General features: G+C 48.9%; 47 protein-coding genes (1 of these 47 running past the window's edge). 27 read left to right on the top strand and 20 right to left on the bottom strand.

Features of this window, described 5'->3' with window-relative positions; all coding sequences use genetic code 11:
- A protein-coding gene (locus SD10_RS19415) for a DUF4136 domain-containing protein (protein ID WP_046576021.1) crosses the window boundary here: on the top strand, positions 1-380 show its 3' portion. Its footprint begins 154 nt before the window's first position; the window shows 380 of its 534 coding nt (coding positions 155-534); its start codon lies off the left edge, out of view; its stop codon occupies positions 378-380.
- Between the two features lie 34 nt (positions 381-414).
- On the opposite strand, the gene gldA is transcribed toward SD10_RS19415, so the two are convergent.
- Positions 415-1,332 (bottom strand): gliding motility-associated ABC transporter ATP-binding subunit GldA, encoded by a 918-nt coding sequence (gene gldA, locus SD10_RS19410; RefSeq protein WP_046576019.1) that lies wholly within the window; start codon positions 1,330-1,332, stop codon positions 415-417.
- A gap of 143 nt (positions 1,333-1,475) precedes the next feature.
- On the opposite strand from gldA, the gene SD10_RS19405 reads away from it, so the two are divergent.
- A complete protein-coding gene (locus tag SD10_RS19405) occupies positions 1,476-3,158 on the top strand; it encodes an amino acid permease (RefSeq protein WP_046576017.1) in 1,683 nt (560 codons plus the stop codon).
- 11 nt (positions 3,159-3,169) lie between these two features.
- Here SD10_RS19405 and SD10_RS19400 read toward each other — a convergent pair whose 3' ends face one another.
- On the bottom strand, positions 3,170-3,901 hold the full coding sequence (locus tag SD10_RS19400; RefSeq protein ID WP_052731352.1) for a class I SAM-dependent methyltransferase: 732 nt from the start codon (positions 3,899-3,901) through the stop codon (positions 3,170-3,172).
- Between the two features lie 78 nt (positions 3,902-3,979).
- Between SD10_RS19400 and SD10_RS19395 the strand changes: the two genes are divergently transcribed.
- Entirely contained in the window at positions 3,980-4,378 is a 399-nt protein-coding gene (locus SD10_RS19395; RefSeq protein ID WP_046579818.1) for a phage holin family protein, read from the top strand.
- Between the two features lie 89 nt (positions 4,379-4,467).
- Here the strand turns inward: SD10_RS19395 and SD10_RS19390 are convergent, their stop codons facing one another.
- The 5 genes from SD10_RS19390 to moeB form a co-directional block, all read right to left on the bottom strand.
- Positions 4,468-5,133 (bottom strand): zinc metallopeptidase, encoded by a 666-nt coding sequence (locus SD10_RS19390; RefSeq protein ID WP_046579817.1) that lies wholly within the window; start codon positions 5,131-5,133, stop codon positions 4,468-4,470.
- A gap of 214 nt (positions 5,134-5,347) precedes the next feature.
- Positions 5,348-5,827, bottom strand: coding sequence for a D-glycero-beta-D-manno-heptose 1-phosphate adenylyltransferase (gene rfaE2, locus SD10_RS19385; protein WP_046576014.1), 480 nt, complete (start codon positions 5,825-5,827; stop codon positions 5,348-5,350).
- 15 nt (positions 5,828-5,842) lie between these two features.
- The gene (locus SD10_RS19380) at positions 5,843-6,895 is read right to left on the bottom strand and encodes a lysylphosphatidylglycerol synthase transmembrane domain-containing protein (RefSeq protein WP_046576012.1); all 1,053 of its coding nucleotides are present in this window, start codon (positions 6,893-6,895) and stop codon (positions 5,843-5,845) included.
- A gap of 121 nt (positions 6,896-7,016) precedes the next feature.
- On the bottom strand, positions 7,017-7,370 hold the full coding sequence (gene panD, locus SD10_RS19375; RefSeq protein WP_046579815.1) for an aspartate 1-decarboxylase: 354 nt from the start codon (positions 7,368-7,370) through the stop codon (positions 7,017-7,019).
- Between the two features lie 174 nt (positions 7,371-7,544).
- Complete coding sequence (moeB, locus tag SD10_RS19370; protein ID WP_046576011.1) at positions 7,545-8,684, bottom strand: molybdopterin-synthase adenylyltransferase MoeB; 1,140 nt, start codon at positions 8,682-8,684, stop codon at positions 7,545-7,547.
- Positions 8,685-8,849: 165 nt separating this feature from the next.
- Between moeB and SD10_RS19365 the strand changes: the two genes are divergently transcribed.
- Both SD10_RS19365 and SD10_RS19360 read left to right on the top strand, forming a co-directional pair.
- On the top strand, positions 8,850-9,635 hold the full coding sequence (locus SD10_RS19365) for a 3-keto-disaccharide hydrolase (RefSeq protein WP_046576009.1): 786 nt from the start codon (positions 8,850-8,852) through the stop codon (positions 9,633-9,635).
- Between the two features lie 85 nt (positions 9,636-9,720).
- Positions 9,721-10,599 carry a hydroxypyruvate isomerase family protein gene (locus SD10_RS19360; protein ID WP_046576007.1) on the top strand — a complete coding sequence of 293 codons (879 nt, stop codon included), beginning with the start codon at positions 9,721-9,723 and terminating at the stop codon, positions 10,597-10,599.
- A gap of 27 nt (positions 10,600-10,626) precedes the next feature.
- Here SD10_RS19360 and SD10_RS19355 read toward each other — a convergent pair whose 3' ends face one another.
- Positions 10,627-11,496, bottom strand: coding sequence for a glycosyltransferase family protein (locus tag SD10_RS19355; RefSeq protein WP_046576005.1), 870 nt, complete (start codon positions 11,494-11,496; stop codon positions 10,627-10,629).
- Between the two features lie 779 nt (positions 11,497-12,275).
- On the opposite strand from SD10_RS19355, the gene SD10_RS19345 reads away from it, so the two are divergent.
- Positions 12,276-12,887: a TetR/AcrR family transcriptional regulator gene (locus SD10_RS19345; RefSeq protein WP_046579813.1), complete on the top strand. Its 612-nt coding sequence runs from the start codon at positions 12,276-12,278 to the stop codon at positions 12,885-12,887.
- 60 nt (positions 12,888-12,947) lie between these two features.
- On the opposite strand, the gene SD10_RS19340 is transcribed toward SD10_RS19345, so the two are convergent.
- Positions 12,948-14,240, bottom strand: coding sequence for an aminopeptidase P family protein (locus SD10_RS19340; protein ID WP_046576002.1), 1,293 nt, complete (start codon positions 14,238-14,240; stop codon positions 12,948-12,950).
- A 144-nt stretch (positions 14,241-14,384) separates the two neighbouring features.
- On the opposite strand from SD10_RS19340, the gene SD10_RS19335 reads away from it, so the two are divergent.
- From SD10_RS19335 to SD10_RS19320, 4 genes are all read left to right on the top strand, one after another.
- Positions 14,385-15,983: a S8 family serine peptidase gene (locus SD10_RS19335; protein ID WP_082111638.1), complete on the top strand. Its 1,599-nt coding sequence runs from the start codon at positions 14,385-14,387 to the stop codon at positions 15,981-15,983.
- A gap of 98 nt (positions 15,984-16,081) precedes the next feature.
- Positions 16,082-16,888 (top strand): hypothetical protein, encoded by an 807-nt coding sequence (locus SD10_RS19330; protein WP_046576000.1) that lies wholly within the window; start codon positions 16,082-16,084, stop codon positions 16,886-16,888.
- A gap of 7 nt (positions 16,889-16,895) precedes the next feature.
- Positions 16,896-17,678, top strand: coding sequence for a response regulator transcription factor (locus SD10_RS19325; RefSeq protein ID WP_227699023.1), 783 nt, complete (start codon positions 16,896-16,898; stop codon positions 17,676-17,678).
- On the top strand, positions 17,675-18,988 hold the full coding sequence (locus SD10_RS19320; protein WP_046575998.1) for a sensor histidine kinase: 1,314 nt from the start codon (positions 17,675-17,677) through the stop codon (positions 18,986-18,988). Before SD10_RS19325 ends, SD10_RS19320 begins: the two co-directional genes overlap by 4 nt.
- A 169-nt stretch (positions 18,989-19,157) precedes the next feature.
- Here SD10_RS19320 and rfaD read toward each other — a convergent pair whose 3' ends face one another.
- Entirely contained in the window at positions 19,158-20,123 is a 966-nt protein-coding gene (gene rfaD, locus SD10_RS19315) for an ADP-glyceromanno-heptose 6-epimerase (protein ID WP_046575996.1), read from the bottom strand.
- A gap of 278 nt (positions 20,124-20,401) precedes the next feature.
- Here rfaD and SD10_RS19310 point away from each other — a divergent pair, with 278 nt between their 5' ends.
- Both SD10_RS19310 and lpxB read left to right on the top strand, forming a co-directional pair.
- Entirely contained in the window at positions 20,402-20,818 is a 417-nt protein-coding gene (locus SD10_RS19310) for a 6-pyruvoyl trahydropterin synthase family protein (RefSeq protein WP_046575995.1), read from the top strand.
- A 77-nt stretch (positions 20,819-20,895) separates the two neighbouring features.
- Positions 20,896-22,008 carry a lipid-A-disaccharide synthase gene (gene lpxB / locus SD10_RS19305; RefSeq protein WP_046575994.1) on the top strand — a complete coding sequence of 371 codons (1,113 nt, stop codon included), beginning with the start codon at positions 20,896-20,898 and terminating at the stop codon, positions 22,006-22,008.
- Between the two features lie 23 nt (positions 22,009-22,031).
- Here lpxB and SD10_RS19300 read toward each other — a convergent pair whose 3' ends face one another.
- The 3 genes from SD10_RS19300 to hisB all read right to left on the bottom strand — a co-directional run bounded on the left by SD10_RS19300 (position 22,032) and on the right by hisB (position 25,122).
- Positions 22,032-23,000, bottom strand: a complete 969-nt coding sequence (locus tag SD10_RS19300; protein ID WP_046575992.1) for a nitrilase family protein — start codon at positions 22,998-23,000, stop codon at positions 22,032-22,034.
- 103 nt (positions 23,001-23,103) lie between these two features.
- Positions 23,104-23,670: a 1-acyl-sn-glycerol-3-phosphate acyltransferase gene (locus SD10_RS19295; RefSeq protein WP_046575990.1), complete on the bottom strand. Its 567-nt coding sequence runs from the start codon at positions 23,668-23,670 to the stop codon at positions 23,104-23,106.
- A gap of 303 nt (positions 23,671-23,973) precedes the next feature.
- Entirely contained in the window at positions 23,974-25,122 is a 1,149-nt protein-coding gene (hisB, locus tag SD10_RS19290; RefSeq protein WP_046575988.1) for a bifunctional histidinol-phosphatase/imidazoleglycerol-phosphate dehydratase HisB, read from the bottom strand.
- Positions 25,123-25,429: 307 nt separating this feature from the next.
- Between hisB and SD10_RS19285 the strand changes: the two genes are divergently transcribed.
- The 4 genes from SD10_RS19285 (at position 25,430) to SD10_RS19270 (ending at position 31,653) form a co-directional block, all read left to right on the top strand.
- Positions 25,430-26,458 carry an NYN domain-containing protein gene (locus SD10_RS19285; protein ID WP_046575986.1) on the top strand — a complete coding sequence of 343 codons (1,029 nt, stop codon included), beginning with the start codon at positions 25,430-25,432 and terminating at the stop codon, positions 26,456-26,458.
- Positions 26,459-26,460: 2 nt separating this feature from the next.
- Positions 26,461-27,807 carry an anthranilate synthase component I family protein gene (locus SD10_RS19280; protein WP_046575985.1) on the top strand — a complete coding sequence of 449 codons (1,347 nt, stop codon included), beginning with the start codon at positions 26,461-26,463 and terminating at the stop codon, positions 27,805-27,807.
- 230 nt (positions 27,808-28,037) lie between these two features.
- Positions 28,038-30,881 (top strand): outer membrane beta-barrel protein, encoded by a 2,844-nt coding sequence (locus SD10_RS19275; RefSeq protein ID WP_046575983.1) that lies wholly within the window; start codon positions 28,038-28,040, stop codon positions 30,879-30,881.
- A gap of 19 nt (positions 30,882-30,900) precedes the next feature.
- Positions 30,901-31,653, top strand: a complete 753-nt coding sequence (locus SD10_RS19270; RefSeq protein ID WP_046575980.1) for a GLPGLI family protein — start codon at positions 30,901-30,903, stop codon at positions 31,651-31,653.
- A gap of 75 nt (positions 31,654-31,728) precedes the next feature.
- Here SD10_RS19270 and SD10_RS19265 read toward each other — a convergent pair whose 3' ends face one another.
- A complete protein-coding gene (locus tag SD10_RS19265; RefSeq protein WP_046575978.1) occupies positions 31,729-35,163 on the bottom strand; it encodes a ThuA domain-containing protein in 3,435 nt (1,144 codons plus the stop codon).
- A gap of 160 nt (positions 35,164-35,323) precedes the next feature.
- A complete protein-coding gene (locus SD10_RS19260; protein WP_046575977.1) occupies positions 35,324-36,100 on the bottom strand; it encodes an META domain-containing protein in 777 nt (258 codons plus the stop codon).
- A 153-nt stretch (positions 36,101-36,253) separates the two neighbouring features.
- On the opposite strand from SD10_RS19260, the gene SD10_RS19255 reads away from it, so the two are divergent.
- Together SD10_RS19255 and SD10_RS19250 are read left to right on the top strand one after the other, a co-directional pair.
- Positions 36,254-37,168 (top strand): LEA type 2 family protein, encoded by a 915-nt coding sequence (locus SD10_RS19255; RefSeq protein WP_046575975.1) that lies wholly within the window; start codon positions 36,254-36,256, stop codon positions 37,166-37,168.
- A gap of 316 nt (positions 37,169-37,484) precedes the next feature.
- Positions 37,485-38,783 carry an Hsp70 family protein gene (locus tag SD10_RS19250; protein WP_046575973.1) on the top strand — a complete coding sequence of 433 codons (1,299 nt, stop codon included), beginning with the start codon at positions 37,485-37,487 and terminating at the stop codon, positions 38,781-38,783.
- Positions 38,784-38,816: 33 nt separating this feature from the next.
- Here SD10_RS19250 and SD10_RS19245 read toward each other — a convergent pair whose 3' ends face one another.
- The 5 genes from SD10_RS19245 to SD10_RS19225 all read right to left on the bottom strand — a co-directional run bounded on the left by SD10_RS19245 (position 38,817) and on the right by SD10_RS19225 (position 45,240).
- Positions 38,817-39,533: a hypothetical protein gene (locus tag SD10_RS19245; RefSeq protein ID WP_046575971.1), complete on the bottom strand. Its 717-nt coding sequence runs from the start codon at positions 39,531-39,533 to the stop codon at positions 38,817-38,819.
- Between the two features lie 122 nt (positions 39,534-39,655).
- Positions 39,656-40,522: a LytR/AlgR family response regulator transcription factor gene (locus SD10_RS19240; RefSeq protein ID WP_046575969.1), complete on the bottom strand. Its 867-nt coding sequence runs from the start codon at positions 40,520-40,522 to the stop codon at positions 39,656-39,658.
- 38 nt (positions 40,523-40,560) lie between these two features.
- On the bottom strand, positions 40,561-42,135 hold the full coding sequence (locus SD10_RS19235) for a DUF1501 domain-containing protein (RefSeq protein ID WP_046575967.1): 1,575 nt from the start codon (positions 42,133-42,135) through the stop codon (positions 40,561-40,563).
- Between the two features lie 132 nt (positions 42,136-42,267).
- Complete coding sequence (locus tag SD10_RS19230) at positions 42,268-43,818, bottom strand: DUF1800 domain-containing protein (RefSeq protein WP_046575964.1); 1,551 nt, start codon at positions 43,816-43,818, stop codon at positions 42,268-42,270.
- A 171-nt stretch (positions 43,819-43,989) separates the two neighbouring features.
- The gene (locus SD10_RS19225) at positions 43,990-45,240 is read right to left on the bottom strand and encodes an MFS transporter (protein ID WP_046575962.1); all 1,251 of its coding nucleotides are present in this window, start codon (positions 45,238-45,240) and stop codon (positions 43,990-43,992) included.
- Between the two features lie 355 nt (positions 45,241-45,595).
- Between SD10_RS19225 and SD10_RS19220 the strand changes: the two genes are divergently transcribed.
- The 9 genes from SD10_RS19220 (at position 45,596) to SD10_RS19180 (ending at position 57,398) form a co-directional block, all read left to right on the top strand.
- Complete coding sequence (locus tag SD10_RS19220; protein WP_046575960.1) at positions 45,596-46,732, top strand: Gfo/Idh/MocA family protein; 1,137 nt, start codon at positions 45,596-45,598, stop codon at positions 46,730-46,732.
- A gap of 220 nt (positions 46,733-46,952) precedes the next feature.
- Positions 46,953-48,098 carry a Gfo/Idh/MocA family protein gene (locus SD10_RS19215; RefSeq protein ID WP_046575958.1) on the top strand — a complete coding sequence of 382 codons (1,146 nt, stop codon included), beginning with the start codon at positions 46,953-46,955 and terminating at the stop codon, positions 48,096-48,098.
- 64 nt (positions 48,099-48,162) lie between these two features.
- Positions 48,163-48,573 carry a four helix bundle protein gene (locus tag SD10_RS19210; RefSeq protein ID WP_052731228.1) on the top strand — a complete coding sequence of 137 codons (411 nt, stop codon included), beginning with the start codon at positions 48,163-48,165 and terminating at the stop codon, positions 48,571-48,573.
- 104 nt (positions 48,574-48,677) lie between these two features.
- On the top strand, positions 48,678-49,730 hold the full coding sequence (locus tag SD10_RS19205; protein ID WP_046575956.1) for a sugar phosphate isomerase/epimerase family protein: 1,053 nt from the start codon (positions 48,678-48,680) through the stop codon (positions 49,728-49,730).
- A 93-nt stretch (positions 49,731-49,823) separates the two neighbouring features.
- A complete protein-coding gene (locus tag SD10_RS19200; protein ID WP_046579805.1) occupies positions 49,824-50,816 on the top strand; it encodes a phosphotransferase in 993 nt (330 codons plus the stop codon).
- A gap of 143 nt (positions 50,817-50,959) precedes the next feature.
- The gene (locus SD10_RS19195) at positions 50,960-51,295 is read left to right on the top strand and encodes a PadR family transcriptional regulator (RefSeq protein WP_046575955.1); all 336 of its coding nucleotides are present in this window, start codon (positions 50,960-50,962) and stop codon (positions 51,293-51,295) included.
- Positions 51,292-53,958 carry an ABC transporter permease gene (locus tag SD10_RS19190; protein WP_082111637.1) on the top strand — a complete coding sequence of 889 codons (2,667 nt, stop codon included), beginning with the start codon at positions 51,292-51,294 and terminating at the stop codon, positions 53,956-53,958. Before SD10_RS19195 ends, SD10_RS19190 begins: the two co-directional genes overlap by 4 nt.
- A gap of 261 nt (positions 53,959-54,219) precedes the next feature.
- Positions 54,220-56,301 (top strand): tetratricopeptide repeat protein, encoded by a 2,082-nt coding sequence (locus SD10_RS19185; protein WP_046575953.1) that lies wholly within the window; start codon positions 54,220-54,222, stop codon positions 56,299-56,301.
- A 323-nt stretch (positions 56,302-56,624) separates the two neighbouring features.
- The gene (locus SD10_RS19180; RefSeq protein ID WP_046575951.1) at positions 56,625-57,398 is read left to right on the top strand and encodes a response regulator; all 774 of its coding nucleotides are present in this window, start codon (positions 56,625-56,627) and stop codon (positions 57,396-57,398) included.
- Positions 57,399-57,671 lie beyond the last annotated feature (273 nt).

Genomic DNA, 57,671 nt, shown 5'->3' with positions numbered 1-57,671 from the left:
CCACCCTTCTCTGTTCCGATATTCAGGATGCAATTCGGCATCAAATGGAGGCTCGCGGGTATCGGGTGAGTAATCGCAATCCAAACCTATTGATCTCCTATAATATTTTTCGGTCTGATCTGCGCTTCCGGGGCTACCAACAGCCTGTCATTAAAGACTGGGTTGTCCGCGAAGACGACGATGCTACCTATAAACGCATTGATTATAACCTGGATGAAGGCACATTAATGATTTCGCTCATCGACGCGGAATCTTATCAAGTCATCTGGAAAGGCTATGCATCCAAAATGATGCGAAATCAGAACTTCAAGAATAACTACTTCAAAGGCATCGTTCGATCTATATTCGACCAATATCCGCTGATGGCTACAGTTAAATAGGTAACGCGCAAGTAACGTGGACATTCTGTTCGCGTTACTTTGTTAATTCTTTGAAAATCCCTTCCAGTGAGTTTTCCTGCTGACGAAGCCCAACCAATGTCAGGTTCTGATCGGCAGCAAGCCGAAATATAGCACCCCGCAGGTCAGTTTTTGATGAGGCCGTAATTCGATATTGGCCTTGTTCCATGGGCTCGACCCGCTCAACGCCCGGCAACGAGTCCAGTAGGGCTGGGTTGACCAGATCACTCTCAAACTCGGCGACAACGACAAGGCTTTCCCCCGCCGACGCGCTCCGGAGTTGGTTCAACGGCTGATCGACTACAATTTTCCCCCGATTGATGATAATGACCCGATCGCAAATGGCTTCGACTTCCTGCATGATGTGGGTCGAAAACAGGACGGTTTTGTCGCGACCCGCGTTGCGGATGACTTGCCGGATTTCAGCTAACTGATTCGGGTCGAGCCCCGTTGTTGGCTCATCCAGGATCAGCACAGGTGGATTATGCAGCAGTGCCTGCGCCAGGCCAACCCGTTGCCGATACCCTTTTGACAGTTGCCCAATGCGCTTGTGTTGCTCTCTTTCCAGGCCCACCCGTTCGATTATTTCAACAATACGTCGGCTTAGGTCGGAGCCACGCATACCATGCAGTGATCCGGCAAACTGAAGGTACTCCCTTACGTACAGATCCAGATAAAGCGGATTATGCTCGGGCAAGTAGCCAACGCTCCGGCGTACATCCATAGGGTGTGTCCGAACGTCGAACCCATTTACTTCCACTGTTCCGTCGGTAGGGGAGAGGTAGCCCGTTGCTATCTTCATCGTTGTGGACTTCCCCGCTCCGTTAGGTCCCAGAAACCCGACGATTTCGCCCGGCTGTACGGTTAGTGAAATTTGATCGACAGCTCGCTGACGGTTGTACTCTTTCGTGAGATTCTGGACTCGGATAGACATGTTGACGTTGACTGGTAGATGATAAACGACGAATAATGCTGTATTGGCATGTGCGCTATCTGACTCTAACCTACAAAAAACCGGAAAGAATTTCTATTTTTATCGGTTTAACATCAATAGACATCGTTTTCTTTCACTAGCCTATGTCCCTTTTACGCAAAAAGACCGTAACCCAAATCCTGAGTGATGCCGCCGAAGGTGAGTCAAGTAAACTGGTAAAGACGTTGGGTGTCCGCGATTTAACGTCATTTGGCATTGCAGCTATCATAGGGGCCGGTATTTTCAGCACCATTGGGCTGGCCAGTTATAATGGGGGGCCTGCCGTATCGCTCCTGTTTGTTTTCACGGCTATTGCCTGTGTGTTTACAGCATTGAGTTACGCACAGTTTGCCAGCACGGTTCCCGTTAGTGGTAGTGCCTATACGTATGCTTATGTGGCCTTTGGGGAAATTTTTGCGTGGATCATTGGCTGGGCACTCATCCTCGAATATGCCGTCAGCAACATGGTCGTTGCTATTTCATGGTCAGAATATTTCACATCCATGCTGAGTGGATTTGGCATTACCTTCCCAAAATATTTTGCGACCGACTACGGTTCGGCATCGCGTGCGTTCGAGTTGGTGCAACAGGCGAAACAGGCCGGTACGGCGCTAACTACCATCCCGGAAAATACGCGGGTACTGGCCGATGCCTATGCGAATGCACCCGTTGTGGGCAACATGCACCTGATTGCCAACCTGCCCGCTGGTGCGATCACCGTTTTGATTACGGCCCTTGTGTATATCGGCATTAAGGAGTCGCGCACGGCAAGTAATATACTGGTAGTGCTCAAACTGGCGGTTATTGGTCTGGTCATTGGCGTAGGCGCGTTTTATGTAAAACCGGCGAACTGGTCGCCGTTTGCCCCCAACGGTGTATCAGGTGTACTGAGCGGGGTGGCGTCTGTGTTTTTTGCCTTTATTGGCTTCGACTCCATTTCGACCACGGCCGAAGAGTGTAAAAACCCCCAACGCGATCTGCCGCGTGCTATGCTCTATTGTCTAGGCATCTGCACGGTTCTTTACGTACTGATTACGCTGGTCTTGACGGGTATGGTTAACTATAAAGAGCTGGGCGTGAGTGATCCGCTGGCGTATGTGTTCCAGAAAGTGAACCTTGATTTTGTCGCAGGTGTGATATCGGTAAGCGCGGTTGTCGCCATCACGAGTGCATTACTGGTGTATCAGCTCGGGCAGCCCCGTATCTGGATGACCATGAGCCGCGATGGCTTGCTCTGGAAACGTTTTTCCCGGATTCACCCTAAATACAAAACGCCGTCCTTTGCGACCATTGTTACGGGTTTTCTGGTTGCCGTTCCTTCGTTATTTATGGACCTCAAGTTTTTCGTCGATCTCACCAGTGTCGGAACGTTCTTCGCCTTTATTCTTGTCTGCGCCGGTATTCTATTTCTGGATGCCAAAGGACTTACGGCCCAATCGAAATTTAAGGTTCCATATATTAATGGCAAGTACATCATTGGTGCTGTCTTACTGGCCGTTCTGGCTTATGCCCTAACAAAAGATGCGCCCCTGCAAACGCTGGAAAGTAAGCCCTTATTGGTCGTTTTCTGGGGTGTATGGGCGGTGTTGGCCATACAAGGCTTCCGCTACAATTTCTCACTGCTACCAGTCATTGGCGTGCTGACTAATTTATATTTAATGACGGAGCTGGGAGCAAGCAACTGGCAGATTTTTGGTATCTGGCTGGTTATTGGCCTGGCTATTTATTTTTCGTACGGGTTCAGAGAGAGTAAATTGGCGAAGCAGGAGAATTCATTGAGAGGATAGATTTGGCCGTGTTACTTTCCAAAAAACATAATGTGCTGTTGCGGTAATCGGTCATCGTTTTTCAAGAGTTTCAATCCGATAGCTTTCATCTCTGTACTTGCCTGCTTGACGCTCAGTTTGTGAAGTTCTTTGATGGGGACGTTTGGGTCCTCGGCCCGGTATTCGACCAGAACAATGCGCCCGCCCGGTTTTAAGGCTGATGCAATATGGGCCATCATTTCGCGCGGGTACGAAAATTCATGGTAGGCGTCAATCAGAATCGCCATGTCAATGCTGCTGGCCGACAGTTTAGGGTCCGACTCTGTACCCAGTACCGGTTGCACATTGGTAACCTTGCGTTTGGCTTTTCCCGCATTCAGGTACTCGATCATTTCGGGTTGAATATCAACGGCCAATACCTTGCCCTGGGTTAGTTTAGGGGCCATTAGAAAGGTAAAAAAACCGGTTCCTGCCCCAATGTCGGCAACAACATCGGTTGGCTTTAAGGATAAGGCTTTTAATAACAAGTCCGTGCGCTCTTCCTGTTCCCGTTCCGGACGTTCGAGCCAGGATGCGCCCAGGTGACCCATGACCTGAGCAATTTCGCGGCCCTGATAAAATTTGCCGATTCCGTCGCGGCTGGCACTTCCCATGCGATAGACGGTTGTTGAATCGGTGGGTAACGAGGTGGTAGGCTGTTGTTGAGAAGCCCCTCGACAACAGACGAAAAGCAGCGCGAAAAATAAAACCGGAATACGGTGCATGGCGAATGGACTTAAGTATAGGTAGTAAACCATCGTGACGCAAAACAGTTGTTCAAAGGAACCAATTACATCCTGAGTATGAATCTCATCCTACATTTACTGCTCGATGCCGCCGTTATTTTCGGACTGGCTTACCTGATGCCCCAGATTGACGTAAAGAACTTCGGAACAGCCGTGCTGATTGCTCTTCTGCTTGGACTCCTCAACTTCTTTGTCGGTTGGGTTATTCGATTTCCGCTTAATTTAGTCACCTTCTTTCTGTTGACGGGTATTGTCCGGATTCTCGTGACGGCGTTGCTGCTTAAAGTAATCGACAAGTTCATGGATAGCTTTACCATTGTGGGCTTCTGGCCTGCGGTGCTCATTGCCTTTGCCGTAGCCGTGGCCGGGATGCTCATTGATCGCTCGTCTCCAACGCCCGAGATGGTCGAATCCGGTTATGTTGTATCGCTGCTTTCCAGCTTACGGCTGGCCTGATAAACGTTGATTGCCACTTACGCAAAAAGCCGTGTCATTGCTGACACGGCTTTTTGTTATCATGCAGGCCGATTTCTGCCTGACACGTATTAGTTGCTCCGACGACCGCCCATCAGGATGCTGGCATAATACAAGAGTGTGGCCAGCGACCCCAATGCTGCGGCAACATACGTCATTGCTGCCCACCAGAGGGCGTCTTTCGCAAAGCCATATTCACGTTGATTAACGACTCCGCGCTCCTGAATCCAGGCGAGTGCTCGGCGACTGGCGTCAAACTCAACGGGTAGCGTTACAAAGCTAAAGAGGGTAGTTAATGCAAACAGACCAACACCAACCGCGAGTGGCAGCGGAGTGGTTTGCAGCAATAAGATACCCGCCAGCAATACCCACTGTAAATAACGTGAGGAGACCGACAAAACGGGCACCATGGCCGAACGAAGCTTCAGTGGGGCATAGGCTACTTTGTGCTGCACGGCGTGACCACATTCGTGGGCGGCAATGGCGGCAGAAGCTACGCTACGTCCGTAATAAACGTCGGCGCTGAGGTTAACGGTTTTATCTTCCGGATTGTAGTGGTCGGTGAGCATACCCTCAACCGATACGACGCGCACATCATAAATGCCATTTTCGTTCAGCATCTTTTGCGCCACTTCGGCACCGCTCAGGCCGTTACTCAGGCCAATTTGAGCGTATTCGTTAAATTTACTTCGTAACCGCCAGCTCACGAATGCGCTGAGGCCGAAGATAAGAATCATAATTAACCAGGGTGAAATCATCGTCAATTAGTCAGGTTTGTGGTTCAATACAACAGCCGGATTGTTGGCTTGTTTGTAATAAAACAATAGTTAGCCCTAAAAAGTATCCCGCTGGTCTAACCATTTATCCGGCCAGGCTGCCATTTAACAGGGCAATAGATCCAGGTCTGGGGGTAGAACTGTGGCACGGGGCTATGATTCAAATATCTGCTAATCAATAACTGGCTTTGATTCGCTCAATGAGTTTGGTAGTCGAGTAGCCGGGTACAAGTGCAACCGTTTCAACGCGGCCTCCGCGTGCCAGGACAAAATCAGCCCCAACGATAGTTGCCACCGTATAGTCATCTCCTTTCACCAGTACATCGGGTTGCACGGCCTCAATGAGTTCGAGCGGAGTGGGTTCGCCAAAGAGGGTAACCGCGTCGACAAAAGCCAGTGCAGCCATGAGCCGGGCACGGGCATACTCATTTACGACGGGGCGCAGCGGTCCTTTTATGCAACTGACGGATGCATCGGTGTTGAGGCCTAAAATTAGCTTGTTACCCAGGCTACGGGCTTTTTCGAGGTAGTCGATATGCCCTAAATGAACGATGTCGAAACAGCCATTAGTGAAAACGATTTGCTGGCCTTCGGATCGCCATATTTTGGCTTGTTCAATAGCCTGCTCGCGGGTAAGTATCTTTGATTCGGTCATAAGGAGATGATTGCGTTAAGGCTCCAGTTTTAAAGCTTTAGGGTCGTCCAGCACATCGACGGCATCGGTTGTTTTGTTCCCCCGGAACAGGACGACCAATAGCGCAATAATGCCCAAAATGATAATCATGATTGTTGAGACGCCGTGAATGAAGGTAGCTAGCACCTGTCCGTCCTGACTGGTCAGGCCATAAAGCAGCGCGACCTGGCCAACCAGTAGGTGAAATGAGCCAATGCCGCCCGGCGTTGGAGCAGCCATGCCCAGCGAGCCAACTACCAGAATGGTCAGACCTGCCAGCGGACCAAGCTTGGCCGTAGCGGGCATGGCGAAGAACAGGCAAAAAGACATCAGGTAATACATGGTCCAGATGAGCAGCGTATGGAACACAAATGCCCCCGGCCGCCGTAGCTTCCGAACGCTCAGTAAACCTTCGAGAAGCCCCTTGGCAAAGGCACTCACTTTCTGGTACAAAGGATGGCGACCCAGCGCGTCGCGGTAACGGTTAAACAAGAACCAGCTCAACAGCGCCAGCCCAATCAGGACGGCTCCGGCCAGTAAAAGTATACCCGAACCACTGGAACCTTTGGGCAGTTTGCCGCCCAGAAACTCCATGAAAAACTGGCTCAGTCGATCAAACTCAAGTATAAACGTAGCGCCCAACAACAGAATAAGCATGAGCAGATCGAATAAACGTTCGGCCACGACCGTCCCAAAACTAACGTTTACCGGCACGCCCGACAGGCGATATAAGGTTCCGCAGCGGGCGACTTCACCCGCGCGGGGGAGGGCCAGATTAGCCAGATAGCCCGTCAGGACGCTGGCTGTTGTATCAAGCGAGTTGGTACGTTGCGCGACCACTGGCTCCAGCAAAATTCGCCAGCGTTCGGCCCGGCTCCAGTGCGCAACAATGGTCATCAACGCCGATACCAGAACCCATCTATAATCGGCTCCGCTTATTTTTTGCCACAAGTCGGCTGCGTCGAGGTGACTTTGCTTGAATGTAAACCAGAGCAACCCTCCGGCAAAAGCCAGCGAAATAAGGTACTTAAGTATGTTTTTGATGTTCATATAGCCGTAGTATGCGTCGTAAGCCGTGATAAGATCTTTTCTGCCACTAACACGTAATAGAAAACTCCGCCACAAAGTAACGGAGTTTCATGGAAACCAATAGGAATGCTTAGCAAAAGGATTAGCCGTTCACCAGTCGGTTGTTTTCATCCGGGAAAACGACGGTTGGCTTGTATGTCCTGGCTTCCTCATCAGTCATCATAGTATAGGCAATGATAATGACAATATCTCCTACCTGTGCTTTGCGGGCAGCCGCCCCATTGAGGCAAATGATACCGGAGCCCCGCTCGCCTTTTATAACGTAGGTGATCAGCCGTTCGCCGTTATTGTTATTGACAATGTGTACTTGCTCATTTTCGCGTAAGTTGGCGGCATCCATCAGGTCTTCGTCGATAGTGATGCTACCCACATAATTCAGTTCGGCCTGGGTGACTTTAACGCGATGCAGTTTCGATTTTAATAGGGTAATAAACATGGGAATGGGATAATGCCATACGGGAGTGGCCTGATAGCCTCCTCGCCAATTGCTCCCAAAACAGCCACTGGAAGGGGTTGGTTCCGGCTTGAGGAAGTGCCAGACAGCAAGCGAGCCAATGCCTTGACCATCAGGATCTGGCATTGGCCCGCGTAGTAAAAGAGATTGGACCGCTTAATAGACGGCCATTTCTGGCTCGATGTCCCTGGCCCAGGCGTTGATGCCACCATCCAGATTATACAGGTTCGTCAGGCCATCCTGGGCATACAGGTATTGGGCAACGTTGGCTGAACGAATGCCGTGATGACAATACACAATAACGGGTCGGTCGGTGGGAATTCGCTTTCGGTTATTGGGAATCATACCCACCGGAATCAGAACTGCTCCCTCCAGGTGACAAAGCTCATACTCGGGCCGTTCACGGACATCCAGCAGGAACAGCTCCTCACCCGTGGCAATTCGGTTGGCTAGTTCCTGAACAGATAGTTTCTGAGGTCCCGATGCGCCGGGATTTGTGCGGGTTCCCGCCGAAGCGAGTCCTTCACGCGCTAGTTTTTCCGCATCGGCCCGGCGTTTGATTTTTATTTTTTGCTGGCTCATCGTCAGCAAATCAACCATTAATAGCTGTTCGCTTAATGACTGGCCAATCCCGGTAATAAGTTTAATGACCTCGTTGGCCTGGAACGTGCCAATAACGCCGGGCAATACGCCCAGTACGCCCGTGTCATTACAATTCGGAATCTCAATTTCGTTTGGATATTCAGGGAACAGGCATCGGTAAGTTGGTCCCCGTTTGCCATCACCCAGGTCAGCATTCAGCACCGCTACCTGGCCTTCAAAGCGATGAATGGCTCCGTACACAAAGGGTTTGCCTAACGTGACGCAGATGTCATTGACCAGATAGCGTACTTTAAAATTATCGGTGCAATCTACCACGATGTCATAGCCGTCAATGATGGCACGGGCGTTACTGATGTCCAGCGCCATTGTGTAGGTATCGAACGTCAGGTCGGGGTTTAACCGGTTGAGGTGATTGATCGCAGCCTTGGCTTTGGGTTTGCCCACTTCGTCTGTTGTATAAAGCACTTGGCGTTGCAAATTGCTTAGGTCAACGACGTCGGGGTCAATAACGCCAATTTTGCCTACGCCAGCCGCTGTCAGGTACAGCAGTACCGGGCAACCGAGGCCGCCCGCGCCGACCACCAGCACACGGGCATTTTTGAGCCGAAGCTGGCCTTTCGTACCAATTTCGGGTAAGTTCAAGTGTTTCTGATAGCGTTGCTTTTCGGCAGGAATTAGGGTTGTCGCTTCCATAATGACACAATAATAGGCAACGCTGAGCAGTGTTGCATTAATCCAACAGATTTAGGGGGGCTAAAATTGCACCGAATGAAGTCAGGGCAGAAATATTTACCAAACGTTATGAATGTGTTTTTTTTTAGTACTATTGCCCCGACAAAATCCTAACGATTCTCAACTATGAACAATCTGCGTTTTCCGGCAATTACTTCTTCGTTCCGCTCGTCGGCAACTGTTAGTTTGCTGGCGCTTACCATCACACTCAACACAGGTACTGCCATTGCCTCTACTAATTCGCACGATCCTAAGCCAGCCAACCACCGCACTGATTATCTGTTAAAGAAAGGTAAATGGGAATCTCTTTTTGATGGAAAAACCTTGACAGGTTGGCATACTTATCTTAAGGAAGGGCAACCTGTATCTGATAAATGGACGGTTGATGACGGCGCTATTCACCTTACTGCTGGTGGGGCTGGCGACCTGGTGACGGACAAAGAATATGGTAATTTCGAATTGGAGATCGAATGGAAAATTGCGGAAGGTGGAAATAGCGGGATCATTTTCCACGTTCATGAAGATCCAAAATACAAAGCTACGTATCAGACGGGCCCCGAAATGCAGGTTCTTGATAATGAACGCCATCCAGATGCTAAACAGGGACGCGATGGCAACCGTACGGCGGGTTCGCTTTATGATTTACAAAAACCTGTTACGCCCGGTGCCGCCAAACCCGCCGGTGAATGGAATAAAGCCCGGCTGGTTATTAATAACGGAAAAGCGGAACAGTATCTGAACGGTAAAAAAACGGCAGAATACCCAACCAGCGGCCCTGAGTGGGATAAAATGGTAGCAGAGAGTAAATTCAAGGGGTGGGAAGGCTTTGGTAAATATGCCACCGGCCATATTGCCCTGCAGGATCATGGGAATAAGGTTTGGTATCGCAACATTCGGATACGCGAATTGTAATTTTGAAGGATGGAATGACTGACTGATCGAACGGCTTTGCCTGTTCACTAGTCAATCGTTCTATCATTCAGTCATTCCAAATTATATGAAACCTTATTCCCGCCGAACGGCTCTGAAAACTCTGACCGGTACTGCACTGACGCTACCGTTGCTGTCTGACTCTTTTGCCAGTTCTATGAATCAATCTGAAAAATCGGCTCCGCTAAAGGGCCGTATCAATCACTCCGTTTGCCGGTGGTGTTATAGCAAGATACCACTTGATGATCTGTGCAAAGCCGCTAAAGAGATGGGTATCAAGTCAATTGATTTGACAGGTCCCGACGAGTGGCCTACCCTGAAAAAATATGGCCTGACCTCGGCGCTCCCCCAAGGCGCAGGCAAAGGCATTGGCGATGGATTTAATAATCCAAAATTCCATGACGAACTGGTTGCTAGTTATGAAGCTATTTTCCCAAAGTTGAAAGAGGCTGGTTTAACGACGGTTATCTGCTTCTCAGGAAATCGGCGGGGGATGAGCAATGAAGAAGGCCTGGAAAACTGCGCTGTTGGCCTGAAGCGGCTCATGCCAAGTGCCGAAAAACATGGCATTACGATGATCATGGAACTGCTCAACAGCAAAGTGGATCACAAAGATTATATGTGTGACCACACCGCCTGGGGAGCCGAGCTTTGCAAGCGTGTTGGTTCCGAGAATTTTAAGCTGTTGTATGATATCTACCACATGCAGATCATGGAGGGCGACATCATCCGTACAATTCGGGAATACAACAAGTACATTGGGCACTATCACACGGGTGGTAATCCCGGCCGGAATGAGATTGACGAAGCGCAGGAGCTTTATTATCCGGCTATTATGAAGGCCATAGTCGACACTGGGTTTAAAGGCTATGTAGCACAGGAGTTTATTCCTAAACGCGACCCGCTCACCAGTCTGAAAGAAGCCGTATTGATTTGTGATGTATAAATTGTAGAGCCGCAAGAAATTGCGGCTCTACAATTTATAATTCTTGTATTCCCCAATCCGCCAGCCGGTTAGCTTCTCGATAAATGTCAGAAAACGTACTCTTGGCGTGTAGCGCTTTTGGCTGGTATCGAACGTGAATGGCCAGTTCAGCCGGTCGACACGGGGCTGCATTACTGCCGGGTGGGTGTCTGTAAAATGGGCTAGTGAGTCAATCTGGCCATAGTCGAACACATCGACACGGGCATCTGCTCTGGCAATATTTTCGCCTATGTTCCAGAAGTGATTCGCATAGCGAAGGCGTTTCTTTTGCATTTCGGGAGGCTTTACCCAACCGTAATGGTAGATGTAAGCGTCAATCAATTTAACCTTTAATTTCTGGTTGTCGCGGGTTCGAAAGCCCTGAGCATCTCTGTAGGCCACTACATTGCCTGTATTCCGGATCACACGTATTTCCCGACGATACCACTGTCGGGAGTCGCCCACATAACTGTACGACCCATAGAAGTGCAGGTAGTTAAATAGCAAACCCTCTACATGCTGGTCGGACAGGTATTTCTGCATGGCTTCGCGAACGACAGGAATATATTGTTCATGCAGTACTTCATCACCCTGTATATAAAAAGCCCAGTCAACATCCGGCGAGATAGCCGCCAGCGCTTTATCCGTTTCCTGCGCTAAAACCCGCCCTCCAGTGCGTGCACCTTCATCCCAGGTAGTCCGAATAATTCGAATTTTATCCGACGAAATGGCTTCAATCAAGCCCAGCGTATCATCGTCTGAGTCGCCAACGGCAACAACAAATTCATCGCATAGCGGCAGGACCGACGTAATAGCCTCAATTATTGGATAGTCGAACAAAATGGCATTTCGGATGAAACTGAATCCGGCTACTTTCATGAGAAACGGTACGGTTGGCAATAGACAGACCAAAGATAAGGCCGTTTTAGAATTCACACGGCTTAATTCAATACCGAAACATTTTTTGGCCGACGCTATGCATAGCCAGTCGTGTGAACAGATGCCTACTCTTACGTTTACCAACACCGTTATTCCAAAGTTGACCTTTAGCAACAATTTTCGGCTCATTTGGGAGGCAAAAACCAGTTAGGATTAGGCTGGTAATTGGTATCATTGCGGAAACAAACGTCTCAACAAGTAGATTATATTGCAATAGATTGATACTGAGGAGAAGAATAATTATTAATCGGTTAACTGCTTAAATTATAAATTTAATACTATTTGTTTGTAATAAAGCATTAATTGACAGCTTCTGATAAGTTTTACTAATTATTCGTCACTTTTGTTCGATTGTTTACAAAAAGTTAGCTGGTGTGTTGATTTCATAATAATGCTTAAAAGTGAATAAGTAAAATCTACTAATTTTATATCCGTTTAATATAAATAGTATATCTATATTGCATTTGTGTTTAAGAATATGTAATTTAGTTAACAAATTAGGATGTCACTCAGTAAGCAAACCGAAGTATCAGTTTTTTTGGTTTTCTTATTCTGTAGTTTGAAAACGTCGGTGCTAATACTCATATTTGTGTCAAGAGTAAATTAGTGGCCCTGATTATATGGTTTTCTTTTCTCTTTGAGAAAGCAATAATTGATTCTTCCTCTTAACAAAAACAACGACCAATAGTATGAAAGTCGTCAAGCGTAGAAACCGCCAGATGACCATGGAACGAATTTTGCGTGCCATGGGTGAAGTAATGGCCGAACGAGGCACTGAAAAAGCAGGCATCAATGCCGTTGCAGACCGAGCTGGAGTTAACAAAGTTCTGATCTATAGGTACTTCGGTGGCTGGAACGGTTTATTAGAAGCCTACGTGCACCGTGGTTTCTTCCTTTCCATGTTCAATGAAAAGTTTATGGACTCGGTGCCGGATAATTTAGCACCAGACGCCCGAAGCAAAGCCTGGTCGGAGTATACAATTCAGTTCATGCGGGAGTTTCGGACACGTAAGTCGTCGCAGGAGCTTATTCGTTGGGAAATGTCAAATGGCGAAACAGAACTGGCTCGTCGACTCGCCGATTTCCGGGATCAGTCTTATAAAAGTATGGTCGCCAAATTAGCGCCTTATTCAGACTTTGATCCACTGGCAATTACCAGTCTGATGGTCGCTGCGGTAACCAATATTGTACTTACCAGCACCCAGCGGGACCATATAGGTGACATTGATCTCCGTTCCGATTCGGGTTGGGAACGCCTGGAAACGGCCATACGCCGGATTTATTCCAGTCTTAATATCGCCCTCGAACGTGAGCAGTCGAAAGCAAAGTAATGTATAGTAGACGATTGACAACGTACACTCGATCATGCGTTGTCAATCGTCTACTATACATTATTGCATCATTTCCTCTATCTCCTCGACTTCGAGTGGGATATTCTTCATGAGGTCAATGTTGCCTGATTCAGTTATAAGAACGTTGTTTTCAAGGCGTATGCCCAGCTTTTCCTCCCGAATGTAAATGCCCGGTTCTACGGTAAAAACCATTCCTGGTTCCATTTTTCGGTATTTGTTACCTACATCGTGCACATCGAGGCCCAGGAAGTGAGACGTGCCGTGCATGAAGTATTTCTTATATAAAGGGGCATCGGGGTCCTGATTCTGTACGTCAGTTCGGTCCAGCAAGCCTAACCCGATCAATTCGGATTCCATTACCTTGCCTACTTCGCGATGGTATTCGTCCCACAAATTACCAGGTCTGAGCATTTGCGTTGCCTCTTTCATCACGCGCAGTACGGCCTCATACACCGCCCGTTGACGAGCCGTAAACCGGCCATTTACCGGTATTGAGCGGGTCATGTCGGCGTTGTAGTTAGCATACTCCGCACCAATATCGAGCAGAATAACATCGCCATCCTGACACTGCTGGCTGTTGTCAATATAATGTAACACACAGGCATTGGCACCTGATGCAATAATGGGCGAATAAGCGGCTCCCCGCGACCGATTACGCAAAAATTCGTGCATCATTTCGGCTTCGATTTCATATTCCCAAACACCAGGTTTGATGAAACCCAGAAGCCGCCGAAACATCTTGTCCGTAATATCAATGGCTGTCTGGATGAGGGGAATTTCCTGCGGTTGTTTAATGGCCCGAAGATAATGCATCAAGGGGGCCAACCGTTCCAACTGATGCAGTGGGTATCGTTCCCGAAATTCGGCGATATACCGGGCATCCCGACTTTGAACGTCCACCGTTGCGCGGGTGTGCTCATTGGTATTCAGGTAGATATGATCGGCTTCGAAGACCATTTGCCCGAAAATTTGCTCGAACTGATGCATCCAGTAAACCTGCTTTTGCGGTAAGCCCGTTACCTGTTCCGCTTCGGCTTTGGTTAGTTTGTGGCCTTCCCATATTTCGATCAGTTCGCTTGTTTCACGCAGGAAAAGAACTTCCCGAAATTTGGGATCCGGATGTTCGGGGAACAGAACCAGACGGGTTTCCTCCTGATCGACTCCTGTCAGATAGAAAAGGTCGTTGTTTTGGCGAAAAACCATCGTACCATCTGCATTGGTCGGCATAATGTCATTCGCATTGACCACCACCAAAGACTTGGGTTTCAGTAGGGCCGTAAGCCGCTGGCGGTTTTGAACAAAAAGTTGGCTATCAATTGGTAGATAACGCATATCGTGACTGTTGAGGGCGCGTTTGTGATTAAGTTTGCAAAGAAACTCAAAAACCGGTAACAGTTTCTGTGCGTTTTCGTGTTTAGACTCTATTCGGTATATTGTTAAAGCAAACGACAGGCTTATTCTCTTCCTAAACTAACCATGACGATTCGACTATCCGGGATATTTTGCCTATTGGTATTCTTTGCGCAGGCCGAGCCACGAATGGCCGGGCCACGTCTGGCCGGGCCACGTCTGGCTGCCCCCCAACACGCCGGGCCTGGTATACACCAGCCTAAATATTGGGTTTTATTGCAGGATAAAGACCGGGCATCGGCGGTAGCCTTGTCGCCAGCGGCTATTGCTCAGCGGAAACTGCAGAATTTACCCCTGGATGATACCGATCAGCCTGTTTCGGCGGTCTACCTGAATGAGCTTAAGCAGGCAGGGGTTCAGCCCATTTGCCAGTCGCGGTGGCTTAATGCTGTATCAGCCCAATTAACGGCTGAACAATATGCAAAGGTTGTAAAAATGCCCTTCGTTAAAGCCATTCAAGCCATTGATCCGGCTATTGTGATCACCTCTACTGGCTTACCGTCAAATCCCCAAATGGCTCCGGTGATGTCGCAGATTCAGGCTCCCGATTTTATGCGGGCGGGTTTAACCGGCCGGTTTGTAAACGTTGGGGTTATTGATGCCGGTTTTTTTGGCGCTGATTCGGCTCATGCGCTTAAGCACGTCTTTGCCCGCGATGGCGTAAAGCGTGTGCGCGATTATGTAAACGAGAAAAAAACGCATAACGATTTATTCCGTACGCTCGAATCCAATGCCGACTTTCACGGAACTGAGGTACTGGCAGCGATAGCTGGAAGCGACCCAACCGAAAATATTCAGTTTGGCTTGGCTACGGATGCCACATTTTACCTCGCCCGAACTGATCAGGGCAACCGGGAGTACCGGGGTGAAGAGGACAATTGGGTAGCGGCTATGGAATGGATGGATAGCCTGGGGGTTCGGCTCATCAACACATCGCTGGGGTATGCCAAGGGAATGAGTAATCCTAAAGACAACTACGAGCCTGGCCAGATGGACGGTCATACGAGCCTTATCAGTCAGGCTGCTCAAATAGCCGCCGATAAAAAGGGAATTTTAATTATTGTGTCGGCTGGAAACGAAGGAGAAGATCGTTCCTGGCGGATTATCAGTACGCCCGCCGATGCACAGGGTGTGCTGGCTATTGGAGCCACCAATGCCCGCCTTTGGAATCGCATTGGGTACAGTAGCATTGGACCCGAAAGTTTACCCTATTTAAAGCCAAATGTAGCTTGCTTTTCGCTCTATGGCACCTCGTTATCGGCGCCCGTCATCACCGGATTTGCGGCTTGTATCATGCAGGCAAACCCCAGGCTGACTAACAAAGAGGTAATGGAAATTATCGAAAAATCGGCACACCTCTATCCGTATGGTAATAACTACGTCGGGTATGGTGTACCGCAGGCATCGCGGGCGTTGGCTTTGCTCCGTAATCAGCAACTACCGGCTGCACCGCGGGTCGTTCAAGCCACCGGTAAAACAGTAACGCTGCCTGTCGATACAAACGAGTTGGCTGTATCGGTCTTTCATAAAAAAGACGCTATTCACGTATTGCAACAGGAAGCGGCTAAGGTGAACAACGGTAAATTAATCCTGCGCCGGGCAACGGATGAAAAACAGACGACAGTCGATTTGAAAAAAGAAGTTATCGAAATCATCTGGGAATAAAACCCACTATGAAGAAAATTTAATTTCGAGTTCAGATGGTCCTTAGATGGCGATTCTAGCTTTGCTTCCGTAATCAACCAGTAAACAACAATTGACTTATGGAAACCAACACCAGATTAATCGCTACCGTTGCCCTCGCTCTTGCTTTAGCTTCTCCTTTTGCACATGCGCAAGGGCCGGATGGGCCGCCTGTAGCCCAAAATCAACCCGGTGTAGATGGTCCGTCTGGACCTCTTCCGGGTGGACCCGGTCGCCGGCATGGCCGGCCCGGTCCTGGCTTAGATCGCAATGATCACGGTAAGGGACAAGGCCCCGGCCGAAATCATCAGATGAGCGGACTTACGTCATTAACGACTGTTTCGGGTACGGTTGGACAGCTTGTTGGCAATGATGATTTTATTCTGGATGGCTTTACGCTTAATGCTGGCTCCGGATCGCCTGTGACCGTAAAATTTCCGCCCCATTTGGGTACGCAGGTCCAGAAAGCCATTAAGGCGGGTAGTAGTGTTAGTGTGACAGGCTATTCTGAAACGCCACCTGGCGGTGAAACGCGCTTCCGGATGAATAGCCTGACAGTGGGGAAGACAACCGTACTCGATTCGCCCCCGGTTCGTCCGACCACACCGCCAGATGCCCCTGCTCTGGCAACTGCTACGGGGAAAATTGCCGATTACCGACTCGATAGGGAGGGACGCGTTAACGGATTGGTACTGGACGATAAAACCGTGATCAGTATTCCATCGCACGTGGCTTACCAGCTAACGGATCTGGCTAAAAAAGGAAGTACCATCACCGTGCAGGGTTACCCTAAAACGCTTCGGGACGGCCAGGTTCAACTGGAAAAAGTAAATGTCCTGCGGGCGTCGGTACTAACCATCAATGGGCAGCAGTATTTAGTACGTTAATCAGCGAGTGAAGGAGCGAATGAGCGGTCACTGGAAATCGCTTGATAATCGGGCTATTGCCGAAACAACATTCGCTCATTCGCTCCGCTTCGGCGGCCCGATTTTACTTTTTATTGACGTGAAAATTTTAGTCATTGAAGATGAACGGAAACTGGCCCGGTTTATTAAACAGGGGCTGGAACAGCATGGTCACGTAGCCGACTTGACGCACTCAGGCTCTGAAGGTCTCGACCAGATTGCGGGTGGCCTATATGATTTAGTCTTGCTCGACTTAATGTTGCCGGGACAAACGGGCTTCGAAGTATTGCAAAACCTGCGGGCGTTTGGCTTAACGGTTCCCGTAATGATTCTATCGGCGTTGAGCGATCCGGATAAAGTTGTGCAGGGCCTGGATTTAGGCGCCGTTGATTACCTGCGTAAACCGTTTGATTTCAATGAGTTATTGGCCAGAATCCGGGTGCTGCAACGTAAAGGCACCATGAGCAATGATGTCGTTATGCGGGTATCTGATCTGGAAATGCACCTCGTTGCACACCAAGTTGTAAAAAACAAAACGCCCCTCGATCTCACTAACCGGGAGTTTGCATTGCTTGAGCTGCTGATGCGCAAGGCCGGTCAACTGGTCACTAAAAACGAAATTGCCGAAAAAGTTTGGGCTGTCGATTTCGACATGGGTAGCAATGTCATCGAAGTGCACATCTACCAGTTGCGGAAAAAGCTTGATGCCGTCGGTACGACTGGCCTGATCGAGACGATAATTGGCCGGGGTTATCGGCTGAAAACGGCATGAGCCTCCGTAGTCGGATCGTTCTGGCGGTTACGGCTGTATTTGCCGGAATCAGTCTGCTCGCTGGTTGGTTGATGCTCAACCGGGCCGAAACGAGTTTACGAACGGCGTTTGACCGGGCAACGCAAACACGGGCCGAATGGCTGCTGTCGATGGTCAGCGTTGATCCGGTTATTTTGCCCTTACCCACCGACCAGGAACGCATGCAGGTCATGTATCATGCCTACGGGCGTACCCGTGAACTGTTCCGAAGTCCGGGCTTCCCGGATAACCCCAGTCCTCACCGGCATCAGGACTCATACCGCTTTTCTCACCGTATTATAACCACGCAGACGACTACCGAGCAGGCTCCCGATGGTCAGATTCGATTAACTTTATCGGTACCCGACATGACCTTGCGGCAGGATATAAACCAGCTGCGCTGGGTCTTTGGCTTGGGCTGGCTACTGAGTCTGGTACTCGCTTTTGGGGCTGGTTATATTGTTGCGGGTTGGTTGTTACGGCCTATTCAGTCCATTGTTGATCAGGCGAATACGATCAGTAAGGCTACCGACAATAGCCGGATAACGTTGCCAAAATCGCGCGATGAGTTATATCAATTAACCGATACGCTGAATCGAATGCTGGGCCGGATTCGGGAAAACGTTGATCTGCAACAAAACTTCTTTGGAGCAGCTGCTCACGAACTGCGAACCCCATTGACAATCATGAAAACAGGCCTTGAGGTAACCCTTGGCAATGACCAGGTCTTGGGCGGAGTAAAGCCGTTTTTGGTTAGTCAGTTGGATGAAGTTAGCCGGTTGGCGCGCTTACTCGATGAATTTCTAACCCTTAGCCGCCCTGAAGAGTCGGCACAGCCACTCCGGTTGAGTGAAGTCGACGGGCCCGAGCTGATCAATCATTGCTTAACCCAACTGGCGAGCCTGGCGGTTGAGTATGAGGTTACAACGTGTCTGGAAACCGATGAGTTGATCCATGAGCCGATAGTGACGGATGCCGTCAAACTGGAACATATTCTGCTGAATCTGATCGAAAATGCCATCAAGTATGCCGTAACGGGGAGCTCGGTGGTAGTTCAGCTGACGTATTCGACGGGTTGGGTCGTTTGTGTGCAAAACCAGACGGTTCGCGCCAGTGGGCCTACGCTCGACTTAATGCAACCGTATTTTAGAGCGGATCCACTCAAGGAAGGGCACGGATTAGGCCTTTGGATTAGCCACCGGCTAACAGTATTGCTTGGGGGCAAGTTACGTCTCAACTGGCAGGCATCTACATTCACCAGCGAGCTGACGCTACCAGCAACAATCAATTGACTTATCATAAGTAGCTAATTGAACGTGCGTTAGAGTTTTATCATGCTGACGCAAATGGTGGATTAGAGCTGACGCATCCTAAAGCTGAATTTGTGAAATTCCTTACTACAAGACAAAGCCGGTTCATCGCTCTCAACGATGAACCGGCTTTGTCTTGTAGTAGAAAAAGTTATAGATACTCGCCTTTACTCAGGTAGTTTTTTACATAATCGGAAATTCCATCCTCCAGCGACGAAAAGGGCCGGTCGTAGCCAATTGAGCGAAGTTTGGCCATGTTGGCCTGCGTAAAGTACTGGTATTTGTCGCGAATGTCGACCGGAGTGTCCACAAAACTAATATCGGGTTCGAGGTCAAGCGCTTTGAACGTATTGCGGGCCAGGTCGAGGAACGTACGGGCTTTCCCGCTACCCAGGTTATAAATGCCCGAGTTGCGCCGGTGATGCATGAGAAACGAACATACTTCAACCACATCCTTCACATAAACGAAATCGCGCATCTGTTCGCCATCGGCATAGTCAGGATTGTGCGACCGAAACAATTTCATTTTTCCGGATTCCTTGATTTGCCGGAAGGTGTGGAAAATGACCGAAGCCATTCGGCCTTTATGGTATTCATTGGGTCCGTAGACATTGAAAAATTTCAACCCGGCCCAAAAGAACGGTTTACGCTCCTGTTCCAGTGCCCAGATGTCGAACTCGTTTTTGGAATCGCCATAGGGGTTGAGCGGTTTCAGCTGTGGAATCAGCGACTCGTTATCGTCGTATCCTAGCTCGCCAAGGCCGTAGGTGGCTGCCGATGAAGCATATACGAGTGGAATCTGGTATTGAATGCAGCGGTTCCAGATCTGCTTGGAATACTCAACATTCAGGTGTTCAAAAATCTGCCGGTCAAACTCGGTTGTATCCGTGCGAGCACCAATGTGGAAAATGAATTCGACTTCGTGGTAATTTTGGTCAAGCCAGTCAAAAAATACTTCACGATCCACACGCTCCTGAATGCGTTTTCCGGCTAAGTTGGCCTCTTTTTCAGGATTTGAAAAATCATCAACAGCGATGATGAAATTGAAATTTTCCTGATTCAGCTTGCTGATTAAACAGCTCCCAATAAAACCGGCGGCTCCAGTAACGATGATCATAAATTGGTAGTCGTAAAGGTATTCGTGGTGATAATTAGATAAGTAGTTGAGGAGGTTATGCCAAAGCGGCTGTAAAGATACGGGTTTTTAGATGGACAAAGGAATAGCGTATTTCCTGATTAAATTGGATTTATTTTATATGAATGTGCGTACCTATACCCGGTGTAAGGGCTACACTTAGATGTCGGCTTCATCTGAACTGTTTGCACCTTTTTCGTACCTTTGCGGTTTATTTGTCAATCGGCGTTTCTGGCAACCGCCCCATCTAAACCAGAAAAATGGTCTATATTAACAGAATTGAACATTTCAACGCGGCTCACCGGCTATACAATCCAGCCTGGTCAGAAGAGCGGAATAAAGAAGTATTTGGCCCCTGTGCGAACCTAAACTGGCATGGCCATAACTTCGAATTGATCGTGACGGTGAAGGGCGAACCGGACCCCGGTACGGGATTTGTGATCGACCTGAAATTGCTGGGCGATATTGTTAAACGGGAGGTAATCGAGAAGGTGGATCATAAAAACCTGAACCTCGATGTGGATTTCATGCAGGGCAAAATGGCCAGTTGCGAAATCTTCATTATGGAAATCTGGAAGATCCTCGAACGGGCTCTCGAACCCGTTACGGAAGCACATCTGCACCAACTCCGGCTCTACGAAACCCCCAAAAACTTTGTGGATTATTTTGGCGAATAAGTCAACGATGTATGATATAGGATGTATGCGGTAAGTAGTCAGAGCATATATCATATATCCTATATCATACACTACATATGAACTATTACCTCATTGCTGGGGAGCGCTCGGGCGATTTGCACGGTGCTAATCTTATTCGAGCCATTCGCTCATACGACAGCCAGGCTGCATTTCGGGCGTATGGTGGCGAGCAAATGGAAGCCGCTGGCGCTGTTCTGGTACGTCATTACCGCGAAATGGCTTTTATGGGATTTCTGGAAGTTGTCAAAAACCTGGGAACCATTCGCCGGATTATGCGCGAGTGCCAGACCGATTTGTTGGCGAATAGGCCTGACGTACTTATTCTGATTGATTATGCCGGGTTCAATCTGCGCATGGCTCGTTTTGCCAAAAAGCACGGAATTCGCGTGTTTTATTATATTTCGCCGAAGGTATGGGCCTGGAATCAACGGCGGGCGCTCAAAATAAAAGCAACGGTCGATAAACTGTTTACCATACTGCCCTTCGAAACGGAGTTTTTTGCCAGATACAACTATAAAGTCGAGTATGTAGGCAACCCGTTGCTCGATGCTCTCGCTGACTTTCAGCCCGATCCGTCCTTTCGCCAGAAAATAGGCGTCGATGCGCGTCCTGTTGTTGCGCTTTTGCCCGGTAGCCGCCATCAGGAAATTACCTCCATTCTGCCGCTGATGCTGCGGGTTGTTGTTCGCTTTCCAGCTTATCAGTTTGTCGTTGGTACCGTGAGCAATCTACCTGCTTCCTTATACGAAGCCCTCTTGGCCAACTACCCTGATGTTCTGCGCGTGGATGATGCCGCCTATGATCTGCTGCACATATCGACGGCTGCCCTCGTTACCTCCGGCACGGCCACGCTGGAAACGGCTCTACTGAACATTCCGCAGGTCGTATGCTATAAAACAACGGGTATCAGCTATGCCATTGCCAAAAACCTGATTGCGGTGCCCTTTATTTCGCTCGTCAATCTGATTGCGGACCGCGAAGTGGTGAAGGAACTGATTCAGAATGACCTCACGCCCGATCTAATCAGTGCCGAACTCCAACGTATTTTACCGGGGCAGGAAAGCCGTTCTATCCTGTTGAGTGGTTATGCCGACGTGCAGAAAAAAATGGGTGCTCCCGGCGCTTCGGAACGGGCTGGCCGATTGATGGTTGAGGAACTGAAGAAATAAAATCAGTGTCTGTTGACGATTTATCAGGATTGAGTAGGTGTTTCATCCGTATTAAGCCACACGACTTTTTGCTCGGACGTATGCTCCTGACTGATAATGTCCCTGTATAAGTCAGGCCGTCTCGCTTTCCGGTACCGATAGCCACCTGCTTTCTGTAATTTATCCGGTGTACAGGTCGCGATGGCGATATCATTGTCCAGTTCGCGGCATTCAGCGATTACGTCTCCAAACGGATCAATGATCATCGAGCAACCGTTTTTTAGCTGGTCGTCGTCCATGCCAATGGGGTTGGCGAACACAGCATAAATGCCGTTATCGTAGGCGCGGGCGGGGAGCCATTTCATGAGCCAGGCGCGTCCTTTCATACCGTCGAATTCCAGTCGTAATGAGGTCGGATCGTTGTGTCGGTTGTACCAGAGTGCCGGGTCGGCAAAACCGGCTCCGGGGCGTGTCGAAGGTGTCAGCATCGTTACGTGGGGCATGAATATAATATCGGCACCCAACAGCGCGGTGGCCCGCACATTCTCGACAACATTGTTGTCGTAACAGATGAGAATGCCGCATTTCCAGCCTAACAAATCAAAGACAACGTACTCGTTGCCTGGTAGCAAGTGCGGGTTAATGAACGGATGCAGTTTGCGGTACTTGGCCACTAATCCGTTCTTATCGACACACACATAGGCTTTGAAAAGCTGCTCCTGCTGATCTTTTTCGAATAGTCCAGCCAATATAACGATGTCGTTGGCGCGGGCAATCTGCGTAAGGGCCTGAATACTATCTCCTTCCGGAATATATTCGGCTATGTTCAGTAACTGCTCCCTGGACAGATGCCGGGCAAATGTATACCCCGTAATGGAGCACTCATGAAAGGCAATAACCTGAGCGCCCTGCTGAGCGGCTCTGGCCGAAAGGGTTTCTATAACGCGGAGATTGTAGGCTTTATCGCCACTCGCATTTTCAAATTGTGCGGTCGCAATCTTAAGATTTTCCATGACAAGGTCAATGTATGAAAGATACTCCGAAAGGTATTTGTACGAATGTCTCGGGAAAAGGAGATACTTGCCAACAGGGGCATGAATGGCTAAAAGGTAGCCTTTAGGCAATCATACCCGTTTCTTCCCACTGTTTCAGCCAGTCTTTTTTGATGCCGTGTACCTGAGAAAAAAACTGGTAAAAAGGAAGCATGTCTTTTTCGTAATCGCCGGTTACGTAGAGAGGCTCACTCAGAAGAATGAGTTTTCGGGGCCAGTCGAAACCAACCAGAATAAGGGGAACGTTGGCTTTTAGGGCAATGTAATAAAAGCCCGTTTTGAGTTTGTCGACATTGCTGCGTGTTCCTTCGGGAGCAATGCAAATATGCAGGCGCTCGTTCTGGTTGAAGACCTCCGCCGTTGCTTCGACCAGGTTGTGGGACTTGTCCCGGTAAACAGGCTTTCCACCCAGCGCCCGGAATAACCATCCTGAATACCAGGTAAATAGCGAACTCTTGGCCAGATACTGGATCCAGATATGAATGGTGGGCCGGATGCCCAGTCCGAGCAGAAAATCCCAGTTGGTTGTGTGCGGAGCAACTACCCAAATTGCTTTAGGAACGGTTGGGATAGGGCCGACAACCCGCCATCCCCATAGTTTAAATAACCAACGCGTAAGGGTACTGAGCATGTACTTGGGGAGTGGTATATCGTTTAGGGTTTACGGGCTGGCCTTTCCGGTGGTTGAGCCATTGCCAGAAAGCCGTGAAGGCCAACCCGTACTCCATAAACTGTAAACCAGCTTAGTACTTCCGGTCTTTGCGCTCTAACCAGCGGCCCGTTACAAACGCCGACGCCAGCAGTACCGCGTAAAACAGAAGTGTCAAAGGTGTTGATAAATCCATGTCAGTTTTCAGTTGAATGCTGGTGCAAAAATACGATAGCCTTTTGATTTTAAACCTATCAGATCGCTAAGACCTGGTCGATTTTTTGATTATAAAACACCTTTCGTGCTGGGCAGGTTATCCAATTCATTGATATCTCGCCGAACGGCCATCTTGATTGCTTTGGCAAATGCCTTGAAAATGGCTTCGATTTTATGGTGTTCATTGTCGCCTTCAACCTTGATGTTCAGGTTGCAAAGGGCTGTGTCTGAGAAGGATTTGAAGAAATGGTAGAACATTTCAGTTGGCATGTCGCCAATTTTTTCCCGCTTAAATTCCGCGTTCCAGACCAGCCACGGACGACCCGAAAAATCAATGCCTACCTGGGCCAGCGCTTCATCCATAGGCAACAAAAAACCGTAGCGGCTAATGCCCCGTTTATCGCCGAGGGCACGACGGTAGGCTTCGCCGAGCGCTAGTGCCGTATCTTCAATGGTGTGGTGTTCATCGATATGCAGATCGCCATTAACATGAATAGTGAGATCGGCACCCGAGTGCTTCGCCACCTGATCGAGCATGTGGTCGAAAAAGCCAAGTCCCGTGTGAATGTCGGCACGACCGCGTCCGTCCAGATTTAAGTCAACCCGAATCTGGGTTTCCTTCGTGTTACGTTCAACGGTAGCTGTGCGGATGGGCAAACGCAGAAACTCATAAATTTCGTCCCAGTCGCCTGTTTTAAGGGCAATGGCGGCCTGCATTGCATCGGTCAGGCCGTCTACGTCGGCAGCCTGTACAGTCGATAAGCCGTTGGGTGGCAGGAATAAAATGGCTTTGGCGCCCAGGTTTACGGCTAGTTGAACATCCGTTAGCCGGTCGCCAATCACGTAGCTATTGGCCAGGTCATAGGCTGCCTCAAAGTACTGCGTCAGCATGCCGATGCCCGGCTTCCGGGTCGTTGAGTTATCGCGCGGGAAATGGCGGTCGATGTGAACGGCTGCGAAATGGACATTTTCGCCGGCGAAGGTGTCCATCATCTTGTTGTGGGCGGGCCAGAAGGTGTCTTCGGGGAACGAATCGGTACCGAGTCCATCCTGATTGGTAACCATGACTAATTCGTAATTCGTTTCTTCGGCGATTTTCCGCATGGCCGAAATCGCCTTCGGAATGTAGTCGAGTTTAGCCAGTGAGTCAACCTGTTGATCGGGCTGTGGCTCGGCAATGAGCGTTCCGTCACGGTCAACAAATACTATCTTTTGCATACAATGAATAAGAGAAATCGGACAAAGATACGGTCAGAGCGTATTGCAAACGAAAATATGCTATTTTTGCAGAAGCGTACCTGCATAGCTATTTTTACCGTTTCTATCAATATCCATATCCATATCATTATTTATCGTATCCGCTTCCGCTACATTTCGTAATGTAGTGTTTCTACAAGTGCCTGTAAAAGAAAGCTGTTCGTATAAGTATAGTTCTACCGACTCAGACAGATAGCCGTAAAAGATAGCAATTATCCTTAATTGACGTACCGAATAAACATACACCTAATAACTCTTAAGTAATAACATGCCAGCAGAAGCATCAAGATTGACCCGCATCGGGGTTTTTTATGACGGTAATTATTTTCTACACGTAAGCAATTATTATAACTATTCTCACGAACGTCGCAGTCGTATCAGTATTTCGGGATTACACGCGTTCATTCGTCGGCAGGTAGCCGAAGAAGAGGGCGTGAATGAACGGCTTTGTCAAATTGTAGATGCCCATTATTTCCGGGGGCGGCTCAATGCCCATGAAGCAAATCAGCGTGGTAATCAACTATTTTATGATCGCCTGTTCGATGATATTTTGATGTCGGAAGGGGTAGTTACACACTATTTGCCCGTAAAAACGTATCAGGGTTACCGGCAGGAAAAAGGAATTGATGTGTGGCTGGCGCTGGAAGCCTTTGAACTCGCTCAGTACAAAAAATTCGACGTTGTTGTGTTAATTACGTCGGATGGCGATTATGTGCCGCTGATTCGGAAACTCAATACGCTTGGCTCACGAATTATGGTTCTCAGCTGGGATTTTGAATTCCTGAACGAGCAGGGAGAAAAGCAGGTGACCCGCACATCGCAGGATTTGCTGGAAGAAGTTTCGTATCCGGTGGCCATGCACGGTCTGATTGATGACCGGAGCCGCCGGAATGATATGATCATTCAGAACCTGTTTGTCAAACAGCAGGCAAGGCCAACCTTTTCGGCTGTGTCAGGATCAGGCAATGGAAGTTCCTTTAACAACGGAAACAGCTTTGGCGAACTCAGCGCGGGCGATGCCTATGAAGAAGCGTATCCATCGTCTGACGAGCCTAATTACAACCTCGCCGACACCATCGATGATGATCCGGAAGGACGAAAAATTAGCACCATCCGTAGCCTCAAAACAGGCTATGGTTTTGTCAATTACCCCCCTAATAATCTGTTTTTCCACTATACCAGCCTGATTGATACAGACTTCAATGAATTGCAGGTAGATGATGAAGTCGAATTCACCGTTGGCCGTAACGCCGAAGGAAAAGATATCGCGGTTGATGTCCGACTGTTACCCGTCTAACGATGAATAGTGTTCGTGTGTCAGTCGAAGATCTGTCAAGCTGGCGTTGGCAGGCGCTGGCCTGGGCAATTGCCGAAGAGGCCCACGAAGACGGTTTTGTTGCCTTTCTGAATAATAACGGAATTGATTACCCAAATGACCCCTTTCCTAACCGGCTTTTTGTCGGGGCGAAACGGGTCATTTCGTTTTCGGAGAATGAAGCCACTCGGGACGATGTGTTTGACGTACTCCAGCAGGCTCACCGCGAAAAGCCAGCTTACCTGGTCGGTTATTTAGGCTACGATCTCAAAAATCAGCTGGAGAACCTGACCAGCCGCAACCCAGACCGACTTCAGTTTCCGGATGCTTATTTTGTTGAGCCAGCGTGGATTATCGATTTCGAGGAATCCGACGTTTTAGGTGATGCGCTGATTATACAGGGCGAGGGTGACACCGGCGCTTTGCTAAAGCAACTACGGTCATTTGTTCCGATTGTTTCTCCGGTTTCTTTCCCTGCCTCTCCTGTAGAAATCCAATGCCGGGTTTTGTCAGAAGATTATCTGGCTACTGTTCGTCGGATTCAGGATCACATTCGGGCCGGCGATGTTTATGAACTAAACTATTGCATCGAGTTCTTCGCTCAACAGGCAGGGAACATAGATCCGCTAGGGACGTACCGCGCTTTAACTGAGCGCTCTCCCATGCCGTTTTCAAGTTTTATGAAAATGGGTGACCGGTATGTAATGGGTGCCTCGCCCGAACGTTTTTTGAAGAAAACAGGCGATCGGATTTTGTCGCAGCCTATTAAGGGCACCGTTCGGCGCGGACAAACGCCCGACGAAGATATGGCTCTGCGTGCTTATCTACTCAACTCGGAGAAGGAGCGGGCCGAAAATCTGATGATTGTTGATTTAGTGCGGAACGACCTTGCGCGTAGTGCCCAAACAGGGTCGATTGGTGTTGATGAACTGTTTGGTATTTACGGATTTCAGCAAGTGTTTCAGATGATTTCGACCGTGTCGGCCACACTGCACGAACGCGTTTCCTGGGCCGAAGCCATTCGCCATGCCTTTCCGATGGGGAGTATGACCGGAGCTCCCAAAATTCGCTCCATGCAGTTGATCGACGACCTGGAAGTTAGCCGGCGGGGCGTGTATTCGGGGGCAATCGGCTTCATAACCCCTGAGGCTGATTTTGATTTCAGCGTCGTTATCCGAACGCTGCTTTATAATGCTGAAAGCGAATACGCGTCCTTTTCGGTCGGTAGCGCCATTACCTACGACGCCGAACCGGAGCAGGAATGGGAGGAATGTTTATTGAAAGCCCGAGCCATTCGCGACGTTTTGGCATCATCTTTTTCGAGCCGCTAGCCCTACTTTATAAAAAGTAGCCCCGTCCGTGTGGAATTTTCTATAAAAAGTCATCTTATGGGTTAGCGTCTGCAACGCTTTTGCCTGAAAGTGACTCATTATCAGTGCCGTTAACCAATAACTAAATTCACTACTATAAATTTAGTTAAAAAACGTTAATGGTATGAGCATTTGCCGCCATCGCGCTTAGCTTTGCTACCCTTACACCTCAACCTTTTACCTTTTCACGGATGAAAAAACTCTTCCTGCTGGCTATGCTATGCCTGCTCTCAGCCGCACTCTATGCCCAAAGTCCACCCGGTATAACACGTTTTACACTACAGGGCCGAGCCGTTGACACCTCATCGGTACCGTTGCCTTCCTCGACAGTCATGCTGCTGAGCGCCAAAGATTCCTCGCTCGTCAACTTCACCCGCGCTGGCGATAATGGCGCATTCGCCTTTAAAAATATAAAAGTGGGCAATTACGTCTTGAAGATTTCGTACGTAGGTCTCATTCCTTACAACGCTGTCATAAAGCCCGCCACAGAGGCTGTGATGGACCTGGGTGCTCTAAAGTTGAAGCCCATCACCCGGGAATTGATGGAGGTTGTGGTACGAACAGCCAAGGCACCTCTGACCATCAAGGGGGACACGATCGAGTATAATGCCAGTTCATTCAAAGTGCCGCCGGGTTCAACCGTCGAAGATTTATTGCGTAAGCTGCCCGGTGTGCAGATCGACCAGGACGGCAATATTCGGGCGCAAGGGCAGGATGTGAAGAAGTTGACCGTCGATGGCAAGAACTTTTTTGGAAATGATCCCAAGCAGGCGACTAAAAACTTGCAGGCTGAAGCCATCACCAAAGTGCAGGTATTTAACGATAAAACGGAACAGGCCAAACTAACGGGCGTCGACGACGGCAAGAAGGAAAAAACGATTAACCTGGAGCTGAAAGAGGAATTTAAGAAAGGTGGTTTTGGTAAAGTAACTGCGGCCGGAGGCCCGGCTTCCAACAATGTATCGGCGCGGGCTGAAGCAAAAGGTATCTACAATAAATTCAATGCCAAGCATCAGTTTTCACTGGTTGGGTTAGGCAACAATACAAACCAGCAGGGACTCTCCCGCGATGATTACCAGGATTTTAGGGGAAGTAATGCATATAACTCCAATCAGAACGCCGATTTCGGCTTTAGCGGAGGGGGGTTCTTCTATTTCTCCGACAGTGGCGACGAAGGGCTGGGCATTCCGGTGAGTGGACGGCAGGGTGTTGGCTTCTCCAATAATGCGGCTGGTGGCGCCAATTATAACTTCGATACGAAAGAGAAGAAGTGGAGTGGGAGCTACTATTATAACCAGACCCGGCTGGAACTGGACGCCCAGCGGCTCCGGGATGTAACGCTGCCACAGAGTACCTATTCCACAAACGAGACAAGCAATCAGGTTAACTTCAACGGGAATCACCGGGTAAGTTTACGCTACGAAAAACAGCTCGATACACTCAATACCCTGATTTTTATCAATAACAGCCGCTATGGTGTTGGGAATGCGCGCCTTTTTCGGATTCAGGACCTGACGCGCAGCAATGGAGCCGCCACGCATAACGAAAGCACAAACGCCAGCGATCAGCGGCAATTTGCTACCTCCAACTCGTTTATTTTCAGGCATAAAATGCACAAAAAAGGCCGCAGTATTGCCGCCAGCGCTACTTATGAAGTAAACACTAACAACGCGAACCTGATCCTGGATTCTGAAAATACGTATTCCGGGCCGATCACTGCAGCCGATAAATCGGCGGATATACACCAGGATCAGCGCAACGACATTGTGCGCAGCGAATACAAAGCCAGCCTGCAATACGTGGAGCCCTTCGCCAAACGGTTTACCTGGGAAACGTTCTTCAATTTCAGCCTTCGGTACGATGAGGTCGATCGTGACGTATTCAACCGGGGCGATAGCCGATACGTCCGCAATGATACATTGAGCCTCTACTACAAAAATAACTATGTATACAATCGGCTGGGCAGCAGTGTTCGGTATTCGTACAAGGGACTGAACGTGTCAGCGGGTCTGGCTGGCCAGCGCTTTACGCTGAATGGGCAGTTCGCTCCGGATCAGACATCGGCCACGTTTACACCCATCAGCCGGGTATTTACAACTATGATTCCGAATATCGGCTTAAACTATGATCTGAAAAAAAACCGGTATTTGTACGTAGGCTACAATGTCAGCGTTCAAATACCAACGTCCCGGGATTTACAGCCTGTTCGAAACAACAGCAACCCCTTGTATATCAACCAGGGCAATCCCAATCTCCTGCCGCAATTGGGTCATAATGTTAATGCTTATTTTAACTATTTTAATCCGGGAAACTTCATTAACGCCTACATTAGCTTATACGGTACTAAATATGTTAATCAAATTGTTTACAGCCAAAAAACAGATCCTCAAACGCTAGTTACCGTTATAACGCCCGAAAACTTGTCGGGTGGCCAAAATCTTGGCTCCTACCTTGGTTTTGGATTTCCTTTAAAGAAAACGAAGGCAACGCTGGATTTAAATGTCGGTGTTGGATCAGGTAACACACCGGCCAGGATCAATGATGTAATTAACGATACACGTTTTCAGAATTATAATGCTGGTACACGGCTGAGCTTAACGCCAGCTGATTGGCTAACTTTTTATGCCAATGCCAATTTCAGTATAACCAATAACCAGTTTTCGATCAGTTCAAACCGGAATCAAATCTTTACTAACAATAACTTCAGTGGTGATCTAAACCTAAAACTGCCGCATGATCTGTATATCAATACAAGCCTGAACTACAGGATCAACAAAAATGAACAGTTAAACTTTGATCAGCGGATTCCGATCTGGAACGCGTCCGTGTACCATATTCTGGGCAAAGCGAAACGGGCCGAAATCCGTCTGACGGCAGTTGACATGCTGAATCGCAACGTAGCCGTGACCTTGAATCGGGGGGTCAACTATACGCAGTCGGAAACGATTCAAACCCTGGCCCGGTACTTTACCATCGGCTTCACGTATAACATGCGGGGTGTTCAGACCAAGATACGCCGGGATGGCTTTTATTGATTTTAATTAATTCTGTATTATGAAAAATATAGTCATACTCCTGTGCCTGTTGACCAGTTTGGCAACAATGGCGCAAAAAAATGAAGGTGTCGTTACCTATGTTCGAAAAGACCACTGGTTGAAAATTACTAACCGCTTAACGTTTCTGAGCCAGGAAGAGAAAGACCGCGAAACGCAAACCTGGAAAAATTGGGAAGCGGATAACAAAGGGGACAAGATGAAACTGGCTTTCAGCCCGAAAGAAAGCCTATACACGTACAATAGTGATGAACCGGAAGAAGGGGGGTACTCTCGGCGGAAAGGGGAGTTTTATCTGTACCGTAATTTCGAGAAAGACAAGAAGATAGACATTATCGAAATGCTGGGCAAAACGTACATCGTTGACGATTCATTGCACGCCCCGGCCTGGAAAATTGGCAATCAGATCAAGGAGGTTGCTGGCTATATCTGTATGAAAGCCGAGACAGAAGACCCAATCAAGAAGCAGAAAATAACTGCCTGGTTTGCGCAGGATATACCTGTATCAGCTGGCCCCGAACGCATGAACGGCCTGCCCGGACTCATTCTTGAACTGGACATTAATGATGGTGACGTTACAATTGAAGCTGCTAATGTGGCTTTCCGCTCGCTCACACCCGACGACCTGAAGCTGCCCAAGCAGAAGGGGAAAAAGTTAACCGATGCTGCATACGATGCCCTGATCAAGCAGCATATTATCGATCGGATAAGCGCCCGCCAGACTCCATATGGCTGGGCTGGAATCCGGTATTGATAGACTCATTTCAAACGAAAAGCGCCCCAACCAGTCCTGGTTGGGGCGCTTTTCGTTTTTACAGATGGAGTTCATTTACATGCCCTGCGTCGAGAACTGTACTTTATCGACCGCAAATAGCGGTTTCTGTTTGGCTTCGGGATTGACGAAAATCAGATAGAGCTTATGAACCCCCGAAACGGGTTGGCGGAAGGGGAGGTTAACTGCGCCTTCGGTGCCTTTCTTGACATCAGCTTCTCCAAGCAGGGTGCCCGTGGGCGAATCAAGCCGCGCTTCGAGTTTACCGCCCGCTACCTGATCGTTAGAGGCAAATACGGATGGTGAAATGCTTTGAATACCGGTTAGATCAATGTCGTTGAACACTAGATAACTGCCCGATTTTGTGCCGATAGCGGCTGGCCCCAGTTTAGGAATGTCATACTGGAAAATATCCTGCTTGCCATCGGCCGAAACCGCTTTTACAGATGGCGACCGCAGAGCTAGTGACGTTGAGCCCGTTAATGGACCAATCGCACCGTTGCCCCGGTCGGTATAGCTGGCGGTCAGGATGTATGAGCCGTCCTTCTTTTGTTGAGCGGGTACATAATCACCGGCCAATGGCTGACGGTTCGCTTTCTTTTCGTCGGCTAAGGAAAGAATATAGCGTACCATATCAGTCGCTTCGCTTTCTTTTAGCTGAGGGTGCGCACTCATGGCTTGTTCGCCCCAAACGCCACCGCCACCTGTAATGACTTTGCGCGCCAGTTTTCCTTCGATCTGGAAGGCACCTTTGTATTTCTTAGCAACATCGATGTAAGCGGGTCCAATTGATTTTTTATCAATGGCATGACAGGCCTTACAATCGCTCAACTCAATCAGGCGTTTTCCCGACGAGAAGCCTAAATTGGCCTGGTGGCCTTGGGCAAGCATCGTTTTGTCGAACCCTTCGAGGTAGTCGATCGTCATGGTCACATCCTCGGGGCTAATGCCTTTCTGTAAGGTGCCATCTTCTTTATCCATAACCTTTACCGAATACTTAACCGGTTTGTCAGGAAAGTAAAACGTCTTGTTTCCGGCTACGGCTACTTCCACTTTTGGCTCGTCGTTACCAACTTTTATCTCCATGGTTTTCGTGGCTACATGTCCGGCGGCATCGGTCACTGTTAGCGTGGCCGGATAGGTACCTGGCTTACTGAACGTAACTGTAGGGTTTGGCGTCGACTGCTTGGGCATGCCGTTTCCGAACGACCAGGCATATTTCAGGGCATCGCCATCATAGTCCATTGATCCTTTCGAGTCAAATTTCACCGTCAATGGAGCTGAACCAACCGTTTTGCTGGCACTGGCCATGGCAACGGGTTTACGGTTGCCCGCATTATAGGTAATGCGCGACAGGCGGGCATCGGCATTGGCGGCAAACCACTGTTGCCCGTACTCAAGGGTGTAGAGAGAGCCGTCATTGGCAAACTGCATGTCGATCACGTGCGAGAACTTTGTGTTGGGCATGAATGATTCCATCTTCACAAAGTCGCCGTTTTTTTCCATCGTTACCGGGTGAATCCAGTCGCGCATCCAGTCATAGGCGAAGAATTTACCGTCGTAAGCGCGGGGGAATTTCACCGCCGATTCGGCATAATCATCGTAGTAATAAACGGGGCCACCCATGGCATTACGACCGCCTTTGCCGACAATTGGACCGAATTCCGGCGAGTCAGCGTAGGGGTAATAAATAAAGGCTTTCTGAGCTGGAGGAAGCTCCGTCAGACCCGTGTTGTGTGGCGAGTTGTTGATCGGCTTCATCGGGTCAAACAGGGCTCCTGTAGTGCTATCCGCAAACGAACGGGCATGATAGGGCCGGTTATCGGCCACAAACAGCGGCCAGCCGAAGTAACCCGCCTTGCGCGCCTGATTCATCTCATCATGACCACGGGGGCCAAATTTCTCGCTGTTTTCACCGGCGTCGGGACCCACTTCGCCCCAATACAGGAAGCCCGTGCGCTGATCGACCGAAATACGATAGGGGTTACGATTCCCCATTACATAAATCTCCGGACGGGTCTTTGGCGTCCCTTTTGGAAATAGGTTACCCTCGGGAATGGTATACGTACCATCCGCTTCGGGGTGGATACGCATGATTTTTCCGCGCAGATCGTTGGTGTTGCTCGATGTTAAACGAGCATCCCAGCCACCACGGCCCGGCCGTTCGTCAATTGGTGCAAACCCATTGGAGTTGAACGGGTTCGTATCATCACCGGCCGATAGGTAGAGGTTTCCTTTGCGGTCCCAGGCAATCGAACCGCCCGTGTGGCAGCAGCCATCGCGTTTAACAGGAATTGTCAAAAGTACCTTTTCCGTGTTCAGCAACAGTGTATCCTTAACATCGTCATACACAAAACGCGACAGGTGCTGAGCGGTATCCGCTACGGTCTTACCCGTTATAGGCGAATAGTAGGCATATACCCATTTGTTCTGTTTGAAGTTTGGATCAACATTCAGGCCCATCAGACCGTATTCAAACTTGGTGAATACCGGAAAATTGGCAACGACCTTCACCGACTTCGTTTTAGGATTATACAGTTTCAGCGCACCTTTCCGCTCAGCGAAAAGTACTTTACCGTTGTCAAGCACGACAAGCTCCGTGGGTTCGTCTAGGTTAGCGGTCAGAACTTGCCGTTCGAAGCGGTTTTCTTCAGGAAAAGGCTGCGTTTTGGCCTGACCGAATTTCAGACTAGTTGCCATAACGGATTTGATACCACCCAGAATATGCTGCAAAAACAGCGGATCGCTGTAAGACTCGTCGGTGTGGCCACCACCTGTATAGAACGCCTTGCCACCCTCAAAATCATGATGCCAGATGAAGGGGTGATTATCGCCGTTTTTGCCGCCTTCATAGGTTTTCTCATCCAGTTTGCCCAGGACTTTAAGGTCAGGCTGAATGTTCTTATAGCTGTACCACTCGTCCCAGCGTTTCCAGCGGTCGGGCAACATCTTGGTCGACGGGTGATTTTTGTCGACAATTTCAATTTCAGCGTTCTGCTGCTTGGGGTGATTGAGGAACCAGGCTCCGGCCAGTTTATTATACCAGGGCCAGTCGTATTCGGTATCGGCCGCTGCGTGAATACCTACGTAGCCACCGCCCGCCTGAATGTACCGCTCAAAAGCAGCCTGCTGCGCATCGTCGAGCACATCGCCGGTGGTGCTGAGCCAGATTACCGCGCTGTATTGCTTAAGATTGGCTTCGGTAAATTTCGAGGCATCTTCGGTCGTATCGACAGCGAAATTGTTCTCTTTGCCGAGTTTCATGATCGCCAGTTTTCCAACCGGAATAGAGGCATGACGATAACCTTTGGTTCTGGAAAAGACCAGTACCCGATTCAGGGCAACGGAATTTGGAGCCGACGCCATTGTCGATTTGCTAGCCACACGTTTGGCCGCCGTTTGGGCTTCGGCAGGCGTCATTATGCCTGGCACAGCCGTTGCCAGCGCGCCCGCCAGCAACAAGGCGCGGGCGGGAAGCCGTAGGATTTTCATAGAGTTTTTCAATTTATGCAGATTGCTTGGGTAGACCGGTAAAGAGAATCGAAAGGTTAACTTATTTAATGATTCGATTGACTTTTACTGAGAAACAAATGTAAACAAAAAGCGAACGCTATCGTGTAGCCGTTCGCTTAAAATAAAGGGTAATTCCGGGTTAATCTACTTTTTTAAATATCATAACCGATTTCCCTTTCGAGAGGAAAGTTAACTGACTTTCGCCAATTCGATAGGTCAGGGGATTCGTTAGTTGGTTCAGGAATTTACGCTCAAGCTGAGCAACATTGCTGTCGCAGGCCATTCTCGTCGTGGCTAAAGGGCCAAACAGAATCTGGCGTGTGTCGGCCTTGATGGTTCCATTAAGTCGGTTGCAGCCGGTTGTGCCCGTAACCCGGCCTTCGGAGAGGGAAATCTCCAAACGGGGTGCTTCTTTTCGGGGACCACCGGCAACTATTGGCGTGCCCTGCAGGTCGGTGAGCACCCAAATGTCGCTTAGTAAAGCAAGTTGCCGGAGAGAAGCACCGCAGCCTACGTAGTTTTTACCCCGGAAATCGACTTCGACCCGATAATCATAACGTTGCCCAGATAATTTGTCCACACAGCTATCGGGGCGGAATACGATGTTGATCCGGTTCGATTCAGTACCGGTGCTGTACCGAAAAACGCCGTCGGAGTCGGGTTGGCGCTCAGGAGCCGGGGTTGTGAGGCTATCGCCGTTTTGCCCTTTAAACCGCAGGAAGTTCTTCGAGGAGTTGATGGTCAATGACCAGGCCGGATTATTGCCTAGCGCGAGGAGATCGTCGCCTGCTTTTAATTGCTGGCTATAATCCGTAATGTTTACTTGATTAGCTGGTGTCAGCATAGACGCAAATTGGGTAGACGGACGGCGACAGGCAGCAGTCAGAAGCAGCACGCCAAGCAAAGCAGTTCGCATGGTAGTTTAACGAATGAGTTGTGTGTATAAGACCTGCATGCCGCTAAAAAGTTTAACCCATTCGGCAGGGATACATTACCTAATAACCTGCTCAAAAGCTGAACACCGACGCTAACCCAGCAGTTGCTCTTTCTTATTAACCAACAATGCGTTATGAAAAAGGGAGGGTTAGTTGTGCTCGTGCTGTTGCTCATTGGCGGCATAGGAGCCTATATCTGGTACAGAAATATCAAGGAGAAGCAGACAAGTACCGGCAAACCGTACGATAATACGATGAAGCCACGTCTGGAAATGAGCCGATTCGCGATTACAGACATTAGTGAAGATACCATCCGGATGAACCTGTACATGCTGATCGATAATCCATTGCCGGTTGGTTTCAAATCCCCTAAACTGGATTATACGTTTTACATCGCCAACACCCCCGTGATGGTCGATGCCTATAAAAAGCCGATTCACATAAAATCGGGGGATAGTACACTGGTTGTACTGCCTGCCAAGCTCGTGTATAAAAAAATGATCAAGGTGCTCGAAACGCTCGACCGAAAAGATATCGATAGCACCAATTATAAAATGCAGGCAAAGTTCGCGCTGGATGTACCCATTCTGGGGCAGAAAACGTTCGTAACGACGGTGGATAAACGATTGCCAACGCTGTATCTGCCAAAGGTCAAAATCGATGACATCGACTTTGGAAAACTCGGCCTTAAACGAACGGATGTGGCAGCCAAAGTGAGCATTACGAATAAGAATAAGATGCCCTTCAACATCACTGACACGCGCTACACGGTGGTTATTGATGGAAAAGAAATCGCTGATGGAGCCCAGCCTGAGCCAATTCTGATCAAAGCACAGGCCACAACGCCCGTCGTTTTTCCGGTAACGGCGCATCCGGGTAAAACGCTGAGTGTGTTGCCCAAGATGTTGTTCGATAAGAAAGACACGCCCTATTCGGTTAAGTTTCGTTGCAAAATTATTGACAAGAAGGGCAATTCGTCGTTCGCCAATAGCACCTTTGCCTCCACCGTTACCGGCACACTGGACGATTTCAAGAAGCTAAAGAAGTAACGGGTTGTAGGCTGTTTGAGGTAGTGAAGGCAGGCTCTCAAACCTGCCCAACGGGGTTTCTCAAAACCGAATCATACGAACCGTTCGGTTTTGAGAAACCTCATCAGGTCCGTTTTAAGAAACGGACCTACTAAGAAAGATAAATCGGATTTTACCGAAAGCTCAAACACTCCAGTAAGGATTCTATCCCAAAATCACATTTTAAAGGTAGATTTGCGCCCTTTTATTTACGAAAGGTCGTGCATCGCTGGTTCAGTTTCACTAATTTCCCTGTCACAGCCGGGTGTTTGCACGATGATAGCTGAAACAGACGGAAATGACGACAATCTCCTGCGGTATAGATTTTGGTACATCAAATTCAAGTATAGCCATCGACAATAATGGCGAAATCGGTCTGGTTCCGGTTGAGCAGGCGCATGTAACGATACCCAGCGCTATCTTTTTCCGGAGTATCGATAACAGGGCATTTTATGGCAGGACAGCCGTCAACATGTTCCTGGATCGGCAACCGGGGCGGTTTATGCGCAGTTTAAAGCGGGTGTTGGGAACCAGCCTGATGAAGCAGGGAACCGTGGTGAATGGCGCTTCAATGAATTTCCCGACAATCATAGCCTCGTTTATCAAGCAGTTGAAAGATAAAGCCGACGCGGCTGCTGGTCAGGAAATCGAGCAGGTGGTAATGGGTCGGCCCGTTCACTTTGTCGATAATGACCCGGCTGCCGATAGTCGGGCGCAAGATGAGTTAAGGGCCATTGCCCAGCGCATCGGCTTCAAGCATATCGAGTTCCAATTTGAGCCGATTGCTGCGGCTTTTGCCCATGAAGCCAAGTTAACCGAAGATAAACTAGCAATCGTTGTTGATCTGGGCGGAGGAACCTCGGATTTTACGGTGATCAGGCTATCGAAAAATTCCATCCACAAAGCAGACCGATCATCGGATATTTTGGCCAGTACGGGTGTTCGGATTGGCGGCAATGATTTCGACAAAGAGTTGAGTCTGGCGGCCATCATGCCTGAGCTGGGTTACCGGAGTACGTATGGGGCTAAAAATCTTGAAGTTCCTTTAAAGCAGTATCACGATCTGGCTGAATGGAGTAAGGTCAACTTTCTCTATACACCAAAGTTGATCATGCAAACCCGGCAGTTGCTTCACGAATCGCACGATAAAAAGCGCTACGGTCGGTTGCTGCATGTGCTTGAACACGAAACTGGACACACGCTTTTAGCCGCTTCTGAAGAGACAAAAATCGCCCTTACCGACGAGTACGAGCACAAAGCGGCCTTCGATTTTATCGAGGACGATTTCTCCATATTGATAAAACGTGACCTGTTTGAAAAGGCGATTGAGGAGGAAGTTGAAAAAATAGCCGCTTCCGCCCGGCAGTGTCTTCAGGATGCGGGCGTTCGGCGCGAAGCGATCGATCTGGTCATTCTCACGGGTGGCTCTACCGAAGTGCATTCGATCCAGGTTGCTTTCAGGCAACTCTTTCCGAATGCTGCTATTGCCGACGAGAACAAGCTCTCCAGCGTTGGTCTTGGACTGGCTTATGATAGCCAGAACCGATTTGGGAAAATCAATAAATCCGCTGGCACAGCCCCTTCGGCGATTGCCTGATCAACCGGCGCTTTTTAGTTAGCTATTGATTGGTCACGGTTGAGAAATGAGCAGTCGCCGGATAGCTACTAAATGTCCTAACAGCACAGTTGGAACCACAAAACCGGGTAACCAGATATAAGGAAATTTTAGAATAGCGACGTTAGGCTGCTCAAAGGCAAATTGTTGAAAAGGCAATGGTGTCGATAAGATTGCGTGCGTAACAACATTGGTCAGAAGCAACAAAGCCAGCACGTTCCAGAGGAAAAGCCATCGAGTTGACAAGACAGGCCGATTGAACGAAAAGTAAGCTATTATCGGTGCCGTCAGACCGGCTATAATGTCAAAATTACGCCCTTCGAATGTGATCAACTCCGGAACTTGATGGTGAATAAATAAGCCATAAAGTGTGATCTCAACCAGCACACGAACGGTGTTTAGATAAGTAATTGCCGGGAGTGATAACGCATCCAGAAACCGACGTCCGCCCCGCGAAACGAATAAAAGTATAATCAACAGAAGCGGGAGTACCACCGCCAGGGGCAGACGGGGTGGCTTCGCATTCAGGTTTAGAAAAAGGTCCTGACTAGCCAAAAGACCCAACAAAAGCAACCAGATGAGTAAGCCAGCCAATAGGGGCAAGGTGCGTTTGGGCATAGACTGCCGAACGGCCATCAGGAAAGAAAACAGCGTCAAAGCCGTTGTCAGGGCGAAGAAAACAGCCAGCCAGAGGGGAGGCTTTGTGAACAGATATACTAGATTTGGTTGCATGGTTTCCGATATGTTTATGCAGGGCTAACAGCCCGATATGCAAAGGAAACACAGATAAAGTGGCCTCTACGACCGTGCAAGCGGTATAATCAACGAAAGGTAGCCAATACGGGCATGAATGGTCAGGCTACTTCGATTTGCCGAAACCACTTTTTGAACTGGACACTCCGATAACGACTCACGATAACCTGTTCGTGGGGATCGTTTCTGTGCAAGGCCGGGGTAAGGCCCACCAAAAGCTTTTGATTGACGTCATCCTGTACAAACCGAATGGCGTTCAGGTTGACAATAAATTGCCGGTTGAGTTGAAAAAAAGGCGCATCTGACAACAGATCTCCCAACTTTGTAAAAGAGGTATAGGCGGTTGTTAGTTGCTGCCCATCAGACTTGATGAGTAGTACCAGTCCTCCTGTAGAATAGAAATACGCAATCTCATCGGGGCGTAGGCGCCACTGGCCGTTCACAGCCTCAACAGGAATCATTTCCGATGAATTTACGGGTGGGAGTTGTTTCAGTTGGCTATTGAGTTCCTGAGTAGTCTGTTGCTTTTCGAGGTAGATAGTCTGGATAAGGTACAGGCCAACATACGCTCCATTTACCACGGTGGCAATGGTCGCACAAACAAATATGCCCGAAATGATAGTCGGGTATAAAGGCCAGGCGCCACTGTACAATCTAATCGCCAGCGGAAATACGACCGAAAATGTGGCCATTGTAGCCAGGCCACCAAAAAGGATTTGTCGCCGAATCCGCCTGGACGGATTTTTATAGAAAGGTAGTTGCTGATCCAGTCGCCGGAAAACAGCCAGATTTGATTCCCAACAGCTTAACATGACGGTCGCTACGGTCAGGAAATAGGGCCACGGGAATTGATAATTGATTTCTGATGGAAAACGGCGGTAAAATACGAGGTGCGATGCGACAAAAGCAGCGATCGGCACCACAATGAGCCGGGCATAAAGGTGTTGCTTACGCGTAAGAGGGGCCATCGGCTCAATTAAATTAACGCAAACAAGGTAAGGAATAATTAGTACCGGACCACCGATATTCGCTTCGTTAACAAGCCCTGCCCGGTCTCTACCTGTAATACGTAATTGCCAACGGGCAGATTGCCCACATTAAATCGAACGGAACCCGGCGTTGACTGTACCGGGTTCAATGGCATCAGGCGTCCCTGCATATCAGAAACCTGTGCCGATTTCAGGCCTTTCATTAGCCAGTCTGATTCAAGAACTACCTCGCCCGATGCCGGATTGGGATAGAGCCTCGTAGCCGTTTCTGTCGGGTCAATGGCCGTAACGACCTGCGGAGCCCTGAAGACAGGAGCCACCGGGAAATCCCGAAGGATGGCGGCCGTTTCGGTACTGGCATCGGTGCCAAACCAGTCCGTCAGAATAGCTGCGTATACTTGCCTGAAATCGGTCTGCATTTTCAGGTTGTTATTGTCCAGGTCGCTGAGGTTCGGATTTTTGCCCACCATCGGGGATTTAATGGCCGTTCCAAAGACAAACATGGGCGCCGAGGTGCCGTGGTCCGTACCGCGACTGCCATTGGAAATAGCCCGTCGGCCAAACTCTGAAAACGTCATGCCCACCACCCGGTCTTCCAGTTTCAATTGGGCCAGATCGGTCTGGAAAGCCAGCACAGCGTCTGACAGCGTCCGTAATAAGTTCGCGTGTGTACCAGTTGTGGTGTCTGTGGCATCTACCTGATTGGCGTGGTTATCGAAGCCGCCCAGCGTTACATAATAAACCTTCGTTTGTAAGCCACCACTCATAAGCCGGGCAATGATTTTCAGTTGTGCTGCCAGCGAGTTCGTTGCCGGATAAGCTGCCAGATTTTTCCCCTTTCCGGCGGCCGTTTTGATCTGACTGGCATAACTGACTGAACTAGCCTGTTGCTGCCGAATGTAATCAATCTGCTGGCCCGCATACCCTGATTGACTCGCAAGCGGGTTTTTGGGTGTATCGCCTACCAGTCGGGCAAAGGTATCAGGGTCTTGCAAGACAATGGCCATGGAATCGGTCGGACCGAGCAGCGAGGTTGCCGTCACGTAGCCAATCTGAATAGCTGGCGGATCGGGCATTTTCGCTGTTGGATAACTATCCGGGAAGCCGGGATATTGCTTGTCGAGGTAGCGGCCTGCCCAGCCTGATGCGGCTGTTTGGGTGGAATCAACGGCGGTCATCCAGATATCGCTGGCTCTGAAGTGAGAGAAGTTGGGCGTTGGATACGATACGCCCTGTATGATACTCAACTTTCCGTCATTGAACAGTTGCTGCATACCGGTCATAGCCGGGTGCAGGCCCGTTTGGGAGAAGTTTTTAAGTCGGAGCGCTTTTGCTTCGGGGATGGCAATATTCCCCCGGAAGTTTGGTGCCGTGTACACGCCCATCTGATCGAGCGGAATCACCATGTTCAACCCGTCATTGCCGCCCTGCAACTGGATAATCACCAGCACCCGGTCGGTTTGATCTGCCAAGTTTATGAGCGATTGCACAAACGACGACGGACGCGCAAACGCCTTCGCCCCGAAACCGTCGATGAGAACCGGTAAGATGAGCGACGAGGCTGCATGCTGGAGAAAGTGACGACGTTTCATTGGGTAAAGAGTAAAAGAGTGAATGAGCGAAAGAGCGGTCCGCTGAAGTAAAAGAGGGATAAATAGCTTTCGTCAACCCATTCTCTGCTTCGGTGGGCCGCTCTTTCGCTCATTCACTCTTTCGCTCTTTGATTAGTTTACCTGATACTCCGCCATGCGGAAAATATATTGCAGAAAAGCCGTCAGTTTTAGCTGAACCGCCTGCTTTTTGGCGGTATCGGCCGGCGCGCTGATGTAATCATTCCATTCGCTGGTCCATTCATACCGGGGAATGGTATTCAGCAGGATGGTGTCCGTCAGAAAATCTTTCTGCGTCTGGTCGAGGGAGAGGGCCAGCAGTTGCGTTGTCAGGTCATTTACCAGCTTAGCGGCATCGCTAGGGTTGGAAAGCGTTTTGGCGTACGCCAAAACGTCAATAACGGGTCTTCCGTTTAATTTCAGAGCATTGGTGGTGAGTGAGTCACCGAAGTAACCCCTCAGACCGAGCGTCGTTGAGTTAATCCACTGCTGATAATAACCCGTTTGGTAATAGGCTGTCCAGCCAAACACTGTGGGCGGATTCAGTAAATCCTGTTGCTCTTCCACAAGGCGGGCATGTATATAATTTCCGATCTGGTAGAATCCAGTTATATTCTGGGTCGGGGCGGGCGCTTGTAAGCCCCAAAATCGGAATGTGCCAATAACCAGGTCGGTAGGTGATTTGATGATGGCGCCCCGCAAGGCGTCATCGAAAAAGTGCTGGCTCTGCAAAATAGCGCTCATGACCGGCTTTATATCAAAATTGTTTTTCCGGAACAGATCGGCCAGCGGCTGAATGAAATTCGTTTCGACCGTGGCCGGAATGTCGGCGTTGATAAACCAGCGATACAGTTTTCGGCAGATGTAACGGGGTGTTTCAACATTTTTGAGAATCATGTCGAGCAAGTCATTTAATTCGTCAAGGCCCGCTGTAGCCCCCGACCGCCCTTTGATCACCGTATTCTGGTAGGTAGCCGAGAAAGTTTTGTCGGTTGTGTCGTGTCGGCTGGCTTTGAATGAACTGCTGATGGTGGCATTGGTTGCATCGCGGTACCCCGCATCCACCCAGCCAGTCAGGACTCTGGCAGCCGCTTTAACATCGTCTTCGGTATAGCCGCCGTTGCGTCCGATCGTAAAGAGTTCCTGAAGCTCGCGGGCGTAGTTCTCGTTGGCCGTACCTACCAGATTCTGGTTTCCATTCAGAAACCGTAACATGGCCGGGTCCTGGGTAATGGCAACGGCAAACGCCTTGAAATTGCCCAATGCAAATTGCCGGAGCAATGCGTTGTACCGATACATATACCGATAATCATTAACGGTTGTGGTATTGGTGACAAAGTGGTTGGACCAGAACAGGGTCATCTTTTCGAGTACCGATACCGGCTGATTAAGCATCAGATTAGCCCACCACATTTTGACATATGCACTCAGTTTACCGGCGTTGGCCATATCGAATGGCTGATCATGAAATGTCTTGCTCGTGGTCAGATCGAGCGGAGGAGCGGGCGTTGGCTGATCGGCCAGCAGAGTCGTAACGATCTGCGCGGCCGTTTGTCCGGTAAGCGTCTTTAGTTGCTCGGGGGTAGGACCGAAAGTGGCCCGCCGAAGAAGATGACCGACCTGAGCCGTTGTCAGGGGCGTTGTGTACGCATCGAGTAGTGCCACCGCCTTATTAATTGAACGTTAGGTCAGGAAATTGCCTGACAGACAATAAAGTAAGCGATACGTTTAACAACTACGGCATAATTAACTGACTTTTAATTGTTTAGTTAACGGAAAGGCCTGAAATGATTTCATTCCAGGCCTTTCTGTTAATAGATTATTTGATTCGATAACTTACAGCTGAGGCTGTTCCAGGATAACCGTTTCATCTACGTGACCTGGCTTCCGGTTGCGCATGAAGAAGTACAAGCCACCAAACGCGAGGATGAGAATTAGTGGGAAAATAACCATGTGTGCCAGCGTTGCCTGTCCGGCTGCCAACTCAATAGCATCGCCCGTAAGACCCCGCCCCTTAGCCGCTGCTGTCTCTTCATCGAGCCAGTTGCCAATGATTGGCTGGAAAATAGAGCTTGCAAACATGCCCATACCACCCATGATCGACATACCGAAGGCACCCGCGCGAGGGATGTATTCGGCAACAAAACCGATCATGGTCGGCCAGAAATAACAAACGCCAATGGCGAAAACGACCGCCGATACATACACCATTGGACCAGTGGCGGTGCTCATCAGATAAACGCCCAGGGAAGCAAAAATAGCGGAACCGAGCAATACACCGGTCGGATTGAGGTTATGCACAACGGGTCCGGCAAAGTAACGACCGACGGCCATCAGCCCCGTTACCAGGGCCAGAATAAGCATTGGACTAGCACCTGCTTTTCCCAAAATTGGACCAACCCACTGCTCAGGGCCGAACTCCGAAATAGCGGTCAGCGCCATGCAGGCCAGCATGAACAGATAAAGGGGAGAAACCATGGCTCTCAGGTTTTCGCCGGTAGAGGCAGCGCCTTCTACTTTACTAGCCGGAAACTGTTGACCCAAAAACATGAAAGCGTAAATTACAGCCGGAATCAGAATGGCTCCGATCTGCAATTGCCAGCCTAAGCCAGCATCGGTCATAAATTTCGATACAAGCGTTCCGATCACAATGCCGCCCGGGAACCACATGTGGAAGCGGCTAAGCATTTTGATCTTCACATTTCCGTCATACATATCAGCAATCATGGGGTTACAGGCAGCCTCTACCGTACCGTTGCCAAATCCGACGAAGAAAGTCGACAAGAGCAATGTCCAGTAGCCACCCGCGAAAATGGTCATTACCAAACCCAGTATGTGTGTAGCAAAAGCCACCCATACGATGCGTTTGGGACCAATTACGTTGTAGAGCGGACCGCCAAAAATCATAGCAATTGGGAAACCCAGAAAAGCCATAGCGTTGACATAGCCTAGCTGTTCGGCTGTCAGATTGAACTCCTTACCCAGCTGGGTGAGGACACCAGCCCGGATGGCAAAAGCCATGGCGGTGGTGATAAGCGAAAAGCAACTGGCGTTGAACAGCCGCGAACGATTAATGGTTAGGTTCATTTCTGCAAGAGGGATTTAAGTGGTTTAGCGACAGAGTTAATTAAAAAATTAAAAGACAGTAGATTCCATAAACTCCCCACCCGGGGATCGTTTTTGTGCAAAATTTCCGAAAAATAAGAGAAAACAACTAATTTTCGGCCGTAAAAAAAGGGTTACGACCTGTAGTTAGTGGTTTATGGTTTACTGTCTGTGGTTTACGTGGGCTGACGCGTCAGCAATACACATGCGTCAGTCTACCGTAAACCACAGACGGTAAACCATAAACCCTTAACCGGGTACAGTAAACCAACCCCCGTAACCCTCTTTTCTAACGTGTTTACTCTCAACATCAATACCAATGCATAGAAAATTGCGAATGGGTATGGTTGGCGGAGGGCTTGATGCCTTCATTGGTGCCGTTCACCGCCGGGCCGCTGGTTTCGATGGCGAAATCGAATTGGTTTGTGGCTGCTTCAGTGCATCGCCCGACAAATCGAAAGCAACCGGTCACGCCCTGTATTTACCCGAAGACCGTGTTTACACTTCCTTTCAGGAAATGATCGAGCGGGAAAAGGCCCTGCCCGAAGGCGAACGAATGGATTTCCTGTCTATCGTGACACCCAATCACATGCACTTTCCGCCCGCTAAAATGGCGCTCGAAAATGGATTTCATGTGATGTGCGATAAGCCCATGACCCTGAATCTGGCCGAAGCGAAAGAACTGGCCGCCATTGTTGAAAAGTCGGGGCTAGTGTTTGGCCTTACGCACAACTATACCGGCTACCCGATGGTAAAAGAAGCCCGTGATATGGTGCGCAGTGGTAAACTCGGTAAGATTCGGAAAGTGGTTGTCGAATATCCACAGGGCTGGCTCTCAAAAGATGAGGAGCACAATGACTACAAGCAGGCTATTTGGCGTACTGATCCGGCCAGATCCGGGGCTGCGGGTTGCATGGGTGACATTGGTACGCACGCCGAGAATTTGGCCGAGTATGTTACCGGCCTGCAAATTGCCGAACTCTGTGCGGATTTAACGACGTTCGTTCCGGGTCGCCAACTCGATGACGATGGCAATGTGCTGCTTCGTTTCGCCAATGGCGCCAAGGGTGTTCTGCATGCCAGCCAGATTGCCAATGGCGAAGAAAACTCACTCAAGATTTACGTTTGGGGTGAGCTGGGCGGTATTGAGTGGCACCAGATGGAGCCTAATACGCTCAAATACAAAACGCAGGAAGGCCAGCGCATCATCCGCCCGAATGTGGGCAGTCTGTCGGCGTCGGCATCGGCACACTGGCGCTTACCGGCAGGCCACCCCGAAGGCTTTTTTGAGGCTTTCGCCAACCTCTACCGCAATTTCGCCTACGCCGTAAAAGCCCATATGGAAGGGCGGGAGGCTGATCCAATCTATGATTTCCCGAAAGCTGCCGACGGTGTTCGTGGCCTGGCCTTTATCGACACGGTCATTGCATCGAGTCAGGATGATTCGACGAAGTGGACTAAGTTTGTTGAGTAAAAGGCAAAGAGCAAATGAACGAAAGAGTGGTTCGCTAAAGTGGTGAACGAGCTACCGATTACTCGATGAAGGCTGTCAGTTAAAAATTTATCTAAATCCCGAAAAACAGTGAGCGACTGAAATAAAGAGTGAATGAACGCAAGAACGAAGCCATCCGGCAGACTTTTTACCGCCACGGCGGACCGTTTATTCACTCTTTCGCTTGTTAAACCAAACCCTCATGCAAAAAATCAACATCGGTGTTGTTGGCACCGGATTCATCGGTCCTGCGCACATCGAAGCCCTGCGTCGCCTGCCTAACACAAACGTCCTCGCCCTCTGCGAAGTAACCCCCGAACTCGCCCGCCAGAAAGCGGACCAGCTCGGTATCGAACGTTCCTGCACATTCGACGAATTGCTGGCGATGGACGATATTAAAGTAGTACACATCTGTACGCCAAACTTCCTGCACTTCTCGCAGTCTAAAGCGGCTTTGCTGGCAGGGAAGCATGTGGTGTGCGAGAAGCCATTGGCCAAAGATCTGCACGAAGCCAAAGAACTCGTTGAACTGGCTGCTCAAACGGGTCTGGTCAATGCGGTTCACTTCAACCTGCGTTACTATCCGCTCGTTCGTCAGATGAAAGTAATGCGCGAGCAGGAAGCCCTGGGCGATGTGTATTCCGTCATTGGTTCTTATTTGCAGGACTGGTTGTTTTATGACACCGATTATAACTGGCGGCTCGAACCGGATAAGTCGGGCGATTCACGGGCCATTGCTGATATTGGGTCGCACCTGATGGACAGCCTGGAATACATTACCGGCCTCAAAACAGTAGCCGTTATGGCCGATTTCAATACGGTCCATAAAGTACGGAAGAAGCCACTCAAACCCGTTGAAACCTACTCGGGTAAGATGCTCCAGCCCGAAGATTATGCCGATGTTCCCATCAATACGGAAGACCATGCCAACGTGCTGCTGCGGTTCGACAATGGCAATCGGGGTGTCATCACGGTATCGCAGGTGTCAGCCGGTCGTAAAAACCAGATGCGGTTAGAAATTGCCGGATCGAAAAAAACGTTTGCCTGGAATTCCGAAGCGCCCAACGAAATGTGGATCGGTAACCGCGACGGCGCCAACGAGTCATTTATGCGCGATCCATCGCTGGCTCACCCCGAAGCCCGGTCGGTGATCAGCTTCCCTGGTGGTCATAACGAAGGTTTCCCCGATACATCGAAGCAATTATTCAAAGAAGTGTACGATGCGATAGCCGCTGGTAAGCAACCCGAGAAGCCAACCTATCCAACCTTTGCCGACGGGTATCGTGAATTGCTCATCTGCGAAAAAATTCTGGAAAGCAACCGCAAGCAGGCTTGGGTGGAGATTTAATGATAAATGAGTGAAAGGCGAATGAGTGAATGAGTGAGTTGGCTACATAACTTCTGAAAATGAGATGGAAGACGAGGAAAGCTTAGTTACTGAAGCCTGGGTAGATTACTCCACTCACTCGAAAAGTCAATTTCTGGATGATCTGGAAAAACGGCTTAAGATGTTTATGCTACGCTGTGTAAAAGTGTGTCGAACGCTTCCAAAAGAATATGAAGCGCAACATTTTGCTCACCAGCTTATTCGTTCTTCTTCATCAGCTGCTGCCAACTTTCGGGCGGTTCGTAGAGGCAGGAGTCAGAAGGAATTTTTTGCCAAACTCAGTGTTACGCTCGAAGAACTGGACGAATCGCTCTTTTGGCTGGAAACAATCGTCTTTACAGAAATCGTACCAGAACGTCGATTAAAGGAGTTGATAGATGAAGGGTATCAAGTACTGAAAATTTTATCTAAATCCCGTAAAACAGTGAGCGACTGACATAAAGAGCGAAAGAGCGAAAGAACGGTCCACCGTAGCGGTGAAAGAGCGAAAATTTCGCGTCAGCCGCTCTTTCGCTCTTTCACTCTTTCGCTCTTTAAAAAATGAAGACAATGAAAGGTCCGGGCATATTTCTTGCCCAGTTTCTGGGTGACGAAGCCCCATTTAATTCGCTCGATACGATTGCCAAATACATGGCTGATCTGGGCTACAAAGGTATCCAGATTCCAACCTGGGATTCGCGGTTGATCGATCTCAAGCAAGCGTCGGAGAGCCAAACCTACTGCGACGAACTGAAAGGAAAGTTGACGGATATCGGTGTCGAAATCACTGAACTCGCGACTCACCTACAAGGCCAGCTTGTTGCCGTTCATCCGGCCTACGGGGCCATGTTCGATGGATTCGGCCCGGCGGAGTTGGCGGGTAAGCCCAAAGACCAGCAGGCCTGGGCAGTTGACCAACTGATGATGACGGCGAAAGCCAGTAAGAATCTTGGTCTTAAGGCCAGTCCTACCTTTTCGGGGGCGCTGCTTTGGCCATTTGTGTATCCCTGGCCACAGCGTCCGGCGGGTTTGGTCGAGACGGGTTTCAAAGAACTGGCTGATCGCTGGTTGCCTATCCTGAATGCCTATGATGAAGCCGGTGTCGATGTTGCCTACGAACTTCACCCCGGCGAAGACCTGCACGATGGGATTACCTTTGAGATGTTTCTGGAAAAAGTGGGTAACCACCCCCGCGCTGGCATCAACTATGATCCAAGCCACTTTGTATTGCAACAGCTTGATTATCTGCAATTCATCGATTTCTACCACGACCGTATTTATGCCTACCACGTGAAAGACGCTGAGTTCAATCCGACGGGCAAGCAGGGCGTCTATGGCGGCTACCAGGGTTGGGTTGAGCGGGCAGGCCGATTCCGTTCGTTAGGCGATGGCCAAGTTGACTTCTCGGGTATCTTCTCTAAACTGGCGCAATACGACTACGACCGTTGGGCCGTGCTTGAGTGGGAATGTGCGCTAAAGCACCCTGAAGTGGGCGCGGCTGAAGGAGCCCCCTTCATCGACAGCCACATCATCCGGGTTACGGAACGGGCCTTCGATGACTTTGCCGGAACCGGTGCCGATGACGCTTTTAACAAGCGAGTGCTGGGATTGTAACCTAAGTACAAATCATAAAGTATAATTTTGACGTGGAGCCAGGTTCTCAAACCTGGCTCCACGTTGTTTATAGCCAAGACCTATCATTCCGCTATGCCCACTTTTCCAGTTACGTCCTCCATCTTGTCGTCGGCTCATCTGGGCCAATTTCTACAGAAGAAATACGGCCTTCGTGACAACACATCCTGTCAGTTACTAAAAGCAGGCGTCAATCATTCCTATCTGGTAACGGATGGCACTCAAAAGGCAATTTTTCGAATTTATAGTCTCAACTGGCGCACCGAAACCGAAGTAAGGGAAGAGTTGCGCTTACTGACGCTCTTGCAGGAAAACGGACTGCCGGTGTCGTATCCGCTGGCTGACGTAGCCGGTACCTTTATTCAGGAATTGGATGCGCCCGAGGGCAAGCGCTTTGGCGTTCTGTTTTCGTTTGCCGAAGGAGAGAAGTTGCTGACCTTTTCGGAGGAACTGCACAGTACGATAGGGCAGATCATGGCCCGGTTTCACCAACTTACGCATAACCTAAAACTGAACCGGGTAAGCTATACGCCACAGCTCATGCTGGTTGATTCACTTGCGTTCGTCAAGCCATTCTTACCCGCCGACTCGGCTGAGATGAACTTCCTGTACACTACCCAGCGCTATTTACTGGACGAGTTTTCGAAAATAGACCGCACGAAAACGCGGGAGGGAATCGTGCATCTGGACATCTGGTTCGACAATCTGAATATCAATAAAGAGAATCAGGTGACCCTGTTCGATTTTGATTTTTGTGGGAGTGGACTGCAGTGTATCGATATTGCTTATTACATCCTGCAGATTCACAGTACTGAAACGGATGAGGCTGAGTTTAGGAAAAAGAAGGAAAGTTTTCTGGCTGGTTATGAATCGGTTACTAAAATCAGCGAGGAAGAGCAAAACCTGTTGCCCATGCTGGGGCTAAGCGTCTATTTCTTCTATCTGGGCGTTCAGTGCCAGCGTTTCGATAACTGGTCGAATGTGTTTCTGAATGAGTTACACTTAAAACGGCTGATCAATTTACGTGTAAAACGCTGGGCTGATTTTAATAAAATAACGGTGAACTGACACGAGTGTGTACTGTAGTCATTGGGTGAACTTTATGAAGGCCGCGCTTAGGTGAAGCGTAATTTTACATACAAATACTAAATTAATGAAATTATTTTACATACATTTGGTGAATTAATGAATTGCAAATTAACGGATGAGTTATGAAGGGGAGTAACCTGGGGGAGTTTGAAGAACTGATATTGCTAACCATTGCGGCACTGGTCAATGACGCCTATAGTGTGGCTGTTTGCGATGAGTTGGAAAAACACACAGGCCGGGCCGCCAAACTAGGCGTTGTTCATGCTGTTTTGAATCGGCTGGAAGAAAAAGGGCTCGTGAAAAGCCATCTGGGCGAGGCATCCAGTACGCGGGGAGGGAAACGTAAGCGCTATTACGAGGTGACCCATGCCGGGAAAGTAGCCCTCACTAAAGCGAAAGAGGTACGTGAATCGCTTTGGAGTATCATTCCTGGATTCAATCTGGAAGGTTCGATATGAAACGATTTACCAGCCAAAACGATCGGGCCGACGGTCCTGAATCAGACGCTCCCCAGCCGCCCCGTTGGGCGCAACGTCTGCTGCGCTGGTATTGCAACCCGGATTTACTGGAAGATCTGGAAGGAGACCTGAATGAATACTTTGAGCGTAACCTGAAAGCCAAAGGGGCCCGACGCGCCCGACTGATTTACTGTCTTGATGCCCTGAAATTCTTCAGGATTTATACGGTTCGAAAGCCCGATTTTATCAACCTTCTCATTCATTGGATCATGATTGGCAGTTATGTTAAAACCTCCCGGCGTAATCTGGTACGCAACAAGTTATTCTCTTTTATTAACATTTTTGGTCTGGCGGTTAGCATGTCCGTAGGCCTGCTCGTGATTGCCTTTATCGTCGATTTACGTTCGTACGATGATTTCCAGGAAAAGAAAGACAGAACTTACCGGGTCATCACGACCTATCAGGAGTTGGATAACGCGCCCGTAGATCTGGCGTCGACATCGGTTAAAGTAGGTAAGAAAATTCGTGAAACGATAGCCGGTATACAAGACGTGACGATTCTTCGGAATGGGTTTTCGGGCGATGCCCATGTGAATGAAACCATTCTGCCACTCGACGCTTTGTGGGCAGATAACTCATTTTTCAAGGTATTTACCTTTCCCTTAATCGAGGGTGATCCGGCTACGGCACTGACCGAGCCCTACTCGTTAGTGTTGACCGAAAAAACGGCAAAAAAACTATTTGGAGACGTCGACCCATTGGGTAAAATCGTACGGTTCGATACCCTCAATTACACTGTTACGGGTATTGCCAAAGATGTGCCCAAGCTATCCCATATTCGGTTTGAGGCACTTGTTTCGTTTGCGACCGCGGATGCCTTACTCGCCAAGAAAGACCCTAATTTTTACAGTTGGGAAAATGTCTGGCAGAATTATGTGTATATCGTTTTGCCGGAAAATACAACCAATGGGCCGCTACAGGCTAGCCTTAACGACCTGAATACGAGGGAAAACGCTGCAATAAAGAACAAAAGGTTTACCGTAGCGCTTCAACCGTTAAAAGAAGCTGCCTTAGGCCGAAAACTCGGCAATTCGATTGGGCCCACGATGATACCGCTGGTCGCCTGGATTTTAGGCGGTCTGGCTTTCGTCATTATTCTCTCCGCTTGTTTCAATTACACCAACCTTTCCATCGCCCGTTCACTCAGACGCTCGCGGGAAGTAGGTATTCGCAAAATTAACGGTGCGCTGAAGAGTCATGTGCTGGGGCAGTTTATGGTTGAAGCGGTGATTATTTCGTTGCTGGCCCTGGTATTCTCCTTTGGCCTGTTTCTGTTCTTACGAACGCAATTCCTTGCCCTCGATTCACACATCAGTGATCTCGTTTCTCTTGGCCTTTCTCCCCGGATCATCCTCTATTTTATTGGTCTGGCCGTATTGGTTGGCCTGGCGGCAGGCTTTTTCCCCGCTCTGTTCTTTGCCCGCATTAATGCGATTAAGGTCATAAAAGATGCCTCGTCGATGAAGGTATTTCAACGGGTCAATATGCGTAAAGCGTTGATTGTGATTCAATACACCTTGTCGCTGATGTTTATTGCCACAACTCTGATTGGCTACAACCAGTACCGGGCTTTTATTTCGTTCGACTTAGGCTTCGCGACCGATAATATTTTAAACATTCGGTTGCAGGGCAATAAAGGAAACGTATTAGCTAAAGAGTTGTCGGGAATTCCGGCCGTTCGTGACGTTTCTCAGTCGATGATGATCACGAGTCTGGGCAGTATGCAGGGCTCCCGTATGAAATACACTGATCCTCGGGATTCGGCCATGGTCTGGCTAAATAAAGTGGATGAACATTATTTACCCGTCCATAACCATAAACTGATCGCCGGCAAAAATTTTACCCTGCGCCCCAAAAAGGGAGAAGAGAGCGAAATTATTGTCAATGAGCAAGTGCTGAAACGGTTCAATATTACCAAACGAAATCCTGAAGAAGCCTTGGGTAAGCTCGTCACGGTAGATGGAAAAAAACTCGCCATCGTGGGCGTTTTAAAGGACTTTCACTACGGAACGATGGATCAAAAGATTGAACCCGTCATGTTCCATTATTCAGCCGATGAGCCCTGGGGCTACCTGAATGTTAAGATTGGCTCTACTGATTTGCCTGGCACAATGGCGAGTATTGAAAACGCCTGGCGCAAAGTCGATAAGATTCATCCGCTGGATGCCAAATTCTACGACGATCAGATTGAACTAGCCTATAACCAATTTTCCGTTATGGTGAAGGTAATTGGTTTCATTGCTTTCCTGGCTATTTGTATTGCTTCGCTTGGTTTGTTCGGCATGGTCGTGTTCACGACAGAAACTCGCTTAAAGGAAATTAGCATCCGTAAAGTGCTTGGGGCCAGCGAAGCAGGACTGATCTATCTGCTCAGTAAAGGATTCTTAACCCTGCTCATGGTGGCCACGCTGGTGGCGCTTCCGGCCACTTACCTCTTTTTCGACAAAGTGGTGTTGGTCAACTTTGCCTATCACCAGCCAATTGGCCTCAGTGGCCTGCTCATGGGTGTTGTGATTGTCATGTTTCTGGCTTTCCTGCTGATCGGTTCACAAACGTTAAAAGCAGCTCGCAGGAACCCGGCCAAGATACTGAAAAGTGAATAACAGAGAACTTGGTCCGTCAATATCCTAAATAACGCGCGAACACTAACGCTTTCGGCTTCACCCCAAAAGAGTGAAGCCGAAAGCGTTGATGACCTTAACCTTTCGGTAATGACCAACAGATCAGGGAAAAGCCAGATAGAAATTAGATTTTTTAAACGGTAGGCTGCACGTACTAAACTTAATTTTAGTCGTATCTTTCCCCTAGTAAAACTATTGTTTACTAGCCATTCTACTTTGGGGCAACAATTACGAATCGTTATCATGAAAAGTAATTTATGGGCTTTGTCTTGCCTTCTGGTCGTGGTACTGGCGGCAAGCAATCCCGTTCAGGCACAGCGTCGGCTGGTCGATAGCTTAAAAACGACGCTGACCTACAAACTTCCTGACTCAACCAGAGCCCACACGTATTACAACATAGCTAATAGTTTCTACAAAGAAAGTAAGCTTGATTCGGCGCTTTACTACCTGAAACCGATGCTGAAACATTGCCAGAAAACGCATGATCTGGCAGGGCTTGGTGAGTATAACCTGCTCACCTGCGTCGTACGGCTCCATCAGGGATTATTTGACGAGTCGATTCTGTGTGCGCAGGCGGCTATAAACTACTTCACTAAATGCCACAAGCCGGGTTCCATTGCTAAAGTATACCATAATTTAGGGCTGCTCTATAAAACGATGGGTGGGGATTTACGGATCCGGGCCAACCTCGAAAAGGGGATGTATTATATACAGCAGGCTATCCGAATCAATCAGGAACTGAAGGCGAATCGGTTTCTCGCCGAAAATTATGTTAACCTGGGTATCATTTATGAAGATTTGCAGGAATATGAGCGGGGGAGGGAATGTTTCCTGAAGGCGCTGGCGATCAATGATGCCAACCATGCCAAACCAGAGGATTATCGGGTTATTTACAATGACCTTGGTAAAAATGCCAATGTACAAGGGCAGTATGAGCAGGCAGTCGTGTATCTGAATAAGGCCCTGGCAATCAATCTGGAGCTTAACCGAACAACCAGCCTTGTTCACAATTACCGGAATCTATCCACGGCTTATCAATTCCTGAAAAAACCTGACCAGGCTATCTCATACGGTGAAAAAGCCATTGCGCTGGTCGAAAAGAGCAAGGATGCTCCGCTGACCCGGTCGGTTTATAAAATGATGTCGCAGATGTACGCGAGTGTGGGAAAATATGAGAAAGCCTACCAATACGCTGTGCAGCAGAAGCGAATTGAAGATTCGTTGATGAATCTGGATAAAACACGCACGGTTGCCCGCCTGGAAGAACAATATACACTGAAAAAATCGAATGAACTGGCAACGATTCAGGCCGGGCTGGCTTTGGCTAAAGCTAAAGAAATTGCCCGTATAGAGTCTGCCAAGGAAAAGGAAATTGCAGCTATTCAGGCTGAAGAAAACCGGCGGGTTGCCCGGATAAAGGCGGTTGTCGACATTGAAAAAGCACGCGCTATCGCCGATGTTCAGGCGAAGTATGAGACGCAAAAACGGATGAACCAAATTGCCGCTCTTGACCAGCAAAACCAGCAACAAACCCGCCAGGTCAACTACATGGCGGGTGGTTTGGGGCTGTTAGGTCTGCTGTTGAGCCTTCTGGTGGGGCAATATTGGGCATTGCGTCGGGCCAACAGGCAATTATCGGCTCAGAACGAAATTATTACCAGCAACAGTCACCAGTTGGTTAGTCAGTCTGATCAATTGCGTACGCTGATGAAAGAATTGCACCACCGCGTTAAAAACAATTTAGCTATTGTATCGAGCCTGCTCACCTTGCAGGCGAACGGCCTGACGGATGAGAAAGCCGTACAGGCACTTCGTAAAGGACAGCAGCGGGTGCAGGCCATGTCGCTCATTCACCAGCGATTGTACCAGACAGATCGGGTAACGATCGTTAACATCCGTGAATATTTGACCGATTTGTCTGAAAGCCTGATGCGGGCTTACGGCTACGAACCCGCTAACTTCGATTTACAGGTCGACGTAGCACTGGAAGAGTTGGATGTCGATGTGGCTATGCCATTAGGACTGATCGTAAATGAATTAATAACCAACTCGTTTAAGTATGCTTTTACGCACCAGGAGCACCCGCTGCTCCGGATCAAACTAGATTATGCCAATGGCGCATCGCAGCCAGGTATTACCCTGGAAGTACAGGATAACGGGCCGGGAATAAAGGCGACCGACTGGCAGAAAAATAATAACCGAACATCGTTTGGCCGACGCCTGGTTACTTCCCTGACGGAACAACTAGAAGGTAAATTCGAATTGACTACCCAGAATGGCACCTTATGCCGACTGCACATACCGCAGACTCGTTTGGCCGCCTGATCTTTTGATAACTGAATAAAAAAAACGCTTCCTGTCAGCTTCGTAGTTCGCCTGTATGTTTATAAGTACGCCTGTGTCTTATTATGCATAGATTAACAATAGTTAATAATGTAAGTTAATACATGGTACGTGCTGTTAAGATATACATTTACTTTCCATCTTTCTGAATAAGAGTATTTACATTTCGATTGGCTTAACCCCTAAGCCGTTCTGGCAAACTGTAGGTACTCAGGCTACAAAAGCTGATAGTAGACGATGTGTCTGGCAGCAGATAACATATACCAGACCGCTCCCTAAACAAACAGTATAAATAGTACCCTTTGATGACCATTGATGAACGTATCCATATTTTGATAGTGGAAGATGAAGGTATTTTGGCCATGGAGTTGAGTGACAGCCTCGAAGCGGATGGTTACTTTGTAGTGGGCATTGCCAATAATGGTCGTAAGGCACTCGATTTGTGCCAGCGGCAGCGAGTTGATTTGTTACTTTGCGATATTACCATTAAAGGAGATTGGGATGGTATTGAGACTGTTAAACACATTACGGCCGAACGGCCCATTCCAGTCATTTACCTGACGGCTCTGACAGATCGGGAAACCCTGGAACGAGCCAAGCAGACCTATCCTGCCGCTTATGTCCACAAGCCTTATCAACTGAACAGCCTGAGAACGGCTATTGAGCTGGCCATTCATAATTTTAGCCTCCGTACTAAGCCAGTTCCCGCTACAGCGGCCGTTCCCGAACGGAATACATCCCGAGACAAAGAAACAATTCTGCAAATTGAGGACCATTTATTTGTTAAGCAGAATTACCAATTCGTCAAGATAAATGTGACAGAGTTACTTTATCTGGAGGCCGATAATGTATATACGACCTTAGTCACGACGAACCGAAAATACGTTGTCCGGCAAACGTTGAGTGGTATTCTGGAGCGGATGAATTTACCGTCTCTGGTGCGTATACATCGGTCTTATGCGGTTAATATTCATAAAGTGGACTCCTTCAATGACGCTGAACTAAGCATTGGAACGCAGTTACTTCCGCTAAGCCGGAGTTATAAGGAAGACTTTCTGCAACGGTTTAACCACTATTAGAAATCATGTCACCTATGCCCATTCGGTGAAAACCGTTTACATCGTTGGGTGTACGATTCACCTACTAATTCCTGTTATTGACACCTTTTCTCCAGCAGAGAAGCAGGTCAGATGTTATCTTTAAGATGGTATTAAACAAAATCTTCCTCTGTCTGAGCCGGAACTTCCCAACGGGCATTCTGGCTCAGCATTAACTAAAAAGTACCTTCCTGAAGTAGTAACATTCGTCCACACTAGTAAGAAAGCCGCTCTATTCATGAGTGGCTTTTTTTA

This window comes from Spirosoma radiotolerans (genome assembly GCF_000974425.1).
GTDB classification, from domain to species: Bacteria; Bacteroidota; Bacteroidia; order Cytophagales; family Spirosomataceae; genus Spirosoma; species Spirosoma radiotolerans.
Note: the sequence above shows the minus strand (reverse complement) of the source record. Positions and strands in the feature narration are given on the sequence as shown.

Excerpts from the sequence above, each read along its gene's own strand:
- gldA (WP_046576019.1), bottom strand. The coding sequence starts at position 1,332 with ATGTCTATCCGAGTCCAGAATCTCACGAAAGAGTACAACCGTCAGCGA.
- SD10_RS19405 (WP_046576017.1), top strand. The coding sequence starts at position 1,476 with ATGTCCCTTTTACGCAAAAAGACCGTAACCCAAATCCTGAGTGATGCC.
- SD10_RS19400 (WP_052731352.1), bottom strand. The coding sequence starts at position 3,901 with ATGCACCGTATTCCGGTTTTATTTTTCGCGCTGCTTTTCGTCTGTTGT.
- SD10_RS19395 (WP_046579818.1), top strand. The coding sequence starts at position 3,980 with ATGAATCTCATCCTACATTTACTGCTCGATGCCGCCGTTATTTTCGGA.
- SD10_RS19390 (WP_046579817.1), bottom strand. The coding sequence starts at position 5,133 with ATGATTCTTATCTTCGGCCTCAGCGCATTCGTGAGCTGGCGGTTACGA.
- rfaE2 (WP_046576014.1), bottom strand. The coding sequence starts at position 5,827 with ATGACCGAATCAAAGATACTTACCCGCGAGCAGGCTATTGAACAAGCC.
- SD10_RS19380 (WP_046576012.1), bottom strand. The coding sequence starts at position 6,895 with ATGAACATCAAAAACATACTTAAGTACCTTATTTCGCTGGCTTTTGCC.
- panD (WP_046579815.1), bottom strand. The coding sequence starts at position 7,370 with ATGTTTATTACCCTATTAAAATCGAAACTGCATCGCGTTAAAGTCACC.
- moeB (WP_046576011.1), bottom strand. The coding sequence starts at position 8,684 with ATGGAAGCGACAACCCTAATTCCTGCCGAAAAGCAACGCTATCAGAAA.
- SD10_RS19365 (WP_046576009.1), top strand. The coding sequence starts at position 8,850 with ATGAACAATCTGCGTTTTCCGGCAATTACTTCTTCGTTCCGCTCGTCG.
- SD10_RS19360 (WP_046576007.1), top strand. The coding sequence starts at position 9,721 with ATGAAACCTTATTCCCGCCGAACGGCTCTGAAAACTCTGACCGGTACT.
- SD10_RS19355 (WP_046576005.1), bottom strand. The coding sequence starts at position 11,496 with ATGAAAGTAGCCGGATTCAGTTTCATCCGAAATGCCATTTTGTTCGAC.
- SD10_RS19345 (WP_046579813.1), top strand. The coding sequence starts at position 12,276 with ATGACCATGGAACGAATTTTGCGTGCCATGGGTGAAGTAATGGCCGAA.
- SD10_RS19340 (WP_046576002.1), bottom strand. The coding sequence starts at position 14,240 with ATGCGTTATCTACCAATTGATAGCCAACTTTTTGTTCAAAACCGCCAG.
- SD10_RS19335 (WP_082111638.1), top strand. The coding sequence starts at position 14,385 with ATGACGATTCGACTATCCGGGATATTTTGCCTATTGGTATTCTTTGCG.
- SD10_RS19330 (WP_046576000.1), top strand. The coding sequence starts at position 16,082 with ATGGAAACCAACACCAGATTAATCGCTACCGTTGCCCTCGCTCTTGCT.
- SD10_RS19320 (WP_046575998.1), top strand. The coding sequence starts at position 17,675 with ATGAGCCTCCGTAGTCGGATCGTTCTGGCGGTTACGGCTGTATTTGCC.
- rfaD (WP_046575996.1), bottom strand. The coding sequence starts at position 20,123 with ATGATCATCGTTACTGGAGCCGCCGGTTTTATTGGGAGCTGTTTAATC.
- SD10_RS19310 (WP_046575995.1), top strand. The coding sequence starts at position 20,402 with ATGGTCTATATTAACAGAATTGAACATTTCAACGCGGCTCACCGGCTA.
- lpxB (WP_046575994.1), top strand. The coding sequence starts at position 20,896 with ATGAACTATTACCTCATTGCTGGGGAGCGCTCGGGCGATTTGCACGGT.
- SD10_RS19300 (WP_046575992.1), bottom strand. The coding sequence starts at position 23,000 with ATGGAAAATCTTAAGATTGCGACCGCACAATTTGAAAATGCGAGTGGC.
- SD10_RS19295 (WP_046575990.1), bottom strand. The coding sequence starts at position 23,670 with ATGCTCAGTACCCTTACGCGTTGGTTATTTAAACTATGGGGATGGCGG.
- hisB (WP_046575988.1), bottom strand. The coding sequence starts at position 25,122 with ATGCAAAAGATAGTATTTGTTGACCGTGACGGAACGCTCATTGCCGAG.
- SD10_RS19285 (WP_046575986.1), top strand. The coding sequence starts at position 25,430 with ATGCCAGCAGAAGCATCAAGATTGACCCGCATCGGGGTTTTTTATGAC.
- SD10_RS19280 (WP_046575985.1), top strand. The coding sequence starts at position 26,461 with ATGAATAGTGTTCGTGTGTCAGTCGAAGATCTGTCAAGCTGGCGTTGG.
- SD10_RS19275 (WP_046575983.1), top strand. The coding sequence starts at position 28,038 with ATGAAAAAACTCTTCCTGCTGGCTATGCTATGCCTGCTCTCAGCCGCA.
- SD10_RS19270 (WP_046575980.1), top strand. The coding sequence starts at position 30,901 with ATGAAAAATATAGTCATACTCCTGTGCCTGTTGACCAGTTTGGCAACA.
- SD10_RS19265 (WP_046575978.1), bottom strand. The coding sequence starts at position 35,163 with ATGAAAATCCTACGGCTTCCCGCCCGCGCCTTGTTGCTGGCGGGCGCG.
- SD10_RS19260 (WP_046575977.1), bottom strand. The coding sequence starts at position 36,100 with ATGCGAACTGCTTTGCTTGGCGTGCTGCTTCTGACTGCTGCCTGTCGC.
- SD10_RS19255 (WP_046575975.1), top strand. The coding sequence starts at position 36,254 with ATGAAAAAGGGAGGGTTAGTTGTGCTCGTGCTGTTGCTCATTGGCGGC.
- SD10_RS19250 (WP_046575973.1), top strand. The coding sequence starts at position 37,485 with ATGACGACAATCTCCTGCGGTATAGATTTTGGTACATCAAATTCAAGT.
- SD10_RS19245 (WP_046575971.1), bottom strand. The coding sequence starts at position 39,533 with ATGCAACCAAATCTAGTATATCTGTTCACAAAGCCTCCCCTCTGGCTG.
- SD10_RS19240 (WP_046575969.1), bottom strand. The coding sequence starts at position 40,522 with ATGGCCCCTCTTACGCGTAAGCAACACCTTTATGCCCGGCTCATTGTG.
- SD10_RS19235 (WP_046575967.1), bottom strand. The coding sequence starts at position 42,135 with ATGAAACGTCGTCACTTTCTCCAGCATGCAGCCTCGTCGCTCATCTTA.
- SD10_RS19225 (WP_046575962.1), bottom strand. The coding sequence starts at position 45,240 with ATGAACCTAACCATTAATCGTTCGCGGCTGTTCAACGCCAGTTGCTTT.
- SD10_RS19220 (WP_046575960.1), top strand. The coding sequence starts at position 45,596 with ATGGGTATGGTTGGCGGAGGGCTTGATGCCTTCATTGGTGCCGTTCAC.
- SD10_RS19215 (WP_046575958.1), top strand. The coding sequence starts at position 46,953 with ATGCAAAAAATCAACATCGGTGTTGTTGGCACCGGATTCATCGGTCCT.
- SD10_RS19210 (WP_052731228.1), top strand. The coding sequence starts at position 48,163 with ATGGAAGACGAGGAAAGCTTAGTTACTGAAGCCTGGGTAGATTACTCC.
- SD10_RS19205 (WP_046575956.1), top strand. The coding sequence starts at position 48,678 with ATGAAGACAATGAAAGGTCCGGGCATATTTCTTGCCCAGTTTCTGGGT.
- SD10_RS19200 (WP_046579805.1), top strand. The coding sequence starts at position 49,824 with ATGCCCACTTTTCCAGTTACGTCCTCCATCTTGTCGTCGGCTCATCTG.
- SD10_RS19195 (WP_046575955.1), top strand. The coding sequence starts at position 50,960 with ATGAAGGGGAGTAACCTGGGGGAGTTTGAAGAACTGATATTGCTAACC.
- SD10_RS19190 (WP_082111637.1), top strand. The coding sequence starts at position 51,292 with ATGAAACGATTTACCAGCCAAAACGATCGGGCCGACGGTCCTGAATCA.
- SD10_RS19185 (WP_046575953.1), top strand. The coding sequence starts at position 54,220 with ATGAAAAGTAATTTATGGGCTTTGTCTTGCCTTCTGGTCGTGGTACTG.
- SD10_RS19180 (WP_046575951.1), top strand. The coding sequence starts at position 56,625 with ATGACCATTGATGAACGTATCCATATTTTGATAGTGGAAGATGAAGGT.